We start from the raw sequence: 57,671 nt of genomic DNA, 5'->3' as shown, positions 1-57,671 counted from the left end.
GGGCCAGGAGATCCCTCGGATGGCAGCGGCCCATGGCAATGCGGGTGCTGATGCGTTCAAGATCATGGGTGTGCCTGAGTTTTTCCCGGATCTGCCTGCGGATCAGGGGATGGGTGAGGGCCAGCTCCACGGCCTGATGCCGTTTTTCCATGGCGGCTTTGTCCATAAGGGGATAGGTCAGCCACTGGCGAAGGGTTCGGGCTCCCATGGCGGTGAGGGTTTTGTCCAGGGTATGGAGCAGGCTGCCTTTTGGGCTGTTGTCCCGGAGGTTTTCCGTCAGTTCCAGATTGCGGAAGGTGGTGTCATCAATGAGAAGCACGCCGTCCAGGGCATAGAGCTGAAGGCCCTGAATATGGGTGACATCCTGCTTCTGGGTTTCCCGTACATAGTGGATCAGAGCCCCTGCGGCGGCCACTCCGGCTCCGGCCTTGCGGATGCCGAAACTGTCCAGACTCCGGACGCCAAACTGTTCCAGAAGAATACTCCGGCCCCTTGCGGGAAGGAAGTCTGTCTGGGGTGCGGGGCTGATGCGGGACTGCTGGAAGGCTGCACCCAGAAGGGTTCTGTCCGTATGCATGTCAAAATCTTCGGGAATGAGGATCTCCCTTGGCCGGATACGGGCCAGTTCATCCCGTACGGCACTCCGGGAGCGGGTTTCCGTCATGCGGAAAACGGCGGTGGAAAGATCCAGACAGGCGATGCCCCAGGTATTGCCCTGAAAGAGAAGGGCCACCACAAAATTGTTGTTTCTGTCATCCAGAAGATGCTCTTCCACCAGCATACCGGGGGTGAGGATGCGTACCACATCGCGTCTGACAAGCCCTTTGGCCTTGGCGGGATCCTCCATCTGTTCGCAGATGGCCACCTTGAAATTCGCCTGAACGAGTCTGGCCATGTAAAGCTCTGCGGATTTAACGGGAACACCGCACATGGGGATGGCATCCGGATCTTTGCGGTTGCGTGCCGTGAGCGTGATGTCCAGCACCCGGGAGGCGGTTTCCGCATCTTCGTGGAACATTTCATAAAAATCGCCCATGCGGTAAAAGAGAAGACAATCCGGATACTGGGCCTTAAGATCCAGATACTGCATCATCATGGGGGTGGTGGCGGCATGGCTGCTCATGGGACTCCGTTGCGGCTCCGGGCTGGTTTTTCAAGACGGCTTCGGCCCGACGAAAATGCGCCGGGCCGAAGAGGGATAGATTCTGAAAGACGAAGGTATCGCTGTGGATACAGGGCTATTGATTTCAGGGGGCCGGGTTTTCTTCACAGTCCTCGGCCATTCCGGACATCCGGTTTCCAAGCTTTTCTTCCAGCATGGCGATGGTTTCTTTTTGCTCAAGGTTTTCCTTCTGAAGCAGGCGCAGCCTGGCCGCAGCACGGAGACGGAGTACGATGTTGGGGAAAAGTACGATGATAAAGCCTGCTGCAAAACAGAGAACCCAGTACACCGCCATCTGGGTTTCGGGAAAATTAAACTGAAAAAAATAGAAATTAACGGAGAGGGTATGGGGCTGGAAAAAGAAACCCTGATTCTGATAGACAACAAGGGCAATGAATCCAAGGATAAGGAGGGTCAGGACAAATTTGATGTGTTTCATGGAGTTCCTTCTCCCAAGGTGAAAAAATGAAATTTTTCATGTGTTTGATTGTTATATCAGAGAACACCGTATTTTTGTGACCCTGATTTTCCATGGAAGGCATAAAATGGCGGTTTTCCTGATATCTGAAGAAAAACGTAGTTTTTTTGATACGTTTTTTGAGGGGTAAATTCAACATCTTTTTAGGGGGGCAAATCCCTTTCCCAGAAAAAAGGCCGAAAGTCTTCAGCTTTTTTTTTGCGGTATTCCCACCATCTCCACATTTCCAAAGACGGCAAGACGATCACCCTTCACGAGAATCATGGCATGGATTTCCCGGATGTCCCTGGCCTCTTCAATCAGCCTGTCCACATCTTCAGGTTTTTGAATCCGGTTGGCCATGGCTGTTGCAAAGGCATCGGCCACAGCGGCGTCGGGACTGATGATGACAGCCGCATCCGCACGGCCGAAACTCAAGGAATGCCCCAGTGTTCCTGAGGAGGTACAGATTCCCATGCCTTTTTCCGGGGCAGGGATGCAAAAGCCGATTTTACCGGAAAAGGGGCTGTCGCCCGCATACAGCCCCAGCGTCAGGGGCTGTTTTGAACAGACAAAGAGATCGCCGCCATTTTCCACAAGGACTTCGGCGGAGCGGAGCAGGAGTTTTCTGCCCAGGGCTTCTGCAATGGCTCCGGCAATGGCCGCCATAGGCCCGACACCTGCCCGTTTTCCGGCATCGATCATACTCTGCACCAGTGGGGACGCTTCAGGATCATCGGGCCAGGGCCGGAGGGTTTCCTGAAAAAGGGGAGATTTTCTGATGTAGTCGCGGATTTCCCTGCGCAGCCTCAGAAGTTCCTTGCGGGCAGGACTGGCAAGATCCCGGCAGGCCTGGATGTGAAGATCGCTTTCCGCTTCTGTGATGCGAAAGGCCACAAGATCTTTGCGGCCCATGCTGCTGCGGTAGCGGGTGCGGGTGCTGAAAGGATCGTGCATAACAACTCCGGCATTGGCATGGCCTGAATGGCATGAAACGGTAGGGAAAAGAAAGGAGTCTGCGGCCCTTCCCCGTGAACCGAACCGGCCTTCCTCCCTTAAGAAGGGCATGGGGGCGGGTTTGATTTCACCAGCGTGAGTAATACGGAAAGTGGCGGGACTGTCAAGGAAATGGGGGCTTATTTTTGGTGTCAAAAAAAGATGGATGGAGATGGCACTCTGAAATCTAAGGGCAGGAGGGGTTTTGGGGTGCAGAAATGGACACTCCGGGGAGCGTCCATTTCAGGCAGGGATCAGTCTGCAATGAAGAGGGCGAGGGATTCAATCACGGGCTTGTCTTCAACGTCCATGATTTCGAGGATCTCTTTGTGCAGGCGTTTTTTGTGCTCACCGAAGATGCCCCGCTTTTTCTGGAAGGTCTTGGCAAAGGCCACGGATTCCGTCAAGAGGCTTTCGAGGCTGTCGCAGGCCTTGGTGATGACATGATCTGCTTCCAGTTCTGCGGCTCCCACCCGTCTGCCCGTGAGCTTCATTTCATTGAAACGGTAGTAGGGGAAGGCTTTCTTGCAGAAGGCAATCATGCCCGGCAGGAAGGGAATGCCGAGATCCACTTCCGGAAAGCAGAAATAGCCCCGGTCGGCCCGCATGAAGCGGAAATCGCAGGCACAGCTTAAGATGGCGCCGTTACCGAAGGCATGGCCGCTGATGGCAGCGATGGTGGGCACGGGTACGGTGAGCAGTTTTTTGAAGACCTCGTTCATCAGGTACATGAAGTCCTTCATGGCCTGGTAATCCTGGTCGTTCAGTTTACCGCCCAGCCACCCAAGATCGATACCCTGACTGAAGTTTTTGCCATCGGTTCCTGTGAGGACAATGGCTTTGATTTCCGCATCGGCAAGGGCCTCATCCATAGCAGCGCAGAGGGCTTTTCCGAAGTCCATATTGTGGCGGTTTTCGCCTGCATTCATGCGGATGATGGCGACGGATTCATCCTTTTCCCATTCAACAATGGCCATGGGTATCTCCTGGGGGGTTGTGGGGCCTCTGCCCCGTTGTCAGTGGCTTTTTCTCTGGAGTACAAAGCACCGGGTGCTTTTCCCCAAAATCTTCATGGCTCCAGAAATAGTGCAAATCCCCCTTCTTGACAAGGCCGGAAAGCCGGGTTTTAAAAATTCGTATGCAAAACAAAAGGAGGGGGCAGGTCTGAATCTTTTTCTGCGTCTGAATTGACAGATTCTCCCCGTATTGGGTAGCCTGCCCCATACCCGTGAAGCTATGGGCACATGGATGAGGGGGCTTTTTCTGCCCTGAGTGTAAGAATAAGGAGGTTCCATGATCATCGGACTGGATGTGGGCGGCACCCATACGGATGTGGTGCTGCTGGGCCCCGAAGGGCTTGTGGCCAGGGCCAAGGAAGTGACGGATCACGGAGATCTGGTTTCCACCGTCATCCGGGGCGTGGATGGGGTGCTGGCGGGCGTGAAGCCCGAAACCATCAGGCGCGTGGTGCTTTCCACCACACTCACCACCAACAGCGTGATCCGCAACACCCTCACCCCCGTGGGCATGGTGGTGGCCGCAGGCCCCGGCATGGATCCGGGGCTTCACGCCATCGGCCCCTCCTTTCATGTGGTGAAGGGGGCACTGGATCACCGGGGAGCGGAAATCGCAGCCCTTGACAGGGGGGAAGTGGAAAAGGCCCTGACCCGCATCCGGGAAGAGGGGATTTCGGCGCTGGGTCTGGTCACCAAGTTTTCCGTGCGCAACCCCGCCCATGAAGAGGCCATGGAAAAGGCGGCGAAAGGCCGCTTTGACACGGTTTTCTGCGGGCATCGCATGTCCGGGGTGCTGAATTTTCCCCGGCGCATCGCCTCCTGCTGGCTGAATGCCGCCGTTCACGGGGCCTATGACGCCTTCAGAAAAGCCGTGCTGGAAGCCTTCAGCGCCAGGGGGATCACCGCCCCGGTTCATGTGCTCAAAGCCGACGGCGGCACCTTTTCCCTGGATGCGGCCCTGGAGTGTCCCGGTGAAACGGTGCTTTCCGGGCCTTCGGCCAGTGTCATGGGCGCCATTCCCCATGCGCCTCCGGGAAAGGACGTGCTGGTGCTGGACATCGGCGGCACCACCACGGACATGGCCGTTCTCATCAGCGGGGTGCCGGTTCTGGAGCCTCTGGGCGCGGAAGTGGGCGGGGTGAAGACCCTGTTCCGGGCCTTGAAAAGTGTAAGCATCGGCCTTGGCGGAGACTCGGAGCTGAAGGTGAGGGAAAAACAGCTTGCCATCGGCCCGGACCGAAAAGGCCCGGCCCTCTGCCTTGGGGGGCCAGTGCCTACGCCAACGGACGCCATGGCCGTGCTCGGCCTCTATGAAGGCGGCGACAGGGCGGCGGCGTTGAGGGGTATGGAAATCCTCGGGGCCAGCCTGGACATGGATGCGGAAGCCGTTTCGCGCTTTGTGCTGAAAAACCTTTGCGAAAAAATCCGGGATGCGGCCTTTTCCATGGTGGAGGCCATCAATGCCCGGCCCGTTTACACCCTCCATGAGATGTTGGAAGGCTATACCGTGAAGCCCGAAGCCCTCCTTGTGATGGGCGGGCCTGCAGCCGTGCTGGCAGAAGGGCTTGCCGGAGCTTCCGGCCTTGACGCCCGGGCGGTTCCGGATTGGGGGGTGGCCAATGCCATTGGTGCGGCCCTGGCCCGCACCACCTGCGCGGTCACCGTGCTGGCGGATACCCAGCGGGGCTTTGTGCGGGCTCCGGAGGAGGGCTATTCCAAAGAAGCGCCCATTGCCTTCACCATGGAGGATGCCATCCGTCTTGCCGGGGATCTGGTGCGCCAGAAGGCCCTGCGTCTGGGTGCGGATGCGGAAGGCCTTGAGGTGGAGGTGCTGGAAGCCCAGGAGTTTTCCATGATGCGGGGCTATCGCCGTGCAGGCAGAAACATTCGGGTGCGGGCCCAGGTGCGGCCCGGACTGATTCGGAACGGGGGGAGGGGATGATGCTCAAAGCCAGGCACAAAACAGGACTGGTGTTTTTTCCGGCCTTTGACTGGGCCATCGATCCCAGCCATCCGGAGCGGGAGGAGCGTCTTCTCTATACCCAGGATCAGATTTTTGAAGAAGGCCTCATGGACATCGAAGGGATTCAGGAGTTCAAGCCGGATCTGGTCACGGATCAGGAGATCCAGAGGGCCCACTTCTGCGTTCCGGACGAACCCACGGTGACCACAAACAGCCATTATGTGTCCGCAGGCGGGGCCAGGGCCATTGCCCGCGCGCTGATGGAAGGCCGCATTGAAAAGGGCTTCGCCCTGGTGCGTCCGCCGGGGCACCATGCCATGCGGGTGGTGCACGGGGGCCGGGGATTCTGCAACATCAACATCGAAGCCATCATGGTGGAATACCTGCGCAGCCACTGGGGCGTGAAGCGCATCGCCATCGTGGATACGGACTGCCACCACGGAGACGGCACCCAGGACATCTACTGGCATGATCCGGATGTGCTTTTTGTCTCCCTGCATCAGGACGGGCGCACCCTGTATCCGGGGTCGGGCTTCATGGAGGAGCTGGGCGGGCCCAATGCCGCAGGCTATACGGTGAACATTCCCCTGCCGCCCCACACCTCAGAGGAGGGCTATCTCTATACGGTGGAAAACGCCGTCCTGCCCATACTCGATGATTTCAAACCGGATCTCATCATCAATTCCGCAGGTCAGGACAACCATTACAGCGACCCCATCACCAACATGAATTTCACGGCCCAGGGCTATGCAAGACTCACGGAGCTTCTCAACCCCCACATTGCCGTGCTGGAAGGAGGCTATTCCATTGAGGCGGCCCTGCCCTATGTGAATGCGGGCATCATTCTCGCCATGGCGGGCCTCGACTACCGCCATGTGCGGGAGCCGGACTACAATCCCGCAGGACTGAGGGAATCACGGGACACGATCCAGTATATCCACAAGGTCTGTGAGCGGGTGATGGAACAGTGGGGGCGGCGGGGGCCGGAGCTTTCCCGGAAGGTTTTCGGCAAAAAGGACTTCCATGAGCGTTCCCGCTCCATCATGTACGATACGGACGGCATTCATGAGAAGCAGAGGGAGCTGCTGCGGGCCTGCACGGACTGCGCGGGAGCTTTCCGCATCGAAAGCCAGTCCGACCGGGGCTGGCGCATCATCGGCGTGCATATTCCCGTGAATGCCTGCCCGGCCTGCAAGGCCCAGGGGGAAGAATGGTACGGGAAGGCATCCGGAGCGGACAAGGCCTATCTCCAGGATCGCAGTGGGGACCGCTATCTGAAAAAGAATCTGAGCTAGGGGCGGATCTTTGTTTCCGGCCTGTAGGTCAAAACGGTAGGCGTTGAGGATGGCGTTTTTTCTCTGTTCTCCCTCTCCCAGTGGGAGAAGGGAGAAAGACAACCATCCTCAGGGCCCCCTCTCCCTCTGGGAGAGGGCTGGGGTGAGGGTTCCATAAAAAATATTCTCACCTAAGGGGAGAAAAACAGGGGTTGCGCCCCATCCTTTTGACCATATAAGCCCCCTGATTTCCGGACTCCGGACGTATGGGTAAAGGTAATCCCTATGGGAGAAGGGACGGGGATGTGGGCACCGTTTCGTGTGACGCACAATCCCGCAGGAATTTTTATTTTTTTGCTGAAAGGAGCCGCATTGGGCATGGAAGCCAGGGCCTTCCGCAGAGCGCGGATTCGGCCTCATCTGGAAACACGGATGCGGATGGCTGCGGCCATCCGGGAATTTTTTACACAAAGGGGCTTTCTGGAGGTGGAAACGCCGGTGCGGATTCCGGCTCCCGCGCCGGAAGTGCACATTGACTGTGTGGCGGCTTCCGGCGCTTTTCTTCAGGCCTCTCCGGAGCTGGCCATGAAGGAGCTTCTGGCCTCGGGGTTTGACAGGATCTTCCAGCTGGCCCGCTGCTTCCGGGCCGGGGAGCGGGGGGCAAGGCATCTTCCTGAAATGACGCTGCTGGAGTGGTATGTGAAGGCGGAGGATTACCGCTACATGATGGCGGAAACGGAAAGCCTCCTCTGCCATGTGGCGGGGGCCCTGAAGAAAGGTCTCCGCCTTTCCTGGCAGGGAAGGCCCTTTGATCTGACCCCGCCCTTTGAAAGGCTTTCCGTTGCGGACGCCTTTTTACGCCACGGGGGCATGTCCCTGGAAGAGGCTCTGGAAAAGGGCTGCTTCAACGAAGTGATGGGCCTTGACATTGAGCCGGAGCTTGGCCGGGAAAGACCCGTTTTTCTTTATGACTATCCCGCATCCGAAGCCTCCCTTGCCCGCATGAAGCCGGAAAATCCCGCCTTTGCCGAGCGTTTTGAGCTGTACATCTGCGGCGTGGAGCTGTGCAATGCCTACACCGAGCTTGTGGACGCAGAAGAGCAGGCGGCCCGCTTCCGGGAAGCGGCGGCGGAAAGGGCGCGGCTTGGTAAAAGGGCCTATCCCGAGGCCGGGGTTTTTCTGGAGGCTCTCGGCCACATGCCGCCCGCCACGGGCAATGCCCTGGGCTTTGATCGTCTGGTCATGCTTTTTTCGGATGCGGCAGACATTGGTCAGGTCACGGCCGTGCTGCCGGAGGAGCTTTAAAATGAAAAAAGGGCGTGGATTTTTTTTTAAAAGGGAGGATGGGATGGGACTGCGGTGTTTTTTTCTGGGTTTTCTGCTGTGCCTATTGGGCGTGTCACCGGCCTTTTCCTGGATGGATGAGGCTTTCATTCCCGCATGGGAAGAGGATTACCCCCCTGTGTCAGGATAGTTGTCACTTCCGTGCGACCCAAACAATCAACTTGGGGGCTTGGAGGTTGACATGCCGTACTCTCAAATGTTCAAAGACAAAATGGTCTGCCGGATGACAGGCCCCGATGCCATTTCCGCCGGAGCATTGTCAAAGGAGATTGATGTATCTCAGTCAACCCTCTCCAGATGGCTCCGTAAAGCTTGTCAATGCTGCACTTGCCCTGAAGTCTCCCAATGAAAGAAAAACGCCCCCAGGACTGGACATCCGATGAGAAACTGAATGCGATTATTGAGGCCAGCAAGCATTGACAATGCGGATCTGGGGGCTTTTTTACGTGAAAAAGGCCTCCATGAAACCCATCTGGAACAGTGGCGTTTGCAGATCCTGAATGCGCTACAGAGACAACCTGCCTCCAATATGAAAAACAAATCCCTATCATCAGATACTAAAAAAAATACGGGAACTTGAGAAAGAGCTTCAAAGGAAGGAAGCCGCTCTTGCTGAGGCTGCTGCCTTGCTGATTCTGAAAAAAAAAGCCCGGAAAATCTGGGGGGACGAGGACGGGAACATGGCCCTGAGGAGCGCAAAATGATACTGGCCCTGATGGATGAGGCCGTAAAAAGCGGGGCCAGACGACTTTGCAGGGCTGCCCAAACCCTTGGCCTTAGTGTCCGGTCTCTCATACGCTGGAAAAAAAAGGACGGGGGTGAAGACCAGCGGTGCGGCCCAGGAAAACCCCCTGAAAACAAGCTCACGGAGCTTGAAAAACAAGTGGTTATCGATACGGCAACCAGTCCCGAGTTCAGGGCTCTTTCACCAAAACAGATTGTCCCGTTTCTGGCGGATCAGGGAATCTATCTTGCCTCAGAATCCAGTTTTTACAGAATTTTGAAAGAACATAGGATGTTGCATCACAGACAAGCCTCAAAATCCGCTGAAAGGAAAAAACCTGAGGAACACACAGCAACAGGGCCTTGCCAGATATGGAGCTGGGACATCACATACATGAAAACCGATGTCCGTGGACAATTCTTTTATCTTTACATGATTATCGATGTCTGGAGCCGGAAAATCATTGCTGCAAGGGTTCACGAAAATGAGTCCATGGATCTGAGTTCAAAGCTTGTAGGTCAGAGTTGCATACTTCACGATATCCATCCTAAGAGCCTGGTTTTACATTCTGATAATGGCGGACCTATGAAGGGAGCCACCATGCTTGCGACTCTGGACAGGCTCGGTATTATTCCTTCATTTTCAAGGCCAAAGGTGAGCAATGACAATCCCTACTCAGAGTCTCTTTTCAGAACCATGAAATATCGTCCTGCCTATCCTTCAAAGCCATTTTCTTCTTTGCAGCAGGCCCAGGAGTGGGTCGATGATTTTGTCGTCTGGTATAACACGGAACACCTGCACAGCAGCATTCACTTTGTGACACCCGATGACCGGCATTACAACAGGCATTTGGATATTCTCAAAAAGCGTCATGAGGTCTATCAGAAAGCCAGAAATACCCGAACTGAAAGATGGACTTCCGACACAAGAAACTGGCAGCCGGAGCTTGAGGCAGCCCTTAATCCAGGTAAAAAACAGGGTCATCTCATGGAGAAATCCTGCCTTGAAGCTGCCTGAAAAAATCAGACTTCAGGTGACATCTATCTTGACACTTACCGTTCCGCACTAGCCGGACATTTCGATTTGATGAACTCGAACATGGGGCGGAAAACTTCAAAGCAGGCCGGGGCCAGGATTGGCACAACATCTTTGGCGAATGCTATTTTCTGGCCATCGCTGACAAATTTTATAAAGCCATCTGTCCGGTCAGTATCGACAACAAAGTATTGGTCTAAATCTGGTACACCATGAAACAACAACTCGATGGTCAGTAATGACCTATTGCCATAATTACCGCCGGTATGTGGGTTGATTACCTGATTACGAATCTGCCCGTTGGTGGGTACGGGTAAAAGTATCGCGTAACTTTCATGGGCATTGTGCTTTTTCACCAAACACTGACATGGATCGGTTTGCACATTTTGTCCAAGTTGGTTCCAGTCGTTGTATGCCTCATCAAAATCAAAAACAGAGAAAAAGGTACGACCTGGGTGCTTTTGGTAAAGCGTATTGTCCCTAATGAGATTACGAAGGAATCCACAACTGAACGCATTCTGTATCTCAAAATTGCGCTCCTCAGTCGGGTACAGTTTCGACCACGCAGTTTCAAGAATCATTTCGTCGGTGATCCCCTCAGTAAACAAGACGGCCCCGGAAGTATTCTTGAGAACGTGATGAATGTTTAACCGAGCTTCACTCTCGGAAAAAGAAATCAACCCTGCAGAGAGCGATTTAATGACATCAGCTTTCCTGACCTTCTTTGAAACGACATTCGAGCCATCAAATTCAAACAGGTTGATGACGCTCTCATTGGCATTTGTGATGGTCGATGCGCTATGGCTGCTCATCAGCACATGGTTGTTTTTTGCGGTGGTATCGGTGATCTCGAAGACCTGCCTGAGGAAGTCGAATTGCCATTCCGGGTGCAGGAAGGAGTCGGGCTCATCGAGCAGGGTGATGCAGTTGCGGTCCTTGAACAGCTCGACGATGGAGTAGATGTACACCGACTGGAACTGGCCGTCGCTGAAGTGGGCGATGGTGGCGTCCACGGCGCCGGTCAATTGCAGGGGGATGGTGATCTCGGCCAGCATCCCTAGGGTCTTCAGGTTGTCGAACTGGCGGAACAGCTCCTGGGCGCTGAGGTCGGCAAATTCGTGCCGGATTTTGGCGATATCGAAATAGAGGATGTAACGATCTGGTTCAGCGAAATAACCCTCGGAGCGCACCGGGCTGCCGCTGGCGGTGTTGATGCAGCCATGGAGCCGGTCGAGAAAGGTTTTAGTGATCCCTTCCGGCTGCCAGTAGCGGTCGGTTTCGTCGTTGAATTCGATGCCAAAACGGGAATCGGCGGCGTAGGCGGGGCGCTCCAGAACCACCTTCGCTTCTGAGGCCACTGTTTCAATGCCGAGCTTCTGGCAGATGAATTGACGGGCCTTGCAGGTGTCGGGCTGCATCAGCAGCACGGCTAGCAGCAATTCCTTGTAGTCCGGGCCGATGCCGATGAAATACCGGGCCTCGTCAAAATCGGCGCGTTTGATGCGTTTCCGGAAGACCTCTTTATACTGCTCGACGAGCTTTGCCACCGTGTCGTTGTGGCCGGAGTAGTAGATCAGCACATTGTCCGGCAGCGGCGTCTTGCCGATGGTTTTTCGCTCTTTACCACCGATGGTCAGCTTTCCGGAGTTCCAGCCGATTTCGGTGGCCTTGCCGTCGATCTCAAAGCCGATGCGGTAATTGAAATCGCAGGCGGCCTTGTCGCGGTCGAACTCAACGATATGGCGGAAGATTTCGATGAGCGCCTCGAACAGATTGGATTTCCCGGTGCCGTTCTTGCCGACAAAGACATCGATAAAGCTGGCTCCGTCGAAGCCCAGGGAAAAGTCGCGAAGATTCTTGTATTGGCCGATGTAGAGCGATGTCAGGCGCATGGCATCTCCCTATACCTGCGCCATCAAGGCGTTGAGCAGTTCAGTCTGTTTGTCGGTGGCGGCGTCGATCTGCTGGTCGAGCGTGTCGCACAGAGACATCAACTGGTCGATGCGGGCGACGATGCGGTGTTGTTCGGGGAGCGGGGGGAGAGGAATCGCAAATAGTGCAATGTTGCCCATGCTGAGGTTGGGCCGCGCATTATCAACCTGTTTATCAAACATATAGCTAAGACAGATTGGGCTATTGAAAAATTTTAAAAAATAGTTGTGGTCCAGTTTTTCAATCAAACGAATTATCGTCACCGCTTGGTTTATGTTGGTAATCTCATCAAGATCAAAGATGGCGGTTCGTCCGATGGATGCACCAACGATGTTCATCAAAATGTCACGTTTTTGAAGAATAGACCTTGGCTCTATCTGGTTGAATTTTTCCTCTACATACTTCTTTTTCTCAAGAAGCAACTCGAACGCTCCAACATTTTCACTGGTGACAAAGAGAATTCCTTCCCCTTCATTTACATATTTCACACCTTGCCAATTCGGTGAAGATCCTTTGGTTATTACCTGCGTTAGCTCGCCCAGCCTCACCCACTCCCACCCCTGCGGCAACTCATAGGGCACTTCCTCCGGCTTGATGGGTGGCAGGGGCTTCGGCTTCTTGATTTTGCCTGCCTTCACCAGCCGCTGTTTTTCGGCATCGATCTCCTTCAGCAGTTCGCTGGCGGGTGGGTCGCCCGCGTCTTGGGGGGCGATGCGGCCCATGACGGCGAGTTGGAGGATGGCCTTGCGCAGTTCGTCGACGTTTTCCTTGACGGTGTAGAGTTCGCCAAAGTGCTGCTGGATGAAGTCCCAGGCCGAGCCGTCCGGCGTGTCGAGCAGTTGTTTGATGGCAGCGACGTGAACAGCCAGCCGCTTCTCCTGCTGCTCCTTGCACAACCTCTCCAACTCATCGCACCTCGCCATCAACTGGTCGATGCGGGCGACGATGCGATGTTGTTCGGGGAGGGGGGGAAGAGGCATCAAATGGGTAATGACTGTTGAGGTGTTCAGCTCAATCTGATTTGTCGTCCCGGAAGCTGATCCTTCGATTTCATTCTGAACTGTAGGGCTCTGAATCCAGCGCCAAAGGAAGACCGGTCTGACTTCAATTGGACGAACAACCGTCACATGTGAGTCGGCTACTATTTCAACACCTTCAAGCTCTTGCGGAACAAGACATGCTCGGCCAATGGTTCCAGTGCCAGTCGAGTTCCATAGTAGATCGCCAACTCTCAAGAACCGGATCGGCTCATACTTGTCCAAAGAGGCCGGATCAATATACCGTGCAGGCTCAAGATCGAGTCTGTACCAGCGAACGCATTTTTGCGAGATTACTCGATGCGTGGAAACGTCTACATATTTCGGCCCCTTGCCGCGCTGAATATACGAGCAAATGTCACCCAGCCGCACCCACTCCCACCCCCGCGGCAGTTGGTAAGGCATTTCCTCCGGCTTGATGGGCGGCAGGAGCTTGGGCTTTTTGATTTTGCCTGCCTTCACCAGCCGCTGTTTTTCGGCCTCGATCTCCTTCAACAGTTGGCTGGCAGGCGGATCATTCGGGTCCTGCTCCACCAGCTTGCCTTGCATGGCAAGGGTCAGGATCAATTCGCGCAGTTTGGCGATGCCGTCGGGCGCGGCAAAGGCGGTGTCGAAGTGCTGTTCCAGCAGATTACGGGTGGCTTCGGTCATTTCTTGCCCCTCTTCTTCTGCGTCGCTTCGATTTTCTTCAGTTCGGTCTCGGCCTCCGTTGGTTTGCTGGAAAATTCGGAAATTCCGAATTTTCTCGTCACCTGCATTGGAACCGGCTCACCCTCGGCGGCAGGTATTCGAAAATTTCGAATATGCGATCTATTCATCGCCGCCCTCCAGTTCCTTCTCGATCTGTTCGATGCTGGGCAGACTACTCTCAAGGCTTTTCGGCAGAGCTCGAGTCAGTTCAAAGCTGGAAATACCGATAGGCTTGTCGATGCCGCGCAGAGCGTATTCCGCCAGCACCCGGTCGGGTTGCTGACAAAGGATCAGGCCGATGGTGGGTTTGTCGGTTTCATGGCGCAGCTTGTCATCGACCACGCTGCAATAGAAATTCATCTTTCCGGCGTATTCGGGTTTGAAATCGCCGCGTTTGAGATCGATCACCACATAGCAGCGCAGCTTGAGGTGGTAGAAGAGCAGGTCGATGTAGAAGTCTCTATCGCCTATGTCGAGGTGGTATTGCCGTCCGACAAAAGCAAAGCCCTGACCCAGCTCCAGCAGAAACTTTTCCAGATGGGCAATGAGGCCGGTCTCCAGTTCGCGCTCATGAAAGCCAGATTCCAGGGTGAGGAAGTCGAACAGGTAGGGGTCTTTCAGCGTCTGCTGCACCAGATCGGAATCGGGCGGCGGCAGTCGTTTGGCAAAGTTGGTGGTGGCTCGCCCCTGGCGATGATGGGCGGCGGTTTCAATCTGCATTAGCAGAATATTGCGACTCCAGCCGTTTTCGATGGCTGCCTGCATATACCACTTGCGGGTAGCTGGATCTTTGACCTTGGCCATCAGCTCGGAATGATGCCCCCAGGGAACGGATTGGATTAGCTCGACGGGGAAAAGTGCCGCAAGCTGTGGCCCTTTTGGATCAGAATCAATTTGTGCCACAGCTTGTGGCACAAATTCCAGATGTGGATATTCGCGATAGAATGCCAGCATCCGCTTGATGTTGCGCTCTGAAAATCCCTTTTCTTCGGGCAGCTCGTTATGCAGGTCAAGAGCGAGACGGGGTATCACCCCGGCCCCCCAGCCTTCCTTGCGTTGACGGGTATCAATCAATGCGCCGATTTCCCAGTAGAGCCGGATCAACTCGGCATTGACCGCCAGCACGGCGCGGGTCTGCGCATGACGAACGCGCTGTTTGATATCGGTCAGCAACCCGGTGTAGTCGGTGGGCAGCGTTACATTTTTCTTCCTGCTCATGCCTTCCCCCCCAGGCAGGCCATCAACTCGGCCTTTAAGGCAGCCTGCGCCTCTTCGAGCTGGTGGACGATTTGCTGGTACTCGACCATCAGCTCTTCCGGATCGCGGTGGTTGACCTCAACCTCGTGGGGGTTCTTGCAGTCCAGGTTGTAGTTGCGCTCGGCCAGTTCCTTGGCCGAGACCTTCCAGGCCTGCTCGGTGGTTTTGCGCCCACGGCGGGAGGCTCCGCCCCACCAGCCCTTTTCGAGATCGAACTCGGCGATGGTCAGGGGTTTGGAGCGGGAGTAGGACTTGTAGCCCTCGGGATACGGATGCTCGAAGAACCACACTTCCTTGGTCGGCCCGCCCTTCTCGAAAAAGAGGATGTTGGTGGCGATACTGGTGTAGGGAGCAAACACGCCTTTGGGTAGACGCACGATGGTGTGCAGGTTGAACTCCTCCAGCAGCTCGCGCTTGAGGGTGGTCTTGACGCCCTCGCCAAAGAGAAATCCGTCGGGCAGCACCACGGCTGCCTTGCCGGTGTCGTGTTTCAAAAGGTGCATGATCAGAGCCATGAAAAGGTCGGCGGTCTCGCGGGTCTGGTACTTCTTGAGGAAGTTTGATTCGATGCCGTCTTCTTCCATGCCGCCGAAGGGCGGGTTGGTGATGATCAGGTCCACCCTGTCTTTTGGTGTATAGCTTTGAAGTTGCTTCGCCAGGGCGTTGTCGTGGCGGACGTTGGTGGGGACATCGATGCCGTGCAGCATCATGTTGGTCATGGCCAGCATGTGCGGCAGGGGTTTCTTCTCCACGCCGTGAATAGACTCCTGCAGGCGCTTGCGGTCGTCAGCGGTTTTGACCTGTTTGTTCAGATGCTCGATGGCGCAGGTGAGAAAGCCGCCGGTGCCGCAGGCCGGGTCAAGGAGGGTCTGGCCGAGTTGGGGATCGAGCATATCGACCATAAACCGGGTGACAGCACGGGGGGTATAGTATTCACCGGCGTTCCCGGCGGATTGCAGGTCGGAGAGGATCTTTTCGTAGATGTCGTTGAACAGGTGACGGTCGCCGGACTTGTTGAAGTCCACATCCTTTTCGATGGCGTTGATCACCTGGCGCAGCAGGGTGCCGGACTTCATGTAGTTGTAGGCGTCCTCGAAGACCGAACCGACTACTTTGCCATGGGGCGAAACACCGGCGGTGGTGGCCAGTTTCTTGAGCGCCGGGAAGAGGTCGTTGTTGACAAAGTCGATCAGCTCCTCACCGGTCATCCCCTCGGGGTTTTTGGCCCAGCTTGACCAGCGGAAACGGCTGGGCAGCGGCGACTTGTAGCCGGACACGGTGAGCTGCCACTCCTGTTCCTTGTCATCGAAGATCTTCAGGAAAATCAGCCAGACCATCTGGCTGATGCGCTGAGCGTCGCCATCGACGCCGACATCCTTGCGCATGATGTCCTGAATGGCTTTGATCAGGGTGGTGAGTGACATGGTTGTGTTATCTCCAGTTCTTTTTGTCAGGCGCTATAGAGGGCTTGTTCCAGCTCGCCCACAGCCTGCTGATACTGATCCAGTCCGCCAAAGGCGCGGATGATTTCCAGCGGGGTGCCGAATTTGGTAAAGGGGGCAATGGTGAGAATCTGCGTCTCTTCGATGTGGGCCACGCCTTCATCGGCGTACTTGTCGAGCAGGGCCTCCAGCACCCGGCGGGCCTGCTCTTTGTAGCGGGTAAAGTAGTTGCGTTTCTTCACCTTTTCTGCCCGCTCCTTGCGGGTGAGCGGCGGCATATCCCAGGCGACATGGCAGACCAGATCGAAGGGGTCGAAGGCTTTGCCGGATTGCCGCCCGATCTCATCGGCAAGGGCATCGAAGAACACGCCCTGTTCCGACAGTTCGTCGATGATGGCCTGCTTCTTCTCGGTGCTGCTCCAGCGGCGGAGGAAATCGTCGAGGCTGGCGTACTCCCTGGCCAAGGCCTTGCGGGTGTAGTCCTTGAGGGATTCGGTGATCAGTTTGCCTTCGGCGTCGAAATACTGGACGCGTTCGGCGGCGACCTTGACTTCGACATTGGCCACGACGTAACGGCGAATGCCGCCTTCCTCAGCTGGACCGGGTTCGGCTACGCCGATCCATTCCTGGTCCTCTCCGGGTTCCGGGTAGGTGACGCCACCGCCAACTTCGGGATCGACAGGAACATCCGGCGGCACCGGCGACTGATCCCCGCTGGGTTCGTAGATCTGCACCGGGTCACCGTCGAAATCAGGGTCGGCAAACAGCTCGGTCGCCTTCTTGAAGTCGATGATGGTGAAGTAGTACTTGCCGTAATCTTCGTTGATGCGGGTGCCGCGTCCGATGATCTGCTTGAACTCGGTCATGGACTGGATGCGCTGGTCGAGCACGATGAGTTTGCAGGTCTGCGCATCGACACCGGTAGTCATCAGCTTGGAGGTGGTGGCAATAACCGGGTATTTGCTCTCCGGGAAGATGAAGTTGTCGAGTTCGGCCTTTCCTTCCTCATTGTCGCCGGTGATGCGCATGACGTATTTGCTGTTCTGCGCCACCAGATCGGCGTTTTCATTGACCAGGGCCTGACGCATGCGTTCGGCATGGTCGATGTTTTCACAGAAGACGATGGCTTTGTCGAAGCGGTTGGTCTGCCTGAGGAACTCGGTGATCTTTTTTGCCACCAACTGGGTACGCTGTTCAAGGATCAGGGTCTTGTCGAAATCTTTCTGGTTGTAGATACGGTCTTCGATTTCGTTGCCGTACTTGTCGATCATGCCCTTGTCGGGCCGCCAGCCGGTCAAGTCCCGGTCAAGATCGATGCGCACGACCTTGTAGGGGGCAAGGAAGCCGTCGTCGATTCCCTGCCGGAGGCTGTAGGTATAGATGGGATCGCCAAAGTAATCGATGTTGGAGACTTCTTTGGTCTCTTTGGGCGTGGCGGTAAGGCCGATCTGGGTGGCGGAGGTGAAATATTCGAGAATTTCACGCCAGGCCGAATTGGCGGCAGCGCTGCCCCGATGGCATTCATCAATGATGATGAGGTCGAAAAAGTCTGGGCTGAACTGCCGGTAGATGTTTTTCTTTTCTTCGTTGCCGGTCACGGCTTGATAGAGGGAAAGGTAAATCTCATAGGACTTGTTGGCCTGCCGCTTCTGGATCTTGGTCATGGCCGAACCAAACGGCTTGAAGTCGTTGGTCATGGTCTGGTCGACCAGGATGTTGAGGTCGGCAAGAAACAGGATGCGTTTTTTCGCCTTGGATCTCCACAGCCGCCAGATGATCTGAAAGGCGGTGAAAGTCTTGCCGGTGCCGGTGGCCATCACCAGCAGAATGCGATTCTGGCCCCGCGCTATCGCCTCGATGGTCTTGTTGATGGCCAGCAGCTGGTAATAGCGCGGACTTTTATCACTGCCGTCGCTGAAATAATCCTGCGTGACCAGTGCATTCTGCTGATCGTTCAGGCCACGGTGCTGCGCCCACCATTGCCACAGCGTTTCCGCAGTGGGGAATTCGTGGAGTGCAAGTTCACGCTCGACAATGCCGCCCCCTGGTTGGCTGGCGGCAATCTTGTCGTGGAACAGAAAACCGTCGCCGTTGGAGCTGAATACAAACGGCACTTGCAACATCTCGGCATAGCCCAACGCCTGTTGCATACCGTCGCCAACCCTGTGGTTGTTGTCCTTGGCCTCGATAATGGCAATGGGGATGTTCGGCTTGTAAAACAGGACATAATCGGCGCGCTTGTGCTTGGCACGGGTATGCAGCTTACCACGCACGATGATGCGTCCCTTGGTGATAGGAAACTCTTCACGGATCTGGGTCGTGACATCCCAGCCCGCCTTCTCCAGGGCAGGCGTGATGTATTTTGTGCAGATATCGCGCTCGGAAAGTTGTTTTTTATTCATCAGGCCAACTTCCCCTGTTCTTTCATTCGCTCACAAAAAGCTTCGAATTGCCTTCTCGCGAGCTTGAAGGGAACCGTCTTGCTGTTTTCCCAGCGGTTGATCGTGGAAAAGCTCACCCCCAGCTCGTGAGCCAGCTCTTCCTGGCTGAGCCCCAGATGTTGGCGGACTTCTTTGACCGTCTCCGCAAAATTTTCCGGTGCCTTTGCCATATCGGTTTGCCTCAATTCCTTGTGCGCCACCAATTCACGGGCGGCAAGTGAACGCATCTTGCCCAACGTACAATTACGGTCCTCAATATAGCAGGTGATAACGCATGTGGAAAGATGAAAGTCGGCGGTTATTTCAGAATTTTCCGACACATCCCGCTACAACCCGGTAAGTAATCCTCCAGAAAGCCCCCTGTGTCAGGGTAGTTGTCACCTCAGTGCGACCCAAACAATCAACTTGGGGGTTTGGAGGTTGACATGCCCTACTCTCAAATGTTCAAAGACAAAATGGTCTGCCGGATGACAGGCCCCGATGCCATTTCCGCCGGAGCGTTATCAAAGGAGATTGATGTATCTCAGTCAACCCTCTCCAGATGGCTCCGTAAAGCTTGTCAATGCTGCACTTGCCCTGAAGTCTCCCAATGAAAGAAAAACGCCCCCAGGACTGGACATCCGATGAGAAACTGAATGCGATTATTGAGGCCAGCAAGCATTGACAATGCGGATCTGGGGGCTTTTTTACGTGAAAAAGGCCTCCATGAAACCCATCTGGAACAGTGGCGTTTGCAGATCCTGAATGCGCTACAGAGATAACCTGCCTCCAATATGAAAAACAAATCCCTATCATCAGATACTAAAAAAATACGGGAACTTGAGAAAGAGCTTCAAAGGAAGGAAGTCGCTCTTGCCGAGGCTGCCGCATTGCTGATTCTGAAAAAAAAAGCCCGGAAAATCTGGGGGGACGAGGACGGAAACATGTTGTGGCGCTTTTTTCATTTTTCTTTTTGCGGCCGTAAGCCCGCCTCAAGCGGCGGGTGTTTTGGGACGTGGCCGGGTTTTTGGCCATACGTCCCGCAACATGCGCCGAACCCCTTTGAATGGGTATCAGGATCTTCTTCTTCTGAACCGCGTGATGCCGTCTTCCAGCAGCATCTTAATGATGGACGCCCAGACCTTTTCGTGGGGTCTTGGCTTCAGCCCCCTGGCAAGGTAGCCCATCTGCCGCTCATACCAGGTGATCTCCAGCATGGCCATGTTGTCCACAGCGGCAATGCCCGTGGATTTGGGCGTGACAGGGCTTTTGTATGCCATGCCGCTCTCTCTGGCGATGGTTGCGGGAAGATCCGGATCCAGCACCATGGGACGGCCCAGTCCCACCATGTCCGTATCGCCTGAGGCCAGGGCTTCCACCATGCCGGACGCCGTCCTGAACCCGCCAGTCACCACCAGGGGAATGGCCGTCATCTGACGTACTTTCCGGGCATACTCCAGGAAATAGCCTTCCGAACCTCCGGGCATCCCCGCCATCATCACAGGCTTTTCATAGCTGCCCCCGGAAATTTCCAATAGATCCAGCCCTTCTTCGGCCAGAGCCTTTGCCACTTCGGCCGCTTCTTCCGGATGATAGCCTTCCTTGCGGAAATCCCCGGAATTGAGCTTGGCTCCGATGGGAAAATCCGGCCCCACCTCCTTGCGGATGGCCCGGTACACCTCCATGAGAAAGCGCATGCGGTTTTCAAGGCTGCCGCCCCAGGCATCCTTACGCTGGTTGTGCAGGGGAGACAGAAACTGGGAAACCAGATACCCGTGGGCCGCGTGGATCTGCACACCGGTGAAGCCCGCTTTTTTGGCAATGCCTGCGGATCTGGCAAAGGCGGCGATGATGCCCAGAATATCTCCCTCCTCAAGGGCCCTGGGTGTGGCAAAAAAACGCTGAAGACCCGGATGCAGGGGGATGGCCGAGGGAGCCACGGGGCTGGGTGAGAGGTTTTTCGGGCTTTGTTTTCCCGGATGGTTGAGCTGCACCCAGATTTCAGACCCTTCTTTTTTACCGGCCCCGGCCCAGGAGCTGAGCAGCGGGAGATCGTCTTCCGTGTCCATGACCACGTTGCGGGGTTCCCCCAGCGCCTTTCTGTCCACCATGACATTGCCGGTCACAAGAATCCCGGCCCCGCCTTTGCCCCAGCGCTCATAGAGACGCACCAGTGCGTTGGTGGGACGGTTGTCTTCGGTTCCGAGGATTTCGCTCATGGCGGATTTGAAAAAACGGTTTTTCACCACCCGGCCGCAGGGCAGGGTGAGGGGGGTAAATAGGCGCTCTTTCGGGGTGTCCTGCATGGTGTTTCTCCCTGTTCTTTTTGTGGGTCAACGGAAGAAGGGAGCGTCCGGCACTATGGGACAGGATGCCGGACGCCCGGAGGTTTTCAGGATGCGGGTGTCATGCGGTAGGTATAGGCTATCATCATCTGGTTGCGGTCTTCCATCTGAAGGGCCGCCTCCAGTCCTCCCACATCGATGTTGGCGTTGATGGCTTCTTTTGTCATGCGGATGCCCATGGGATTTTTTTCCATCATGGTTTTGGCAAGGCCTTCAGCGGTCTCGATCAGGGCCTCACGGCCTACCTTGCGGCTGGCAAAGCCGAGAGCCATGGCCGTGTCCGCATCCATCCAGTTGCCCGTGAGAAGATATTCGTAAGCCCGGCCTGCGCCGATGAGCCGGGGCAGAAAATAGCTGGAGGACATGTCCGCACCGCCAAGGCCGATGTTGATATAGGCTGCGGAGAATTTGGCGGTATCGGCAAGGATGCGGATATCGGAAGCCATGGCAAGGGAAAAGCCGATGCCCGCCGCAGCGCCGTGTATGCAGGAGATGATGGGCTGGGGGATGCGGCGCATGGCGAGAAACAGGCGGCTCATGCGGGCCTGGGCGTTGTAGGCGTCCACAGGACTCATGGCCATGATGGCCGGGGCATAGGTTTCCACATCAAGGCCCGCGCAGAAGCCCCTTGAGGCTCCGCCATCGAGAATGATGACACCCGTTTCATTGTCGTAGCGCCTTGCCTGGAGAAAGGCCTCGAATTCATCCACCATTTCCAGGTCAAAGGCATTGTATTTATCGGGCCGGTTCAGGGTGAGGTAGCCGATGCGGCCTGCCTGACGGAAGTTCAGGGTCTTCATTTTTGCTCCTTTAGGTGAAGTATTCGGTGGGGATACCGAGGGTCAGGGCTTCTTTTGTCATGAGACGATGGCACAAAGTGGCCTGTTTAGGAAGGTGGTAGGCGAAAAAATACCGGCAGACGCTGATTTTTCCCTCATAAAAGGAGGCTGCTCCTCCCTTCGCGCTGCCAAGCCTTTCACGGGCCGAGAGGGCCTGCTTCAGCCACTGCCAGCCCACGGTGACAAGTCCGAAGGCCTCCAGATAAAGGGTGGCATCCGCAAGAAAGGCTTCCGCTCCCGCTTCTAAGGCCCAGAGTCCCAGCGTTGCCGTGGTGGTTTCCAGGGTCTGAAGGGCCTCCTCAAGGCTTTTGGCCATGGCGGCAAGGCTGTCATCCTGTCCTGCCCTTTGCAGGGTGGCACGGATCTCTTTTCCCAGAAGACGCAGGGGAAGACCGTTTTCCATCATGACCTTGCGGCCCAGAAGATCCATGGCCTGAATACCGGTGGTGCCTTCATGGATGGCGTGGATGCGCATGTCCCTGAAGTGCTGCTCCACGGGAAAATCCTCGCAGTATCCGTATCCGCCAAAACACTGGAGACTCTGGCTGACACTGAAAATCCCCTGTTCCGCAGCATAGCTTTTGGCGACAGGTGTAAGAAGGTCCAGAAGAAGATGGCGCTCTCTGGCAGCCTCGTCTTTCAGGGTGTGCAGGCCGTCTTCGTAAAGGCCGCATTGCAGTACCAGCGCCATGGCTCCTTCGGCAATGGCCCGCTGGTCGAGCAGCATGCGTTTCACATCCGCATGTTCGATGATGGCGACAGGCTCGGATTTGGAGGAGACTCCCATCCTGCGGCCCTGTTTCCGGGATTTGCTGTATTCCAGAGCCGCCTGATAGGCTGCCGTGGCAATGGCCGCGGCTCCCATGCCCACTTCGAGACGCGCGCCGTTCATCATCTGGAACATGGCGGCAAGCCCCCGGTTTTCCTTTCCGATGAGATACCCCAGACAGTCGTTTCTTTCGCCCATGGAAAGCTCGGCAATGGGAGCGCCTCTGTAGCCCATTTTATGGAAAATCTGGGTGATGGTGATGTCGTTATCCGCAAGGCCGCCCAGTTCGGGTCTGAGTTTGGGCACCACAAAGAGGGAGATGCCCTTCACTCCCGGAGGGGCTCCGGCAATGCGCGCCAGCATGAGGTGCACCACGTTTTCCACACCGTCGTGATCCCCGGCGGAGATGAAGACCTTGCGGCCCTGAATGCGGTACACGCCTTCGCCCGCGGGAGTGGCCGTGCAGGCCAGATCCCCTAAGGAGCTGCCCGCTTCCGCCTCGGTGAGGGCCATGGTGCCCTGCCACCGGCCCGCAAGGAGCGGGGGCAGATAGAAATCCTTCAGGGCTTCGCAGCCATAGCTGGCGATGAGCCGTGCAGCGCCCATGGACAGGGCGGAATAGACACTGGCGGAATAGTTGGCGGAGGCGAAAATGGCCGTGCAGGCATGGAGCAGCATGGCGGGAAGCCCGTCGCCGCCCTGATCCTGGGGCAGACCTGCGGAGATCCACCCGTCCTTTCCCATCTGGCGGAGCAAAGGCCCGATGGCCGGATGCACATGCACCTTGCCGTCTTCAAGGTGCGGGACTTCCTTGTCCATTTCCGAGAACAGGGGATGCAGGGCGGTTTTTGCGAAATCATAGGCGGCATTGAGCACCAGATCCCAGCTTTTCATATCCTTTTCGGAGAAGATGTCCTTTCCTTCTTCGGCAAAGACTTCACGGAGCAGAAAGCGGAGATGCTGCATATGGATGAATCGTTCGGCCATGGAACCTCCTTGGGGTGTGGGATGAAGAGCTTGTTTCAGGGAAAGGGTTTTTCACATTCCGGGCCAGAGGGGATTGTTTATGGAACTACCTGTTTTGATAAGAATAAATAAAATGGCCTTGAAAAGCCTCGCCAAAAACCGTGAAATGCCGTAGAAGAAACCGTTAAAAAGCAAGATTCCACGAAATATCAATATTTTCATACGGGAGCTTTTCATGGAGAAGGATGCCGCAGCACTGATCACCGAACTCACGGGCCATCTTTTCAGCAGTCTCGACATGGAAACGGCCCTGCACCGCACCTTTGCCTGCCTTGCCCGGCATTTTCCCCTGGATCTCATCCATCTCCTCACCGTGGATCTGACCACCGACACCCTTCGGTATCTGGCCGAAGCCACGGAAAACCGGGGGATTCTTCTCGATGAGAAGGTGCAGGTGTCCCAGCGGGCCATGACGGACATCCGCAGCCGGGTGGAGGCCCCCATCTGGCGCATGAACCGCAGCGAAAGCCCCCTTCTGGAAGAGGTGTACCAGCGTTTCCGAAGCCATGTGGCGGGGCCTGAAATCCGCAAGGGAAACAATTATTCCGTGCTGGTGCTGGGGTTCGGCATGGGCGGGGAGCTTGTCGGGGCCTTTGGCATGGTGGTTCGGGGCAAGGACAGCTATGGCAGGGAGCATGAGAGCCTTTTGGGGGAGATCCGGAAACCTCTTCTTGCCGGACTCCTGAACCTTTTCCGTCACAGGGATGTGCTCTGCCGCAATGAACGTCTGGCGGTGGAAAAGCAGCAGCTTCAGGACAGGCTGGGCTATCCCGGTGGCATGGTGGGCCGTTCTCCGGCTCTTCAGGCCGTGCAGGCCATGATCCGTCAGGTGGCTCCTTTGCGGGTGCCGGTGCTGCTTTTCGGGGAAACGGGTACGGGCAAGGAGGTGGCCGCCTCAGCCATCCACAGGGCTTCGGGCAGGGCCGATGGCCCCATGATCCGGGTCAACTGCGGAGCCATCGCGGAAAACCTTCTGGATTCGGAGCTGTTCGGCCATGAAAAGGGGGCTTTTACCGGAGCCATGGAGAGGAAGCGGGGTTTCTTTGAGCAGGCCGACGGCGGCACCCTTTTTCTCGATGAGATCGGAGAGCTGCCCCTTGCCGCTCAGGTGAAGCTTCTCCGTGTGTTGCAGTCCATGGAGTTTTTCCGGGTGGGCGGTCAGCGGCCCATTGCGGTGGATACCCGGGTTATCGCTGCCACCCACCGGGATCTTTACCGCATGGTGGAAGAAGGGCGTTTCCGGGAGGATCTCTGGTTCCGGCTGAATGTCTTTCCCATCCGCATTCCGCCCCTCAGGGAGAGGCTTCAGGACATGGAGGCCCTGGCTCTTCACTTTATCCGCAAAAAATCACGGGAGATGAATTTTGATCCGCCGCCGGAGCTTTCTTCAGAAAACCTGCAGGCCCTGCAACGCTACGCCTGGCCGGGGAATATCCGGGAGCTGGAGAATGTCATGGAGCGGGCGCTGATTCTGGGCAGGGGGAGGGGGCTTTCCTTTGCCCATCTGGGAGGCGGGATGCCGAAGGTTCCGGAAAGGCCGGAAGGCGAGGGGGAGTCCTCCGGAGTCCGAGGGACATCCGAAGGCATAAAGGATTTTCTAACCCTGGAAGAAGCCATGCGCCGCCATATCCTTGCGGCTCTGGAGCTCTGTTGCGGAAAGATTGACGGCCCGAAGGGCGCTGCGGGGATTCTCGCCATCCATCCATCCACCTTAAGAAGCCGGATGAAGAAGATGGGGATTGTGCTGGAAAGGCGGGCGAACAGCGGAACGGTTTTTGTGGAGAAGGGCGGGCTCTGAACCACAGTGGCAGCGAGGTGGGCTTTTCCAGCCATTCACATGGCGGAAAAAATGTGCTAGCCCGGTTTGGGGTCGATAAGGGGGATCATCGGGGGCAACAATGGAGGAACTATGCTGAGAAAAATGTATTCGTTCTGCTTTGTTTTGTTTTTTCTGGTTTCCACAGCCCTTGCGGCTCCGGATGTCCGGGAACTCATCGTGCTGCACACCAACGACATGCATGGCCGGGTGTTGCCCGGTGACAGCGATGGCATGGGCCTTTCGCGGCTCAGCACTCTGGTGAAGGGCGTCCGGGAAGCGTATCCCCATGTCCTTCTGCTGGACGCAGGGGACGCCCTGCACGGTATGCCCATTGTGACCCTGGAAAAGGGGGCCAGCATGGTGCGCCTCATGAACGCCATGGGCTATGAGGCCATGACCACGGGCAATCATGAGTTCAACTATGGGGCAAAGCGGGTTCTGGAGCTTGCCGCCATGGCGGATTTTCCCTTTCTTGCGGCCAATGTGAGAAAGGAAGACGGCTCCCTTCTTGTGCAGGAATATGTGCTGAAGCACTATGAGGGCCTGCGGGTGGCGGTTTTTGGCCTTGCCACACCGGAAACCCTCACCAAGGCCCATCCCGACGGGGTAAAGGGGCTGCGCTTTGAAGATCCTGTGGCAACGGCGAAACGCATGGTGGATACCCTGAAAGATCAGGCGGATATTCTCATCGCCCTGGTGCATCTGGGGCTGGATGCGGGCACCCGGCCCGAGTACAGGAGCTCGGCCATTGCGGAAAATGTGGCGGGCATCCATCTCATTGTGGATGGCCACAGCCATGACCGTCTGGAACATGGCCTGAAGGTGAAAGACACCTGGATCGTGAGCGCCCATGAATACAACAAGGCCCTGGGAAAGGTGGTCATGCGTCTGGACGGGGAGGGGACGGTATCCGTTGACGCTTCGCTGATCCCAAAGGAAACGGGCATGGCCGCACCGGAAGATCCGGAGGTGAAAACCCTGATTGACGCCATTCTCGCAAAACAGGAGGCTGCCCTTTCCGAAGTGATTGGCCGTACATCCATTCGTCTTGACGGAGACCGGGAACAGATCCGGGTGGGGGAAACCAACCTCGGTAACCTTGTGGCAGACGCTGTTCTGGAGGCCTCGGGCGCGGAGCTGGTCTTCATCAACGCAGGCAGCATGAGGGCCTCCGCTGAATCGGGAGAGATCCCGCTCAGGAAAATCATCGAGATCCTTCCCTTCGGCAACACCATTGTCATCAAAAAAATCACGGGCAAGGCCCTGAAGACCGTGCTGGAAATCGGCGCATCCTCCTATCCTGCACCGGATGGTTCCCTTCTCCATGTGGCGGGCATGCGTTATGCAATTGACCCCTTACAGCCAGAGGGAAGCCGGGTGGAGCATGTTGAGATTGGCGGTCTTCCTCTGCATCCGGAAAAGACCTATCTTGTGGCCACCAACGACTATCTGGCCGCAGGCGGCAGTGAGATGACGGTGCTGAAGGAGTTCCCCACCACACGGGAGGCCGGTGCCGTGGATGCGGCCGTGGAAACCTATATCCGCAGGCGGGGTGTGATCCGTCCTGTTGTGGAGGGACGGATTCTAAAAAAACCTTTTGTAAAATCAAAAGGCAAATAAATTCAGCCTTGCCACCTGGCCGGACGGGAAGGTCTGTGCTGAAAACTCCATTGGGGGCTGCCTGTAAGTGTTTTTTTTTCGGACTTGGCAAAGAGTCTGTTTTTCACTACTGTGAGGAAATCTTTTTCGTATTCTGTTCGTATCTCAAGATGTTCATCCATTCACGTCCATTCAAGGAGGTTTGTCATGACTCAGGAAGCATCTTCCATCGTTCTGCCCCCTCTGCCCTATGCGGACAATGCCCTCGACCCGGTGATTACGGCAACGACCATCGGATTTCATTATGGAAAGCACCACAAGGCCTATGTGGACAATCTGAACAAGCTTATTGCCGGTACGGAATATGCGGGCCTTTCCCTTGAAAAGATTATCACTGCTGTGGCGGGAAAGGCGGACAAGGCGGGAATTTTCAACAACGCAGCCCAGGTCTGGAACCATACCTTCTACTGGAACAGCCTGAAGCCCGGTGGCGGCGGTGAGCCGCCCGTGGCTCTGAAGCAGAAAATTGAAGCCGCCTTTGGCAGTGTGGAAGCCTGTAAGAAAGCTTTTCTGGATGCGGCTCTTACCCAGTTTGGCAGTGGATGGGCCTGGCTGGTGCAGGAGGGGGAAACGCTCAAAATCGTCAAGACGGGGAATGCGGAAACCCCCCTCACATCCGGACTGAAGCCCCTTCTGACCCTGGATGTCTGGGAACATGCCTATTATCTGGATTATCAGAACCGTCGGGCGGATTATGCCCAGGCTGTTCTGGACAAACTGATCAATTGGGAATTTGCCCTCAGCAACCTTGCCTGATCTGATGCACGCTGAATCAGCCACCGTTCCCATGCGCCTGCCTGGGAACGGTGGATTTCAATTTACAATCCAGATGGCCTGATCCATCGCCATTTCCACAAGTTTTTCTCCGATCCTTCCAATGAAAAAATCCTGTACCCGGGAAATCCCCCTGCGCCCCACGATAAGGGTACCCCACCCCTCCTTTTCCGCAGTATCCAGAAGGCCGATGGACCGGTTCATATAGCCATGGACAATACGGCTTTCCATATTTTCGGGCTTCACGGAACGCTCCCTGAGAACATGCAGGGCCTTTTCCATGGCGGGTTCGATTTTGAGCTTTCGGTGGGTTTCCAGGGTTTGTCTGGTGTCTGCCGTGGTGCTGTTCTGGAAGTTTCCATTGAAGAAGGTCTGGGGGCGGGCAATGTGGAGAATATGAAACTGCTTGTCCGTGTGCGCAAACAGGGATGCTGAAAACCTGAGGCAGTTTCTTGCGCCATGAGAATCGTCAAATCCGATGAGGATATGCCGGGTTTCCACGTTTTCCCCCACGATGATGAGGGGAATGTGCTGGATGCGGGATACCAGTTTTCGGGCGATGTTGCCGATGGGCAGACGGATCAGGTTGGAGCAGCCCTTGCGTCCGGCAAAGACGGCTGCGTATCCGTCCATGCTTTCTGAGACAATGTCCCGTGTAATGCCGGTTTTACGCCGGCACATTTTGACGGTAATGGATTTCTGGGGAAATCCTGCCTGGACAAAGATGCTGCGGGCTGTCTCCAGGATATCTGCGAAACACCTGCGCTGCCTTTCAGCCCATTCCGTCATATCCTCCGGATGGATGCGGTTTTCCGGATCGGGGTAGATGTCCCAGAAAGATTCCGGCATATCGAATTCCACAAGAAAAAGCACGATTTCGGAACGATCCTTGGGCAGCATGGCAGCGGCATAATGCACGGTGGCCATGGAGGGGGTGGATCCGTCCAGGGCAATGAGATATTTGCGTTCCATATCCTCTCCTTGTCTGTCATTGGGGGTCTTTTTTTGCTGTCCTGGAACCAATGCAGTCTGCGTGCCGTAGCCTGATTCCGGGGCTTTTTTGGGTGCCGGATTGTCGGTTGAGACGGCGTTTCGCCGGGAATGAAGAGGAATCTGTACGGTTTTTTTGTTTTGTGAAAGAGGGCAGAAGGGACAAGGGGAGGGGGAAGCTGGCTGTCATGATTTTTATCACTCTGTCAAAGAAAACGGGGAATACGGATGTTTTTCCCTTTGGTGAAGGGAATCGCGACGCAGGGGGGAACCGGTAAAATTCCATGCAGGGAATGGCCCGGAGGGGTAGCGGGTATGTATCCTGAAATGTGCTGGTGCGCTTTGTGCATTTCATTCCGGGAAAAGGATTTCAGGATAACCCAAAGCAAGCATGGGAGGCTCTATGGCAAAACTGAAGGGGAGCGCATGGCATCTGGAGCAGCTTCTCCGTACCCGGGTCTGTCGTCAGTGTGATCTTGATGGGGCGGATCTGGTGAATGCGGAGCTTAGAGAGGCGGATCTCCGGGGGGCACGGCTGGGTGAGGCGGATTTGAGGGGAGCGGATCTTCGGGGTGCGGATCTTTCCGGCGCGCGCATGGGGGCTGCGAATCTTGCAGGTGCCGATCTGAGCGGTGCCAATATGCTGAAGGTCAATCTCAGTGGAGGGTATCTTCAGGGAGCACGGCTTGATGGTGCCACTCTCACCATGACGATACTTCTGAAGGCAGATCTGCATCATGCCAGTCTGGTTCATGCGGATCTCGGGGACAGTGACCTGCGGATGGTCAGTCTGATTCAGGCGGATCTGAGCTTTGCCGATCTCAGTGAGGCAAACCTCACCCAGGCAAGGCTTACAGGAGCAAATCTTAAGGAATCGAGCCTCCATGGGGCAGACATGAAGGGGGCTGTCCTGGACGGAGCCTGCCTGGAGTCTGCCCGTCTTTCCTCAGCCAACCTTGCCAGTGCCAGTCTCCGTGAGGCACACCTCAAAGGGGCTGTGCTGAATGGTGCGCACCTGTATCTGGCAAGCCTGAGGAATGCGGATCTTGGAGGCGCCCTGCTGAAAAAGGCCCAGATGCGGAGTGTCGTTCTGGCTGGAGCCTCCATGCACGGGGCTGTCCTGACCGGAGCGGATCTTTCCCATGCGGATCTTGAAAATACAGTGCTGACCGATGCGGATCTGGTGCAGGCGGATTTGCGGGGGGCACAGATGAAGGGTGTCAGACTTGAGGGAGCCAGGCTGAGTGGAGCGCAGCTGGGACAGTCCTTCATGGGAGAGGCGGTTCTGGAAGGTGCCAGCCTTGTGGATGCGGATCTGGAGGGCTGTCATCTGGATAAAGCCTGCATCCGGAAAGCCAATCTCACAGGTGCGAATCTGGAATATGCAAGCCTTGAGGGGGCGGATCTTTCCGGGAGCTGTCTTGCGGGTGTCAGACTTTCCCATGCAAATCTTACGGGAGCGGATCTGCGGAATGCAAACCTGAGGGGGGCTGTCCTGAAAGGGGTGAGACTCGAAGGGGCTGTTCTGGACGGAGCCGTTTTAACGGAAGCGGATCTTGAGGGGGCAAACCTCAAAAAATGTCAGATGCAAAGGGCACAGATCAATAAATGCTCGCTGCGGGGTTCCAGTCTTTTAAAGGCGGATCTGCGCCATGCAAACCTGAACCATACGGATCTTTCCGGAGCGAATCTGAGCGGGGCGGATATGGAGGCGTGCAGTCTGGTCAAAGCGCTGATGCGAAGTACGGATCTCATCAATACCCATCTTGCCGGAAGCAACATGTCGGAGTCGGACTGTTCGGGAGCCTGTCTGGTCGGCAGCGATCTGACAGGTGTTGATTTTACGGCTTCCCGAATGCTCGATGCGGATTTTACTGGCGCGACTCTGGAGGGGGCCATTCTGGTCAAGGTGCAGCTGGAGGGCAGTGATCTCAGTGGCGCAGGCCTGAAGGGAGCCAATCTCAGGGGAGCCTGTCTGAACCGAACGCGCATGGTGTACGCGGATCTGACGGAGGCCTGTCTCGCCAATGCGGAAATTGTTCAGGCCACGATGAAGGAGGCAATCCTGAGAGGGGGGGATCTCACGGGAAGCCATATCCGGGAGACGGATCTGGAAGGATCGGATCTGGAAGGGGCCAGGTTTACCGGAGCCGTGATGCGGGAAGTTTTGCTGGAAGGGGCCAATCTGAGCGGGGCGATCTGGATGGATGGTCAGGTCTGCACCGGAGAGTCCAAGGGAGCATGCAGCGTTTCCTGACTCCAGAATTTTTTTCGTATGCGCAGATATAAAAAAGGAATCCTGATCATCAGGATTCCTTGTCTGTTTTATGGATTCTGGCTCTTCAGGTGCTCAGCGAAAAGAACTCTTTTTCTGCTGAAGCCCTGATGTCCATGAAAGAATCAGTGGAAGACAACTGTCCGGTTGCCCTGTAGAAAACTGATATCCCAGGCAAGAATGGCTTCTTTACGCCAATCCTTGTGACGAATGTCCTGGATGGTGGGAACCCTTTCTCTGTAGGCTGCCACTGCGGTGGGGGTTTCGACGGCAACACCGCGTGCTCTGGGATTGTGGGCCTTCCAGTGGGCCACAACATCAATTCTTTTTCTCCGTACCCTGGCTTTGTGATGTCTGCGTTCTGCTTTTCTCGTGCCTTTTTCCATGGTTGCTCCTTTCGGTTGGGTACTAAGGGCATCCTGCTTTTTGGTCGTCCAAAAAAGCTTGATTCAACAATAAGGCATCTCTTTTGAAAAAGCAAGTATGTTTTTACTGTTTTTTTGATAAAAGCGCACCAGTTTAACGAGGGGGATTTTTTTCATCCCCGTTTTCTTTTGGAGGAAAAATCAGGGAAAAAGGCTGGGCCCGGATCTGTTCCTTCAGGGCCGCCAGTACTTTGGCCGGACTGTGGATGTGGGTGTTTCTGGCCCTGAGGGCCACGTAAAGGGCAAGACCGAAGCTGACCCAGAGGTTGCAGGAGGAAATGAGGCAGATAAAGAAGAAATAGAGTGCCGATTCAAGGAATCCCGGAACCATACCGGCCATGGCGTATCCGAGGTTTGCCGATGAAAAGGCCACATGACGGATTCCCAGAGGCAGCCCCAGAAGAAGGCCCACATAGGCGGTACTGCCCAGCAGCACCCCAAAAAAGAAGTTTCCCACCAGGGCACCGTAGTTTTCATGCACATAGTCGGCAAGGGGTTCCCGGATTTTTTTCGGGAGCAGGCGTTTCAGAAGAGGGTGATTTTTCAGCCTTGCCCCAAGACCGATATAGGCGGCCCTGTTATCAAAAAAACCGGAAGTCAGACCCGCCAGAAAGAGCCAGACCCCTGCGATACAGGCATGGAGCAGGGCCAGACTGGCCAAGGGCTGAAGCTCGTACAGCTGATAGTGTCTGACTTCCGGTGTAAGGAAGGGCTGTCCTTTAAAAAACGAGAAGAGCCATCCGAGGCCAAAGGCCAGGGACAGGGCCACGATCACATTCCCTGTAATGGCGATGAACTGGGAACGGCTGACCTGCACCAGAAGTGTCGCAAGTTTTTTGGGATTGGCTCCCCCGTGTTCTCCCTGCTGCACGGCTTCGGCCAGACGGGAGGCCGTCATGGCAGGCTGCTTGGTGGCCACGGTGAAATGCAGAATATGAATGAGCATGAAGCCCAGGCCATAGTTGAGGCTCACAAGAACGGTTTCCGGAAAAGGCGCGAGTTCCATCCCCATGATCCGGATCTTGATGAGGGCCATGAGGGCAATGAGGAGGCCTCCGCCTGCGCCGGAACGCAGCATGGCAAAATATTCCTTGCGATTCTGGGTGATGTAGTGTTCGCCGTGATCGCTGGTGCTCTCTGTGATGCTGCGGGAAAGCAGCTTGATGTTGGACTGAAACAGGTAACGGATGCTGTAACGCTGGCGACTGGCTGCTGTCAGTTCCTGAAAAAGGGTGATGGCCGTCTGCCGGGATTTCTCAAGATCTCCGGGGTTGAGGAGGTTGAGAATGTCCAGAATGCGTTTCAGGGTCTGATCCAGGCGTTCCAGAAGGTAGGAAAGGGAGATGCTGGTTCCCTGGGTCACGCATTTTTTTCTGAAAAAGCTCACGGCCTTCATGCACTGATCCAGGAGCACCCGTGCATGGGCATCATCCTCAAAGTCCGGTTGTTTCCCAAGAATCCAGGCCTCATAGCTGCGGCAGTAGGCTGAAATTTCCCGTTGCAGTGCCACAAAGGCGGAGTTCTTGTCCACAATTCTGGGATCCAGACGCACGAGATCCGGTTCCAGCTCTTCACCTGCCACCCATATGGAAAGCATTTCCAGGGCATAGAGCAGTTCTTCTATGGTTTTTCCCAGAAGTTTCAGGGCATCGCCAGGATGGACATTCCAGAGCATCCGGAACAGGCGCAGCCAGCTTGCCGCAGGCAGGGCCACCACCCACCGGGGATCGTCCTTATGGTGAAAAATCAGGGTGAGGGCGTCGGAAAGGCTTTCCGGATTCAGAGGTGCCGGGTTGATGTGTTCATACATCCGGTTGCCCAGTTCCTTCAGGAACCCCTGACGGGAAAAAAGTCCCAGCACGGCAAAGGCCAGAAAATAGTTGGCTCTTCCGAGCCAGTCTTTCAGGGTTTCTGCCAGAATCCTATCCGCCTCTGGCATATCCGTCAGGGCATTTTCCAGAAGATCCATACGGTGGATCACGGCCTCTGTCTCTTCTTCCGGATCAGGACGCAGCCAGTCCGTGACCGTCCTTAAAATGTCAATGGGAGAGGGCGGCGTGTCTTGAAAACGCTGAAGCATGCGCTGGAGGTCAGGACGGTCATGTTTTTTCATAAGGTTCCGTAGGGGGAAATGGAGAGCTTTTTGTTGTACAGTCCCTTAAGACTGGGCGTATGGCGAGCCATCATAGCCTGCCGTGTGAGATTTTAAAAGGGCTTGTAGGGGCAGGCTTTCAGGTGTAAAGCCCTGATTCGTGCCATGGAAAGCCCTTTTGGCAAAAAACTGCTTTTCATTCGAAAAATCCCGAGGAATTGCATGAACGAAGAATTTATGGGAAAAAGTTTTCCACCCGGAATGTCTGTCCATGAGAGAGAGAGCAGAAAAAAAAAGATGGGGATTTCCCTGAGAAAGCCCCCATGGCTGCGCAGAAGCCTGCCAAAGGGGCCTGTATATGGCCACGTTCAGCATCTTTTGCGGGAAGCGGCCCTGCATACGGTGTGTGAGGCAGCCCACTGCCCCAATCAGTTTGAATGTTTTGGCAGGAGGACGGCGACCTTTCTGCTCTTGGGTGACATCTGTACCCGGAACTGCCGGTTCTGCAACATTGAGACGGGCAGGCTGCTGCCGCCCGATGAAAATGAACCGCAGCGGGTGGCGGAAGCCGTCTCCCGGCTGGGGCTTTCCTATGTGGTGCTCACCTCGGTCACGCGGGACGATCTCTCCGATGGCGGTGCCGGACATTTTTACAAAACGATCCGGGTTCTTCGCGAAAAACTGCCGGAAGTGGGGATTGAGGTGCTGATTCCGGATTTTCAGGGCTGTGCGCAGGCCCTGAACAGGGTACTGGAGGCAGGGCCGGATGTGCTGAACCACAATATGGAAACCGTAAGCCGCCTGTATCCCGCCGTGCGGCCCCAGGCCCGTTATACCCGTTCGCTGGAACTGCTTGAACGGGTGGCCTCCCATCCTTCCGGGATTCCCGCCAAGTCCGGCCTTATGCTGGGGCTTGGGGAAGAAGAGGACGAAATTCTGGAAACCCTGGAAGATCTCCGGACAGCCGGATGCACACGGCTTACCCTGGGACAGTATCTTCAGCCTTCTGCGGCCCATCTGGCTGTGGAGCGTTTTGTAACGCCCGGTGAATTTGATGCCTGGAAGGAAAAAGCCCTTGCCATGGGCTTTACCGCCGTGGCCAGCGGCCCCTTTGTACGCAGTTCCTACAGGGCGGAGGAAGACCGGCCCGGACAGGGCCAGAATGGATGAACCGGCCTGCTTTGTACCCTAAAATTTCCGTGTTCAGAAAAGAGGTGCGGGCGGTGCTGGCCCTGGCCCTGCCGGTCTGGATCGGTCAGCTGGCCTTCACCGCTGCGGGCTTTGCGGATACCCTCATGTCCGGTCGTGTGGGGGCTGTGGATCTCGCAGGCGTGGCCATGGGAGCCGGTATCTGGACGCCCCTTTTTTTCGGGATGAACGGTCTGCTCCTTGCGGTCTGTCCTGTGGTGGCCCAGCTTGTGGGCGCAGGCCGGCGGGAGGCCATCGCGGATGTGGTACACCACGGTCTTTTCATTGCCCTGGTGGCAGGTGTGGTGCTGGGATGTCTTCTTCAGGGCATGGAGCCTCTGCTTCAGTGGATGGGAGGCCCCCAGGAGGTGATCCGTATGACCCTGCTTTATCTGGAGGGGTTTGGTCTGGGACTCCCCGCCATGGCGGGCTATATCGTGCTGAAAAGTTTTTCCGAGGCCATGGGGGATACCCGAACCCAGATGCAGATTTCCCTTATGGGACTTGGCTGCAACGTGGGCTTTAATTTTCTCTTTATTTACGGCGGGGCAGGCATTCCCGCCATGGGCGGCGCAGGCTGCGGCTGGGCCACGGCCCTTTCCTTCTGGCTGATGTTTCTGGGCATGGGGATGTATCTGGCAGGGGCGAAGCGGTATCGCAGTTTGCGATGGTTACGGTTTCCCGTATTCCGGAAAAAAGGTTTTGCGGAGCTGCTCGGGCTGGGCGGGCCCATTGGACTGACCCTTTTCATGGAAGCCAGTATTTTCGGCTGCATCACCCTGTTCATCAGTTCTCTGGGTGCCGTGACCGTGGCAGGCCATCAGGTGGCCATGAACTTCTCGGCTCTGGTGTACAGCATTCCTTTAAGCCTTTCCACAGCCGTCACGGTACGCACGGGTCAGGCCGTGGGGGCGAAGGCCCTGAACCGGGCCATGGAAACGGTCTGGGCCAGTATGCTCTTATCCCTTCTCATTGCCTTCCTCACCCTTACGGGAACCCTGCTGTTTCGCCATGGGATTGTACGGCTCTATTCTCCGGACAGTGATGTGCAGGCCATGGCCGCAGGACTGCTGGTGTTTGGAGCCCTGTACCAGCTTTCCGATGCGGTGATGACCACTTCCCTGGGGGCGCTTCGGGGTTTCAGGGATACGGCGGTTCCCATGCGGCTCACCTCTGTGGCCTACTGGGGCATCGCCATGCCCCTGGGCTATGTTCTGGGCATGACGGATATGTGTTTTCCCCGCATGGGAGCGGCGGGATTCTGGATCAGCCTCATCACGGGCCTTACCCTTGCGGCCTTTCTGCTTCTGCTGCGGCTTCTCAAAGTCAGAAGCCGGGGTCTCCCTCCAGCCGTCCATCCCTTCCCACCGCCCTGACCTTCACCTGAACCTTCTGACGGAGAAGGCTGTCCGGGCCGTCCGCAAGCAGGGTCTGGTAGTTACCCGTAAGACCTTTGAGCCTGCCCGTTTTTTTGTCCCTGTGCCGTTCAAAAAGCACCTCCTGCACCGAACCTTCAAGGCTTTGCGCAAAAAGCAGACGCTTTTTTTCCCCCATCTCCCGAAGCAGGGCACAGCGTTGTCTGGCCGTTTCAGGGGAAACGGGGTTCGGATAGCTGGCTGCGGGCGTACCGGGCCTGGGGGAGTAGGGAAAGACATGGAAGTAGGTGAGGGGCAGGCCTTCCACAAGTGCTGCGGTTTCTTCAAAAAGGGTGTCCGTCTCACCGGGAAAACCGACGAGAATATCCGCTCCGATGGCTGCCTCGGGCAGGGCCTTGCGTACGGTGCGGATGCGTTCGGCATAGAAGGCACTGTCATAGGGGCGGCCCATGGCCCTGAGAAGGGTGTCGGAGCCATTTTGCAGGGGGATATGGAAATGGGGGGCAATGTGCGGATCGGAGGCCGCCAGATGGATGAGGCTGTCTGTGACTTCCACGGGTTCCAGAGAACCGAGGCGCAGACGGGGACAGCCAGGATCTGTCAGGAGCAGGCGGAGGAGGTCTTCCAGATGCAGGGGCGGGAGGAGATCTGCGCCGTACATTCCCACATGGATACCCGTCAGCACCACCTCCCTGTATGCCGCACTGGCCAGATCCCGGACTTTCTGAAGCACCCTTTCCGGTTCCAGGCTGCGGCTGCGTCCCCGTGCATGGGGGACAATACAGTAGGTGCAGAAGGCGTTGCAGCCGTCCTGAATCTTGAGAAAGGCCCGTGTGCGGCCCATATCCCGGGCAGGTGCGGGGATGTCCTGAAAGCGGGTCTCCTGGCAGGCGCTTTCCCCGTGGCAGGCGGGGTAGGGCAGGGTGTCCCCCTGGGCCAGCCGGGCCAGCAGATCCGGAATGCTGTGCTTGTCCGTATGGGAGACCACATGATCCACCCCTTCCATGGCCGCAATTTCAGGGCCTTCGGTCTGGGCGCAGCAGCCTGTGACCAGAAGCAGAGCTTCCGGATTGTGCTGTACCAGGTGACGGATCTGCTGTTTGGAATGCTGGGCCGCTTTTCCCGTCACCGTGCAGGTGTTGAGGATGAGGACATCGGCTTCCCGGATTTTCAGGGTTCGTTGCCAGCCTGCGCTTTCAAGGCAGGCGGCAATGGCATCGGATTCCTGCTGGTTGACCTTGCAACCCAGGGTGGTGATGAAAAAAAAAGACATGGATGTGCTTTCCTTGTAAGGCCGTGTTGCTGTCTGCGGCGGTTCAGGTTCCCTGGATGATGCCGCCGCCCAGTACCCGGTCCCCATGGTAGAAAACGGCTCCCTGTCCGGGGGTGACGGCAGCCTGGGGACTGGCAAAGCATACACGGGCCGTGTTCTGGCCTCCGGGGATCAGCGTTGCCGGAACATCCTGGTGGCGATAGCGGATTTTAACGGTGAGGGAGAGGGGAGCCTGGGGAAGGGGGATGAGCCAGTTGATCTGCTCCACCTGACAGGAGGCGGCCATGAGGTCTTCCCGGAACCCCACCACAAGGCGGTTTTTCGCCATATCCAGGGCCACAACATGGTAGGGCGCAGGGCCGGGACAGCCCAGCCCCCGGCGCTGGCCGATGGTGTAGCGGTGCAGCCCCTGATGCTGACCGATGGTTTTGCCCTCCAGGGTGACAATGGCACCGGGTACGGGCCGTATGCTGCCGGAAGACTCCAGAAAATCGGCATACCTTCCATCCGGAAGAAAACAGATATCCTGACTTTCCTTACTGGACAGGGCCTTCAGCCCTTCAGCCTCCGCCTTTTCCCGCAGTGCGGCCTTGGTCCACTCGCCTAAGGGAAAGAGGATGCGATCCAGCCGTTCCCTGGGAACCCGTGAAAGGAAATAGGACTGATCCTTCCCCCCATCCTTTCCCCGGAAAAGACCGGGAAGGCCATCCTCTACGGGAAGAATCCGGGCATAATGGCCCGTGGCCACATGGCTGCATCCGAAATCCGCAGCCGCATCCAGCAGGGCACCAAACTTGATGAGGGCATTGCAGACCAGACAGGGATTGGGGGTGCGTCCGGCCCGGTAGGCTCCCACAAAATTTTGAATCACCTTTTTGTGAAACAGATCGGACAGATCCAGAAGATGGACAGGAAGCCCCAGCCTCTGGCCCAGCAGGGTCATCTCTTCCCGGACTGTGGAACTCTGGTATCCCGTGAGAAAATGCAGGGCATGGATATCATGACCTGCTTCCATCAGAAGACGGGCCGCCATCAGAGAATCGATCCCGCCGCTGACGGCTACAAGGATGCGGCTCATTCAAAGAACTTGTCGGTCTTGGTGGCTTTGATGCACATGGCCCGGGTAGGGCATGTGGGGATGCAAAGCTCACAGATACTGCATTTTTCCTGGTCAAAGATGACCGCCATATCCGGTCTGTGGACGTAAAGGGCACCCGTGGGACAGACGGCGGTGCAGGCTCCGCAGTGGGTGCAGCGGGACTCATCCCGGGTGATTTCCTGTCCGGCATTCTGGACATCAATGCCTTCACTCTCAAGGTAGGCCAGTCCCTGGCGGAAGTTTTCTCTGGGGCCGGAAAGTTCCAGCACCATCATTCCCTCTTTTCGGGGAAGGATCTGGGCATGGAGAATATTGAAGGTCAGGGAAAAATTGCGGGCCAGGTTGCACACCAGAGGCTTCTGGCTGGCTTCGGCGGGAAAACGTAGAATCAGGATCTTGGATTGCAAGGGAATCTCCTCCTTGGGGGTCAGCATATGAAGCCAGAAAATCTATGCGGGTAGGAAGAGCTTGTCAAGGAAGGCTTTGGGGAAAGGGGGTTTTTATTTTTTGATTACCACCTTACCTCAGCTATGCAGTCGCAGATTTTGTCAATGCAGCTCCCCCCAGTGTTCCCACGCTGGAGCATGGGAACGATAGCTGAGGCAGTGCCAGGGCCTGCCCCGGCATTTCTTTTCAGTCGCCCTCGAAAAATTTTTTCATTTTTTTTCTCAGCCCCTCCCGGCTGATTCCCAGCATCCGGGCCGCCTGACTGCGGTTACCGCCAGCAGCTTCAAGTACCTTCTCAATCAGTACCTTTTCGTTTTCTTCAAGGCTGAAGAGCGGTTCCTCGGGGCACTTTTTATTTTCCGGGCCGGATAAGGGGGACATGGTTTTTTGCTTTGTATTTTCCGAAGGTGCCGAAATTTCTGAAACGGTTTTTTCCTGGCGGATATGGGAAGACAGGTCTTCCACCCGGATGGTTTCCGAGTAGGAGAGGGCCACCACCCGCTCCACCTCGTTTTCCAGTTCCCGCACATTGCCGGGCCAGGGGTAGGTCAGCAGGCAGTCCATGGTGTCCTTGCTTACCTTGAGGAGGGGCCGGTTCATCTGACGGCAGTGCAGATCGAGAAACCGCTGAAGCAGCAGGGGAATGTCACCGGTTCGCTCCCGCAGGGGGGGCAGGCTGAGGGAGATGACATTCAGGCGGAAGAAAAGGTCTTCCCGGAAGCGTCCGGCCTTTGCTTCGGCCTTGAGGTTCCGGTGCGTGGCGGCCACCACCCGCAGATCCACAGGAATGACAGCAGAGCCGCCCACCCGTGTGACTTCCCGTTCCTCCAGTACCCGGAGAATTTTGGCCTGAATGTTCAGGGGCATATCACCGATTTCATCGAGAAAGAGGGTGCCGCCGCCAGCCTGTTCCACAAGGCCCTTTCGCATGGAGACTCCCGTGGCAATCCCCTTTTCAATGCCGAAAAGTTCACTTTCGAAAAGGCTTTCCGGAATGGCCGAGCAGTTGATGGCGATAAAAGGCCCGGTCTTGCGGATGGAGTTGTAATGCAGGGCCTTGGCGATGAGTTCTTTTCCCGTTCCCGTTTCCCCTGTGATGAGCACATTGACGGAGGTGTCTGCGATACGTTCCGTCTGTTCCAGAATATGGCGCATGGCCTGGCTCTGGCCCACAATGCGTTTGGGAGAAAAACGTTCCATGAGGCCCTTTTTAAGGCCTTCATTTTCCTTCAGAAGCTGCCTGCGGGAAATTTCCAAGGCTTTACCGGTCTCTTTCAGGTTTTTCAGCATTTCCTCCATCTGAAATTCCCGTGCTTCGATTTTGACCAGCATCATGCCGAAGGATTCCGCAAGACTTACAATGGGTTCGGGATAGGCCATGCTGCGGGTCATGTCAAAGAGGGTTTCGACCCGGTCATGGCGGTTCCAGGCCAGATCATGGCAGATCTGCTCCATCAGTTTGAGGAGACGTTCAACATCGGGTGTAAAAAGAGAGGACTCTGTCATGGCGGTCTTTCACGAGCCTTAAAAAATCTGGGGATTTTTGGGCACAGGGATTAAAATTTCAGCCGGGTGTTTCCCGGATCACAACAGGATGGGCATCAGTCCGTACGCAGGGCCTGAATGGGATTCAGGGCTGCCGCCTGCCGGGCCGGGTAATATCCGAAGAAAACCCCCACGGCTGCGGACACGCCCACACCGAGAAACAGGGCACCTTCAATGATTTCAAACTGCCAGTCGGATATGCGGGCGATACCGTAGGAGGCCCCCACACCGATGAGGATACCGAAGATCCCGCCCAGAAGGGAAAGCAGAATGGATTCAATGAGAAACTGCCACTGGATATCGGTTTTCTGTGCACCAAGGGCACGACGGATACCGATTTCCCGTTTCCTTTCCGTAACGGAGACCAGCATGACATTCATGACGCCGACACCGCCCACGATGAGGGAAATGCTGCCAATGGCCCCCAGGAGGAGGGTAAACATGCGGGACTGGCGCTCCATCTGTTCAATGATCTGTTCCGGGCTGGTGATGCGGATCTGGAGGTCCCGTGGTGGTGCCGAAAAATAGGCCTGAATGTCTGCTATAGCCTGGGATACGGGAATCCCGGGAGCAAGACGGGCCATGAAGACATGGATCTCATTCTGGCTGGACATGCGCAGCACTGTCTTGATGGGCAGCAGCATCCCCTCATTGCTTTCATAGGGCCGCATACCACCCATGGGCACAGTTTTGAGGCTGCCCACCAGGGTTACCTTGCGGTTGTCAAAGTACAGATCCTGACCGGGATGGGTATCCACGCCCTGGGATATCAGCTTGTCGCTGAGGTTGCCCCCGAGGCAGGCGTGGGGGGTCAGTCCGTCCAGATCCGAGATGAAGCGGCCTTCGGCAACGGTGAGTTTGTTCAGGTCGATGAAAGACTGGGTGACGCCCAGCACGGGAACGGGAATCCGTTTGCCCTCCCTCCGCAGCTCGCCATAAGCGGAAACATAGGGGGCCACCACAGCAACGGAGTCCAGCTCCGCAGGCAGAGCCAGGATGTCCTGTAACTGGAAGGCCCGGGCCGTTTTGCCATCCCGTCCCCCGTCTTTCTGGACAGACAGGATGTCCGTTCCCATTTCCCTGAACTGGCGCAGGGCCTCCCGCTGGGCCAGGGCACCGATGGAGACCAGGGAAATGACCGAGGCAATGCCGATGACGATTCCAAGCAGGGCGAGAATGGAGCGTTGTCTGGCGGCGGCAAGGGATCTTGCCGCTTCCTTGAGGTTGGATTTTAAAATCATGGGCTTTCCTCACCGCCTGCAATCAGGCCGTCTTTCATGCGTACGGTTCTGGGGCACTGGGCCGCGATGTGGGGATCATGGGTGATGAGCAGGGTGGTGATCTGCCGGGTGGCGTTGAGTTCGAGAAAAAGATCCATGATTTCCTGCCCTACACGGGTGTCCAGCGCACCGGTGGGTTCGTCGGCCAGCAGGATGGAGGGGTTTCCCACAAGGGCTCTGGCAATGGCCACCCGCTGCTGCTGTCCGCCGGAAAGTTCCATGGGCTTGTGCCCGGCCCGTTCTCCCATGCCCACCTTTTCCAGCATTTCCATGGCCATGGGTTTCTGCTGCTTTTCGGGGATTCCCCGGTACACCAGGGGAAGGCAGACGTTTTCTAAGGCCGTGAGTTTGCCAAGAAGGTTGAACTGCTGAAACACAAAGCCGATTTTCTGATTGCGGATGGCGGAAAGTTCCCGGTCTGTGAGGCTGGCCGTTGCCAGACCTTCCAGAAGGTAGCGGCCTGAGTCCGGCTGATCGAGAAAACCAATAATGTTCATGAGGGTGGATTTACCGCAGCCTGAAGACCCCATGATGGCCAGCATTTCCCCCGCATTGACCCTGAGGGTGACTCCCCGGAGCACCTTGACCTGCACAGGCCCCAGGGCAAAGGATTTTTTGATGTCTTCCAGCACAAAGAGGCTCATGGTGCCCACTCCAGCAGACGCTCTCCGGCGGTGAGGCCGGAGAGAATTTCAACGGAACCCAGGGTGGTGATGCCCGTTGTCACTTTCCGTTCTTCGGGCTGTCCACTGCTGTTCAGCACCCGCACCAGGGAATGACTGCCCACGGGGCGTACCAGGTGGAGAGGAACAAGCAGGGCTTCGGGATTGTCATACACAAGGATTTCAAGATCCGCGCTCATGCCCACCCGGATGCTGCGGATGGCCTCCTCACTCAGTTCCGGGATTTTCACCTGTACATCAAAGCCCGGTGCATCCCGGCCGCTTCCCGTGGTGGCCTGGGCGGAAATATGATCCAGGATGCCCTCAAGGAGGATGCCGGGAAAGGCGTCTCCCTTTGCCCTGACTTTCTGCCGGATCCTGAGTCTTCCGATGTCCACCTCATCCACACGGGACAACACCCGCAGCCCCTCAAGGTTGCCCAGAGCCAGGAGGGCAATACCGGCCTGCACCCGTGCTCCCTGATCCAGGGAAACCTTCTTGCTGTCCTCCCCAACGGGCTGGATGACCACACCGGAGACGGGGGCGCGTACCTCGGCCTTCTGGATCAGCCGCTCGACTTCCTGAAGGCGGGTTTCGGCATTGTCCAGCTCCATTTTTGCAATGCTGAGGTTTTCAGGGCTGGCTTTTTTGAGGGTGGAAGCCATTTCCTCCCTGCTGGAAGTGAGATCCATGCGGCTCGTTTCCACCTGCTGCCTGGCCCGATCCAGTTCCTGGGCGGGGATGATGCCCTTTTCAAAGAGGAGCTCGGCCTCCTGAAGCTGGCGGATATGGGTATCGAGATTGCCTTCTGCCCGTTGCAGGCTGCGTCTGGCCCTGGCCATTTCCGTGCTTTCTGACCAGGTGGACAGGGCCTCATAGCTCTGCAAGGCCTTGATGTGGCTGCTCCTTGCTTCCCGGAGCTTCATTTCCATTTCCGCCGTATCAAGGAGCAGGAGCAGATCCCCTTCCCTGACCACCTGACCGAAGACAAAGTGGCGCTCCAGAATTCTGGCGTCAAAGGGTGCGGAAATCATGATTTCTTCAATGGGTTGCAGCCGTCCTGACAGGGAGATGGAGGAGGAGACGGGTTGGGCGGTGGCGATGTAAACAGGGGCTTCCCCGTTCGGTGTGCTGCGGGGGAGAGCGGGTGTTTCCGAAGGGGAACGCAGTCCGGCAAAACCCTGAAAATGGATAAAACCAAGCCCCACAAAAAAGAGGATGATGGCCGCTGTGGCCACTCCCCTGACCATCTGTACCTTTTTAAGAAGCCCCGTCAGCTTAAGGTTGCTGGCCTCCACCTCTTCGTAGGCCCTGGCCAGTCTTCGGGTATTTTCCTTTTCCTGTTCCTGAAGGGCCGTCAGTTCCGTGATGTCAGAAAAAACCACCACCACTCCCTGGGCTTCCTTTTCATTTTCCCGGTGCAGCCAGGAAGAGGAAAGGCTTAAGGTCATCTCTTTGCCATCGGGCCGGATGAAGGCCACCGTTTCCCTCTGCCCCACTTTTTTACGGGTGACCGCATCCAGAATTTTCTGGTTGAAGACGTCGTTCTCCACTTCTGCGGCAAGAAAAACCTCGGCAAAGGTATGCTCCCGCACATCTGAGGCATCCAGTCCGAGGATGGTGGCAGCAGCGGGGTTGAAAAGGGTGATGCGGCCCTCGAAGTTGAGGGCCATGACCCCGTCCCGCATGTTGTGGAGAACACTTTCGTGAAAATCTTTTTGCATATCAGGCTTTGTCGTCATTGTCTGTCCTTGGGTCAGCGGTGCAGCATCCATGTTTTTCCGCCGAGGTATTCAGCTTCAAGGTCGGCCCGTTCCGTAATAAAGGCGATGCTCCAGGTATCCAGGGTGGTGGCCAGCAGGGAGTCGAGACGGGTGAGGCTGTTCTGGTAGGTCATGATGGCCCGGATTTCGGCCAGTCGGTCATCCCGGAGCTTGTCCTGTTCCCGGATGAAGTCTGCGTTGGAAATCCTTCCCAGCTTGAACTGTAGTTCGCTGACAAGGAAGTTTTCTTCGGAAAACTGCCGGGTTTTTGTGGCAAGCTCCACCCGTCTGAGGCTGGAGGCCACCTGGCGCACCGCATTCCGGATGGTGTTTTCCAGCGTTTCCTTTGCCGTGAGCAGCTGCATTTGGGCCCTTCGGAGCTGGATGCGGGCGGAAAGGAGGGGGGTTTCCCGGCTGTACCTGCCGTCGCCATAGAGGGGCAGGGGGATTTTCAGGCTGAGACCCAGCCACCAGTCTTCCTGACGGAAGGAGGCATCCGGATCACGGTGCTGCCATCCGTCCTTGTACCCCCCTTCCAGATCCAGATTCCAGAGACGCTGGTTTTCGGCATCGGAAAGTCCCATTTTTGCCATTTCGAGGGCGGTGATGGCACTGAGATAGGCACTGTCCCGTTCCAGGGCCAGGGCCAGACAGTCTTCGAAAACCGGTTCGATGGGTTTGTAGAGAATTTTTTCTGTGGGAACGAGGGTGGTGTCACCACTGATTTCCAGACGGCGCAGGAGGGAAAGCTGGGCGTCATCCATCTGGGCCCTGGCTTCTTCAAAGGCCAGTTCCTGACGCGTCAGGTTGGCTTCGGCCTGGAGCATTTCATTGGGTGCGCGACGTCCCGTTTTGATCATGGTACGGGTGATCTCCATCTGTTCTTTTGCCTTTTGCAGGGCGGCTTCCTGCACCTCCATATCCTGAAAGAGGGAAAGAAGGCTCCGGTAATCCTGGATGACACCGGATACGGTACCAATCAGGGTATCCCGCAGGGAGCGGATGTTGTTTTCTTCCTGCATGGCCGCCCGCCGCAGGGGAGCGGTGTTGTAGTCAAGTCCCCCATCTTTCAGGAGGGGCTGACGAAATCCAAGAGACCACTGGGAAAGTCCGGTCTGTGCTTCGCCGGAGCTGCCGTCTGTGCTGTGGTGACGGCTTTCAAAGCCATTTTCCCAGGCAAAAAGGATTTCCCCACCCGTGGGGATTTTCTGACTGAGGGAACTGACGAGGGAAAGGCCTGCATTTTCTGTCTGGGAACGGGTGGTATCCGGCCCGTCTGCGGCATAGTCCGTGGCGGTACCTGCGGTTTTCGCGCTGGCCTGGGGGCTGATGTCCAGGTTGGGGAAAAAGCGGGTCATTTCCTGACCCATCTGGAATTTTTCAAGAATTCTGGAAAGATAGGCACTTTCAATCGTCCGGTTTCGTCTCAGGGCCAGGTGAATGGCTTCGGTGAGGCTGAGTTCCAGGGTGGAGGGAAATTCGGATTCCGGTGCAGGGAAAGCATCCTGGGACCAAAGGGGGAGGGGCAGGCAGAAGAACAAAAAGGTCAGGAGTCCTGCCATCCAGAATCGGACTTGTTTCATGTTTTTTCCTGATACCCTTCAGATGGGTTTGCATGATAAAAGTGATCTTGAAGAACAGCCTGTTGGATATAAGAGCTGCCAATCATGCCCCAGCTTTTTTTTTACGTAAAGATAAAAAAGTGCTCTGATTCAGGTTTTTTAGGAATCCTCCCTATGATCTCAGATGGGGTCTCAGGCTGGGCCTCAAATTGGGAAGACATTTTGTCTGTTTTTGTTTATATACTGCCTCTGATCATTTGTATCGATAGTGTAAACGGTTCTTTTTCCCACGGCCTGGGAGCTGAACGCTTTTTCAGGGAGATCTGTCATGCGCCTTCCCTTTATCAAAATGCACGTCTGCGGCAACCATTTTATCTTTGTGGATGAGCTGGGCCGGGAGCCCATGCCCGATATCCTTGCCGCAGATCTTGCCAGGAAATTGACGGATCCGTATCGGGGCATCGGGGGGAATGGGCTGATCCGTCTTGGCGGAAGCCATCCGTCGGATTCAGCCGGGGTTTCCTTTCGGCTTCTGGAACCTGATGGATCGGAGTCCTTAAGCTGCGGTAACGGGCTGCTCTGTGCCGGACGTTATCTTGCGGATCGTTATGGTGTGAAGACCGCACTTTTTCAGACCCAGCTTCCCACGGGAAAACCCGTTGGCGTTGTTTCCGGTGAAACCGGGGGCAGACGCTGGATTCGTGTTCCCATACCCGAAAGGATCCCGGATTTTCTTTTCTGTCCGGATCGCTATCCGGAGTTTACCAATCCTCTCGGGCCCCTTTCCTTTCATCTGGAATCCAGAAGGAAAAATTTTCTGATGGAAGGGGATGAGCCGGAATGCCGGTTTACAGCTTATCCGATTTTCACAGGAGAACCCCATCTGGTGGTGCGCGCAGGGGATATTCAGCCAAAGGACTGGGCCAGGAGCCTCTTTCCGGAGCTGAACGTCAGGATGGAAATGCGGAAGGATACCGGAAATTTTCTGCTGAACCGCATGGGAGGCCAGGTGCTTTCCCAGTATCCGGAGCTTTTTCCCCAGGGTACCAACCTCATGGTGGGGAGGGCCTCTGAAACCGGGGAGGTGGTGTATGTCCGTTCCTTTGAGCGGGGGATTCTGCGGGAAACCCTGGCCTGCGGTACCGGAGCCCTGGCCTGTGCTGCCGTGATGGGTAAGGGAGACGCGATCCGTGTGGTGCCGGAAATGGCAAGCCGCTATATGGGAAGTGTGGGCTATACGGTCATTCCCGGAAAACGGGAATGGTATCTTTACGGAGATCCGGAGATTCTCTGGGAAGGTGTCTGGACAGGCTTTCAGCCAGAAGAAGGGGGGACGTTTGCCCAGGCAATGGTCTAGACGGTTTTTTTCCGGAGAAGGACATCTCTTTGCTGCCTGCACGCTGATTCTGCTGATCAGTCTCAGCTTCACAACAGCCCTGATCCTTCTGACTCTGGAAAAACGGTATACGGAATCCCTTCTTGGCCGCTATGCGGTGCAGGCTGGGGAGCTGGAGCGCCGTATTGAACAGTCCCTTCGTTTTGGAAAATCCCTTTCCAGTTTTTACGGTATGGAAGATCTGCTCGCAGAAGCCATGCAGGGGATGCCGGAAGGGGGGAAGAACCGCATGGATATTCTGCTGACGCAGGGAGCCGTCCGCTACAGCAGTGATCCGAAGTTTCAGACGCAGATTCCGGATAAAGAGGTTCTGGCCTTTATTCAGGGGGAGGAGCAGAAAAGCCTGCGTCATGGGAACGTGCATCTGGTTTTCCGGGCCATTGAGGACATTGATGGGCTGCGTGTGGGTACCGTCCTTTTCACCATCGATCATGGGCCGGTGCGGGAAGCCTGGAAACGGATGCTGCTGGAGAGCCTTGTCTCCGGTGGTCTCTTTCTGGCGGGGGGGATGGTACTCATGGCCCTTGGTTTCTACCGCCGGCGTGTTCCGCTTCACCGTCTGCTTCTTGTGGTGATCTGCCTTTCCCAGGCCGGTTTCATTGCGGAACGGGTTCGGGCTTATGGGGAGGATCTGACCTTTCTTTACGGAGAAAGGGTTCTGGTGCTGAACGGACTGCTGCAAAGGGATGTGGCCCACCTTTTACGTCTGGGACTGTCCCTGGAGCGTCTCTATAAGGTGGATGTGCTGCTTGCCCGCAGCCTTTCCCGGCTTCCCGAAGTGGCGGAAATCCGTATCACGGATGCGTCCTTCCGCACCCTTCACAGCTCCGCCGGAGTCTTTTCTCCGGAAAATCCGCCCATCCCCTGGGATGAAAAGGATGCGGATGTGTTCAGCCTCCCCCTTTATGCAGGAGAGACGGTTCAGGGCTATATCCGTTCCCGGCTTTCCCAGTCCCACATCCGTAAACAGGCCCAGGCCCTGTACTGGGACGCGGGAACCGTAGCCCTGATTTCCCTGTTTCTCGGATCTGAGCTTTTGGTTTTTCTGGGGCGCAGCCAGCGCAGACGCGCATCGGTTCCCCTTGCAGACACTTCCGATCTGGCCGTTTCACGGATGCGGGTCATGGCTTTTTTCTTTTTTTTCGGAACGGACATCGCCATTTCCTTTTTGCCCCTGCACATGGCATCCATTTACCAGCCCATTGCGGGACTGCCTCGGGAGATGGTGCTGGGGCTTCCCATCACCATCCAGATGATGTGCACGGCCCTGGCCTTTCTCGGAGCAGGCCTGTGGAGTGACCGGGGCGGCTGGCAGTGGCCCTTTCTTTCCGGTCTTGCACTTTCTGCCTGTGGTTTTTTTATCGCGGCTCTGGCCTGGCATCCCCTCCTGTACCTTCTGGGGATGGGGGTTGTGGGCTACGGATATGGCCTCTCCTACATGGCTGGCCAGAATTTTGTCGTCGCGGTCAGCTCACGGGAAAAAAGGGGGATTGGTCTGTCCAGGTTCTATGCGGGCTGTATTGCGGGCAGCATCTGCGGCAGTGCAGCCGGAGCCCTGCTGGCGGACAGGACAGGGTACCCCCCGGTTTTCTTTCTCGGAGGTCTGGCTCTGCTTGCCAGTTTTGCGGTCTCTTTCTTTTACCTGAAAGCCTATTTCGGAACCTCATCCCCCAGAGAGGAAAAGCGTTCCGGTGAAAGCATGCTGGCCTTTTTCACGGACAGACAGATTCTTGCCGTCATTTTTTGCAGCAGTCTGCCCGCAGCCGTTGCCCTTGTGGGCTTCATGAACTATTTCAGCCCTGTCTATCTCCATGCCATGGGGGCCAGTCAGTCCACCATTGGTCGTTTTTTCATGCTCTATGGGGTGTGCATGATCTGGCTTGCCCCCTGGATCACCCGGCGTCTGGGCAGCCGTCTGCCCCGGCTTCCCATTGCCCTTTCCGGTCTTCTCGGCAGTGCTGCCTTTGGCATTTTTTATCTGTGGGAGGGCATGGTCGCTGTGGGGACAGGGATTCTGCTTCTGGGTTTTGCCGCCTGTTTCAATGCGGCCCGCAATGCCTACGCCATCAACCTTCCCGTGAGTCAGCGGGTGGGAGAAGGGCGGGCCATGGGAACCATTTTTTTTATCGCCCGTCTTGGACAGATGGCAGGCCCGCTGATTTTCAGTATCCTTCTTGTGGCCGGTGAGGTGAAGGAGGCCATTTTCATTGTGGGCGTAAGCTATCTGATCCTGACCCTTCTTTTTGGGATTCTTACGGCACCGCCCCGCCATGTTTCGGGAGAAAAGGGATGACACACAGTGCTGTTGCAGGATTTGAACATTTTCCTTTCAGGGTGGAGAGCTTTTCCACTCAGGAGATCCTTGCCTGGCCCGGAGAGGATCAGGAGATTCTGAAAGAGGAGCTGAGTGCACTTTTTCCCAGAATTTTTCTTTCGGAAAAAGACTGGCGCTATGTGGTACGCCATTATTTTTTTGATCCTGCGCCAAGAACACGGCATGGACTTTTTATCCGGGACAGGGAAAGCCGTCTGGTGGGTACGGCCTGCCTGGATGTGGGAGCCGTCCGTTTTGGAGCAGGGGAGAAATGTGCGGCCTATGTCCATATCCGGGCCATTCTGCCGGAAATCCAGATTCGCGGGCTGGGGCAGGCCATGGCCCGCTGGATGCTTGCCTTTGAGCCGGACTACCTTTTCACCACCTGTATGCAGCCCCTTTCCCTTTATTCCTGGATACGCCTTGTGGAGGCGGAAAAGAGCGGTGTTTACGAGATCTGGCCGTATCGGGAAAGGGACGGGACGATCCGGGTGCTGCCTCCCTGGCTTCTGGGGGAGGCACTTTCACTGTTCACCGGGATTTACAGCGGGCATGTAAAGGAGGATTCCCGGAGGGTGGAGGCTGTGGTACAGGATCTTACGGTACGTTTTGTCCGAAGGGGGGTGGGGATGGTCTTTGAGCGGGATCCCTGGTCTTTTCCGGAACGGGATCCTCTGGCGGAAGGGCTGGGGCTTCGGGAGTCCGACGGGATCCTGCTGGTGCTGCGGCGGCAATCGGGATGAGTCCTGTTTTCCAGTATGGCTGAATGCTTAGGGATGAAAAGGATCAACAATCCTGTATCAGGATAAAAAAGGAGAGAAAGATGCGTACCCGAAAGATGCATACCCGGTGCTGGAAAATCCGCATGTCAGGATTTTGTCTGGGACTGATGCTGTTGCTCCTTGCTTCTTGGGCAGGGGCGGGTCAGAACGCTGTGACTCCGGAGAATGGCACAGCCCTTAAGCCCTGGCGTATGGCCTATCTTGAAGGGGGGCCCTATGGAGAATACAGCGATTCTTTAAGGGCTCTTTTCCAGGCCCTCTTTCAGAGGGGCTGGCTTTCGGAAGCACCGGATCCGGATCTTAAAAGCAGTCGGGAACTCTGGAACTGGGCGGCTTCCCTCAGGGCATCCCGCCTGCTGTTTCCTGAGGAGAATTTTTATTCCTGCGAGTGGGAGAATGGGCGTCGTCCCCAGGTTCGGCAGAGGCTTTATGAGGATCTTGGGGCGGGAAAGGCGGATCTGGTACTGGCCATGGGAACCTGGGCCGGACAGGATCTCAGCCGGGAAGATCCGGGGGTGCCCGTTCTTGTCATGGCGGTGAGCGATGCTCTGGGGGCCGGGCTTTTTCGGGAAGGCAGGCCCGGAGATCCTTCCTGGCTGCATGCACGCATGGATCCCCGGCGCTATGAGCGTCAGGTGAGGATTTTTCATGATACGGTGGGTTTCAGCCGGCTTGGCATTGTGTTTAAAGATACCCTTGCGGGACGGAGCTATGCCGCACTGGATACGGTTTTTGCTGTGGGAAAGGAACGCGGATTTGAGGTGATCAGCTGTGCTATTCCCGATGGGAGGGAACAGAGCGAAGAAGAGGCCCTGCTGCTGGGCTGCTATGCCCGTTTGCGCCGGGAGGCGGGGGCTCTTTATGTAACCGCACAGAAATCCCTCAATAAAACAACCCTGCCCCTCCTGGTAGCGGGAGCCCTGGAGGATCAGATCCCCACCTTCTCCCAGTCCGGAAGTGATGAGGTTCGCATGGGGCTTTTGATGAGCATTGCCCAGGTTGGATTTTCCTATGTGGGGGATTTTACCGCAGTGACGCTTTTACGGATTCTGTCAGGAGAAATCCCTGGAACCTTGCCCATGCTCTTTGAAGATCCCCCCAAAATTGCCATCAACCTGATGACTGCCATGGAGATCGGCTATGATGCTCCCGTGGATATTCTGGTGGCAGCTGATGAAATTTTTCAGAGTATTCCTGAAAAACCCTGAAAAAAACGGGAAAGAGCTTGCCCGATGGGTTCAGTTCCGGGAACGAGGGGGAAAGATTCAGCCTGAGGCTGTCTCCTTTGTTACGATCTGCAGGGTAGCAAGCCGAGTTTTCCGGATGAAAAAAAGTCTGCCGCTCCCCGTACGGGGAATGGCAGACTTTTTTTGTGGCTGTGACAGCTTTTTAAAATCCCGTGCCATGGAAAGGCTGGGTCAGGGTTCCTGAACAGCGGGCTTCTCACCGGAGGCTGTGTCGGGGGATGCAGAGGCTTCCGTATTGGGAGCAGGAGGTGAGGGTGCCGGAGCCTGGGGAACAGGGGGTGGAAGTACCGGAGCCTGAGGGACAGGTACCGGAGCCATGGTGGGGGCCGGGAGAATCTGGGACTGGCGATGCAGCAGCTCCTGGCAGGTGACATTCTGCCTTTCCAGGGATTCGCGTGTGGCCGCCAGTTGTGCCCTGGTTGTGGTCAGCTCTTCTTTCAGTGCTTCCTGTTCGGTAACGCGGGCTTTAAGCTGCTGGATCTGCGTCTCAAGATCTGCAATGGTTTTTACGGCGTCTTTTTCGGCAGCACTTGAGCCGGACGACAGCTCTTCCAGTCTCTGGATTCTGGTTTCGCAGCTCTGGGTTTTTTCTGCGGCAAAGCTGCTGATCTGGGCCGCCTGGTCAGAAAGAGCCATGTAGCGGACATCGGGAGCCTTCAGAGCCGTACCGATACGATGGATCCAGTTTTCAAATTCAAGGATTACCTCTTCACGGGTTTTGTTGCCGAGATTGTCAAGGGCATAGGCTGCCTGGGCCACATGGAGCGTGTGATTGGCCGCCTGTTCAGACTGGAGGCTGGCCTCGGCGATGCGTTCTGTGGCACGCGGATCTGTTTCAATGATTCTCTTGGTTTTTTCAATTTCTGCCAGGGCAAAACGATGGGTGATGGGGGCATGGTTCTGCAAGCGTCTCTCCTGCAGGGTCTTGAGAATGGTTTCCGCAGAATTCAGGGCTTTGAAGGTCACCGTTCGGATTTCCAGGTGATGCATGTCCAGTAGCAGGGCACCCTTTCTGGAGAAGGCATCCTCTCCCTTTTTCTGTTCCACCATGCGGATCAGTTCTGTATACCTGCGCATCAGGGGATCCAGCTCCTGCGAAAAATAAAGGCTGGTTTCCAGGCTGTCCAGAATTTCTTTCTGCGCCACAAGATCTCCCAGCGTACGGTGCACATCCTCTTTGGCCTGACGTCCCGCTTCGATCATCTGTACGCTGAGAAGGGCTTTGGTGATGGTTTTTTCTGCCTTGGCGCCCGAGGCATGGAGTTTTTTGGCTTCTTCCAGGGCTTTTTCCGCTTCTTCCATGTGGCTCGGGGCAAAATCGGAAAGTTTTTCCCTGCGGCCTGCCTCAATGCTGTCCGATGCCTGCTTCAGGGCATCGGCAGGGGTCAGCTCACCTTCCCTGGCCATAGTGGCCGCCTGCTGATGCAATTTTTTCATCTGAGGAACGCCGCCGCCGCTGGCACATCCGCTAAGGCTGGCTGCGGCAAAAAGAATTGCCAGCCCGCACAGCAGGAAACGATGGATCATGGGAGATACCTCCTTAAGGTTGCAGTGATCAGTTCTGTAAGCATTTCGATATACGGTTGAAAAAGTGTCGTACAGGGAGAGAAACCCAGGACAGTTCATTATTTTCAATGAAAGTATGGAGTAGCTATATCGGATCAGGCAAGCGTTGGCAAGTCAGATGATCAGAAGGAATGCCGGGGTTTCCTGCTGTTTTTCAGCAGAACATGGTAAGAATCGGGTATTTCCCGTGTCGCTGACTTTGGGACAGACCCCTGTTACGGGTGCGTGGGGGACAGGAAAAATCTTTTTACGGATATTCACCTGAAGGTCAGCGTATTTCCTCCAGCAGGATCTTTGCCCCTTCTGCGGCACGGATAAAGGCGGTCTCAAGATCCCAGTCTTTCCGGTTGCGGCTTCCCACGGGATTGCTGACACTGCGGATTTCGAGGATGGGGACATCGTAAAGTGCTGCGGTGTGAAAGGCGGCGGCCCCTTCCATGTTTTCGAGAAGACCACCGGTTTCCTCTTCAATGACGCGGGCTGTTGTTTCCGTTGCGGTGATGGTGCTCACCGTGACAAAGGGCCCACAGAGAACGCGGCGGGAAAATTTTTCCTGAAATAGTGACAGAGCGATACGGGTGAGGTGGGGATCTGCCGGGTACAGACCGGGTACTGTTTCCGGATGTTCAAGAAGGGGAAAGGGCAGGGGACGGGGGAGCAGGGTCTGGGATTCCAGACCGATATGGAGATCCCGTTCCTGACTGGCCAGGGCGATACCCCCCATGACGAGACCGCTTTGGGGATACATACCGCCGCAGCCCACCTGGAGAATCCATTCGGGCCTGAAACCGGAGAGAACCGCAGCCAGCCTTGCCGCTGTGTTCAGGACGCCGGGGCCGGAAATGAGCATATGAATTTCCCTTTTGCCCATCAGGCCCCGGATGAGGGGGATTCCGGAGACGGAAAGGCGTGTTTTGCCTTGCAGCATCGCTTCCAGCGGAGCCGCTTCTTCCGGAACGGCGGTGAGTACGAGAACGGGTTTCATGGAGAAGGCTTTCCGGGAGCCATGCCTCTTCTGAGGAGATCCAGAAAGGCCTGGATATGGGTTTCGGGTTTTTCCGGATGGAGATGGCCTTCTCCGAGGTAGGGAAGAACCGAGGCCAGCAAAAAGCGATCCATGAGGGCCTCCAGAAGGAAGAGGGCTTCGGCTCTGGGCAGATCCGGACGGATTTCTCCCCGCAGTACGGCGGCTTCCAGCAGCTCTTCCAGAAAATTTTTCCCCTCACGCCGCAGGCGGGTCAGAAAGAGATCCCGCAGGGGAATATCCGGTGCCATGAGCAGATGGGTGTACAGCCGGTACGTCAGGGGGTGTCTTCGGGTAAAGGCAAGGCCAGCATACAGGATTTCTGAGAGCCGTGAAAAAATATCCGCATGGGAGGAGGTATCGCGTACCGTGCGCAGGGTCTCCTTGACCTGTTCCAGGCTGTGGAGAAAGACTGCGGCAAAAAGACCCTCCTTGTCTCCGAAATACTGAAAGACGGAACCCTTGGCAATTCCTGCCCTTTCCACCATGCGGTTGATGCTGGCGCTGGCGTAGCCCCTTTCCGCAAATTCCATGAGTGCAGCCTGGAGCACCCTCTCCTTTTTTTCCTCAGGAAGCCGTTCAAAGGTGGTTCTTGCGGGCATCACAGGAGGCCTTCTTTACCTGAAATCTGGGCCATCAGGGCCTCGAGGGCCAGAAGATAGCCCCGTGCTCCCAGTCCAACGATCTGGCCCTGGGCAATATCGGACACATAGGAGTGCTTTCTGAAGTCTTCCCGCTTGTGGATATTGGAAATGTGCACTTCAATGATGGGGACGTCCAGAAGCAGGAGGGCATCCCGGATGGCCACGCTGGTGTGGGTAAAGGCGGCAGGGTTGATGATGACCCCATCCACATGGCCAAAGGCCTCCTGGATGCGATCCACAAGGGTGCCTTCATGATTGGACTGGAAGGAACACAGGGAAAACCCCTCGCTCCGGGCACGGGTTTCCAGGGCGCTGTCAATATCGTGCAGGGTCAGTCTGCCGTAGATTTCCGGCTCCCGTCTGCCCAGCATGTTGAGGTTTGGCCCGTGCAGGACAAGGATGTTTTTTTTCATGGCCGTATTTCCGGAGTTTTTTTTTGAATGCCTTCCTGTGCGGGAAGGTGCCGGAGCTGTGCGATGCTTTGCCTGTAGTCCTGGGTTCCGAAAATAGCGGAACCCGCCACCAGCACATCGGCACCCGCCTCGGTGACGGCCCGGGAGGTTTCGGGGTTGACACCGCCATCCACCTGGAGATGGATGGGTCTGCCGCTTGCCGCAATGGCTTTACGGATACGCGCAATCTTATCCAGACACTGAGGAATGAATTTCTGACCGCCAAAGCCGGGATTCACGGTCATGACGAGGACAAAGTCAATGTCGTCCATGACAAATTCCAGCAGTTCCGGGGACGTGGCCGGATTCAGGGCCACACCCGGTCTGGCACCCAGGGAACGGATAAGTTGCAGGCTGCGGTGCAGGTGGGGACAGGTTTCCGCATGGACGGAAATGAGATCGGCTCCGGCTTTGACAAAGGCGGGAATCAGGGCGTCGGGTTCCACAATCATGAGGTGCACGTCCAGGGGAAGCGGGGTGCTTTTTCTGGCGGCTTCCACAATGATGGGCCCATAGCTGATGTTGGGGACAAAACGGCCATCCATGACATCGATGTGTATCCAGTCCGCACCGGCACTTTCAACGGCACGGATTTCCTCACCCAGGCGGGTGAAGTCAGCAGACAGGATGGAAGGGGCAATGAGGGGCTTCATGGTGTCTCCTTTTCTGGAGAAGTCTGGGGCTTCCCCGTGTCCGGGGAATCGGGAAGGGTAAGGTTCATGGGGCTGAAGCCGTATCGGCCTCCCCCATAAAGAATATCCGGTTTGGGCTGGAAGGGCTGTAGCCTGGCTTCAAAAACGGGAACGTCATTTTCTTCAATCAGGATATGGGCCTGGGTGGTTCCCGGTATGAGCAGGGTGATTTCATGGTTGCCCTCATACACATCATTGACAAAATCAAAGCGCATCCCCCAGGCCGTGAGGCTGCCCCGGATGTGGGAGCGGATCAGGGTGTGGGGAAGGCGGTAGCGTACAAGATGCATCCCCTGGACAGGATCCGGTTTGACGGTGCGTTGTCCCGGAGCCTCGTTGAGCACCACCCTCACTCCGGAGTGGACGGTTATGGGAGAGCCTGCTGCGGGTTCCTGATCCAGAATGCGGTGGGGCGGGATATCGGGATTCCATGCGGTACGGATATCGGTGAGGCGCAGATCCAGGCTGTTCAGGAGGGTCAGCATGGCATCGCCATCCATGGCTTTCAGATCAGGCATGCGGAGAATGAGCGGTCGTCTGCCCATGCTGGTCAGCAGATGCACGGTCTTCCCATCGGGAAGCCAGGCCCCCGCAGGGGGAGCCGATGCCATGACATGGCCTGGGGGCAGGCTGTCATGGTACATCTGACTGACCTGCCCTGCCTGAAATCCTGAAGCTTCCAGACGGCTGACGGCCTCTTCCCTGCGGAGTCCGGAAAGGTTGGGAATCTGTACTTTTCTGGGGCCACGGGAAAGTACAAGCCGAACCTCCCGGCCTGCTTTCAGAATATGTTCCGGAGGGGGATCCTGACGCAGTACCCGGTTCTGGGGCAGGGTGCCGGAATAGTCGAAACCCACCACCCGTACCCCCAGATTTCTGACTTCCATGTGTTCCAGGACGTCTACAATGTCCCTGCCCCGCAGATCCGGAACGGCCATTTCCTGGCTTCTGCCCATGACAAAGGTAAAACTGTAATAGGCGGCAAGGGCCGTCAGGACACAGAAAAGAACCAGCCCCAGTATCCAGGTCAGTACCCTCTTGAGGATGCGGGATGGACTCACGGGGAAAACCATTCAGGCAATGACCTTACGCCGTCCTGTTTTTCTCAGGGCGGTGGCAAAAAAGCCGTCCAGCTCAAAGGTCGCTTTCCAGGGCATGAAATCTCCCTTTTCCGTGATGAGCCCTTCGGCCTGTGCGGGAAAATGGACTCCCGGTTTTTCCCGCTGCATCTCCGGATGGGCGCTGAGGAAAGTATCGATTACCTCTGTGGTTTCTTCCGGCTCTGTGGAACAAACCGCATAGACCATGAGGCCTCCCGGTTTGAGAAGACCGGCAAGGGTGTGGAGGAGCCGGGCCTGGCGCTGGGCGAAATGGCCGAAGCCGTCTGGCTCCCGGTTCCATTTGATGTCCGGATTTCTCCGGATGACCCCCATGCCGGAACAGGGCGCATCCAGAAGAATGCGGTCAAAGCGGCCAAGGTTCATGATGTCTTTGTCCCGGGTCAGATCCAGGGCCTGGGTTTTGACCGTATGAATACCGAGGCGGGTCATTTCATGCCCCAGACGCATCAGTTTCGGTGCGCTGATATCTGCGGCGA

Annotated in this window: 45 protein-coding genes and 1 pseudogene (2 of these 46 cut by a window edge); 14 read left to right on the top strand and 32 right to left on the bottom strand. The window is 56.3% G+C overall.

The annotated features are described in order from the left end of the window. The 4 genes from mutS to BR04_RS08290 form a co-directional block, all read right to left on the bottom strand. Positions 1-1,123: the beginning of a DNA mismatch repair protein MutS gene (gene mutS / locus BR04_RS08305; protein WP_496355533.1), read on the bottom strand. Its footprint begins 1,508 nt before the window's first position; only the first 1,123 of its 2,631 coding nucleotides appear in the window; it begins with the start codon at positions 1,121-1,123; its stop codon lies beyond the left edge, outside the window. Positions 1,124-1,247: 124 nt separating this feature from the next. Continuing rightward, a complete protein-coding gene (locus BR04_RS08300; RefSeq protein WP_496355532.1) occupies positions 1,248-1,601 on the bottom strand; it encodes a lipopolysaccharide assembly protein LapA domain-containing protein in 354 nt (117 codons plus the stop codon). Positions 1,602-1,826: 225 nt separating this feature from the next. Beyond that, complete coding sequence (locus BR04_RS08295; protein ID WP_496355531.1) at positions 1,827-2,576, bottom strand: UPF0280 family protein; 750 nt, start codon at positions 2,574-2,576, stop codon at positions 1,827-1,829. A gap of 293 nt (positions 2,577-2,869) precedes the next feature. Continuing rightward, entirely contained in the window at positions 2,870-3,592 is a 723-nt protein-coding gene (locus tag BR04_RS08290) for an enoyl-CoA hydratase/isomerase family protein (protein WP_496355530.1), read from the bottom strand. Between the two features lie 316 nt (positions 3,593-3,908). On the opposite strand from BR04_RS08290, the gene BR04_RS08285 reads away from it, so the two are divergent. The 4 genes and pseudogenes from BR04_RS08285 to BR04_RS08270 all read left to right on the top strand — a co-directional run bounded on the left by BR04_RS08285 (position 3,909) and on the right by BR04_RS08270 (position 9,953). Then, positions 3,909-5,573: a hydantoinase/oxoprolinase family protein gene (locus tag BR04_RS08285; protein WP_496355529.1), complete on the top strand. Its 1,665-nt coding sequence runs from the start codon at positions 3,909-3,911 to the stop codon at positions 5,571-5,573. After that, positions 5,573-6,889 carry a histone deacetylase family protein gene (locus BR04_RS08280; RefSeq protein ID WP_496355550.1) on the top strand — a complete coding sequence of 439 codons (1,317 nt, stop codon included), beginning with the start codon at positions 5,573-5,575 and terminating at the stop codon, positions 6,887-6,889. Before BR04_RS08285 ends, BR04_RS08280 begins: the two co-directional genes overlap by 1 nt. A gap of 282 nt (positions 6,890-7,171) precedes the next feature. After that, positions 7,172-8,173 (top strand): EF-P lysine aminoacylase EpmA, encoded by a 1,002-nt coding sequence (epmA, locus tag BR04_RS08275; protein WP_496355528.1) that lies wholly within the window; start codon positions 7,172-7,174, stop codon positions 8,171-8,173. A gap of 220 nt (positions 8,174-8,393) precedes the next feature. Further along, positions 8,394-9,953, top strand: a pseudogene (locus BR04_RS08270) (IS3 family transposase). Positions 9,954-9,988: 35 nt separating this feature from the next. Here BR04_RS08270 and BR04_RS08265 read toward each other — a convergent pair. The 10 genes from BR04_RS08265 to BR04_RS08220 all read right to left on the bottom strand — a co-directional run bounded on the left by BR04_RS08265 (position 9,989) and on the right by BR04_RS08220 (position 23,689). After that, complete coding sequence (locus BR04_RS08265) at positions 9,989-11,863, bottom strand: AAA family ATPase (protein WP_496355527.1); 1,875 nt, start codon at positions 11,861-11,863, stop codon at positions 9,989-9,991. A 9-nt stretch (positions 11,864-11,872) separates the two neighbouring features. After that, positions 11,873-13,591, bottom strand: a complete 1,719-nt coding sequence (locus BR04_RS08260; RefSeq protein ID WP_496355526.1) for a restriction endonuclease subunit S — start codon at positions 13,589-13,591, stop codon at positions 11,873-11,875. Then, complete coding sequence (locus BR04_RS08255) at positions 13,588-13,758, bottom strand: hypothetical protein (protein WP_496355525.1); 171 nt, start codon at positions 13,756-13,758, stop codon at positions 13,588-13,590. The genes BR04_RS08260 and BR04_RS08255 overlap by 4 nt, the downstream gene beginning before the upstream one ends. Then, positions 13,751-14,848, bottom strand: a complete 1,098-nt coding sequence (locus BR04_RS08250; protein ID WP_496355524.1) for a PDDEXK nuclease domain-containing protein — start codon at positions 14,846-14,848, stop codon at positions 13,751-13,753. Before BR04_RS08250 ends, BR04_RS08255 begins: the two co-directional genes overlap by 8 nt. Beyond that, positions 14,845-16,311 carry a type I restriction-modification system subunit M gene (locus BR04_RS08245; protein ID WP_496355523.1) on the bottom strand — a complete coding sequence of 489 codons (1,467 nt, stop codon included), beginning with the start codon at positions 16,309-16,311 and terminating at the stop codon, positions 14,845-14,847. Before BR04_RS08245 ends, BR04_RS08250 begins: the two co-directional genes overlap by 4 nt. Before the next feature lie 26 nt (positions 16,312-16,337). Then, positions 16,338-18,731 (bottom strand): EcoAI/FtnUII family type I restriction enzme subunit R, encoded by a 2,394-nt coding sequence (gene hsdR / locus BR04_RS08240; RefSeq protein ID WP_496355522.1) that lies wholly within the window; start codon positions 18,729-18,731, stop codon positions 16,338-16,340. After that, entirely contained in the window at positions 18,731-18,997 is a 267-nt protein-coding gene (locus BR04_RS08235) for a helix-turn-helix domain-containing protein (protein ID WP_496355521.1), read from the bottom strand. The genes hsdR and BR04_RS08235 overlap by 1 nt, the downstream gene beginning before the upstream one ends. 825 nt (positions 18,998-19,822) lie before the next feature. After that, complete coding sequence (locus BR04_RS08230) at positions 19,823-21,055, bottom strand: NADH:flavin oxidoreductase/NADH oxidase family protein (protein WP_496355520.1); 1,233 nt, start codon at positions 21,053-21,055, stop codon at positions 19,823-19,825. 86 nt (positions 21,056-21,141) lie between these two features. After that, the gene (locus BR04_RS08225) at positions 21,142-21,894 is read right to left on the bottom strand and encodes an enoyl-CoA hydratase/isomerase family protein (RefSeq protein ID WP_496355519.1); all 753 of its coding nucleotides are present in this window, start codon (positions 21,892-21,894) and stop codon (positions 21,142-21,144) included. A 10-nt stretch (positions 21,895-21,904) separates the two neighbouring features. After that, positions 21,905-23,689 (bottom strand): acyl-CoA dehydrogenase family protein, encoded by a 1,785-nt coding sequence (locus BR04_RS08220; protein WP_496355518.1) that lies wholly within the window; start codon positions 23,687-23,689, stop codon positions 21,905-21,907. Positions 23,690-23,903: 214 nt separating this feature from the next. On the opposite strand from BR04_RS08220, the gene BR04_RS08215 reads away from it, so the two are divergent. The 3 genes from BR04_RS08215 (at position 23,904) to BR04_RS08205 (ending at position 27,962) form a co-directional block, all read left to right on the top strand. After that, positions 23,904-25,526 (top strand): sigma-54 interaction domain-containing protein, encoded by a 1,623-nt coding sequence (locus BR04_RS08215; RefSeq protein WP_496355517.1) that lies wholly within the window; start codon positions 23,904-23,906, stop codon positions 25,524-25,526. A 111-nt stretch (positions 25,527-25,637) separates the two neighbouring features. After that, positions 25,638-27,167: a bifunctional metallophosphatase/5'-nucleotidase gene (locus BR04_RS08210; protein WP_496355516.1), complete on the top strand. Its 1,530-nt coding sequence runs from the start codon at positions 25,638-25,640 to the stop codon at positions 27,165-27,167. 186 nt (positions 27,168-27,353) lie between these two features. Further along, positions 27,354-27,962 (top strand): superoxide dismutase, encoded by a 609-nt coding sequence (locus BR04_RS08205; protein WP_496355515.1) that lies wholly within the window; start codon positions 27,354-27,356, stop codon positions 27,960-27,962. A gap of 57 nt (positions 27,963-28,019) precedes the next feature. Here the strand turns inward: BR04_RS08205 and BR04_RS08200 are convergent, their stop codons facing one another. Further along, positions 28,020-28,952, bottom strand: a complete 933-nt coding sequence (locus tag BR04_RS08200; protein WP_496355514.1) for a universal stress protein — start codon at positions 28,950-28,952, stop codon at positions 28,020-28,022. 421 nt (positions 28,953-29,373) lie between these two features. Between BR04_RS08200 and BR04_RS08195 the strand changes: the two genes are divergently transcribed. After that, a complete protein-coding gene (locus tag BR04_RS08195; protein WP_496355513.1) occupies positions 29,374-31,227 on the top strand; it encodes a pentapeptide repeat-containing protein in 1,854 nt (617 codons plus the stop codon). Positions 31,228-31,370: 143 nt separating this feature from the next. On the opposite strand, the gene BR04_RS08190 is transcribed toward BR04_RS08195, so the two are convergent. Both BR04_RS08190 and BR04_RS08185 read right to left on the bottom strand, forming a co-directional pair. Next, complete coding sequence (locus tag BR04_RS08190; RefSeq protein ID WP_496355512.1) at positions 31,371-31,631, bottom strand: hypothetical protein; 261 nt, start codon at positions 31,629-31,631, stop codon at positions 31,371-31,373. 133 nt (positions 31,632-31,764) lie between these two features. Further along, positions 31,765-33,783, bottom strand: coding sequence for a site-specific recombinase (locus tag BR04_RS08185; protein WP_496355511.1), 2,019 nt, complete (start codon positions 33,781-33,783; stop codon positions 31,765-31,767). Positions 33,784-33,984: 201 nt separating this feature from the next. Here BR04_RS08185 and lipA point away from each other — a divergent pair, with 201 nt between their 5' ends. Then, on the top strand, positions 33,985-34,932 hold the full coding sequence (gene lipA, locus BR04_RS08180; RefSeq protein WP_496355510.1) for a lipoyl synthase: 948 nt from the start codon (positions 33,985-33,987) through the stop codon (positions 34,930-34,932). 11 nt (positions 34,933-34,943) lie between these two features. Continuing rightward, positions 34,944-36,326: an MATE family efflux transporter gene (locus BR04_RS08175; RefSeq protein WP_496355509.1), complete on the top strand. Its 1,383-nt coding sequence runs from the start codon at positions 34,944-34,946 to the stop codon at positions 36,324-36,326. Here BR04_RS08175 and mtaB read toward each other — a convergent pair. The 8 genes from mtaB to BR04_RS08135 all read right to left on the bottom strand — a co-directional run bounded on the left by mtaB (position 36,277) and on the right by BR04_RS08135 (position 45,978). Then, positions 36,277-37,599, bottom strand: a complete 1,323-nt coding sequence (gene mtaB / locus BR04_RS08170; RefSeq protein ID WP_496355508.1) for a tRNA (N(6)-L-threonylcarbamoyladenosine(37)-C(2))-methylthiotransferase MtaB — start codon at positions 37,597-37,599, stop codon at positions 36,277-36,279. The two genes, BR04_RS08175 and mtaB, sit on opposite strands and share 50 nt — an antisense overlap. Positions 37,600-37,642: 43 nt before the next feature. Next, complete coding sequence (gene mnmA / locus BR04_RS08165; RefSeq protein WP_496355507.1) at positions 37,643-38,677, bottom strand: tRNA 2-thiouridine(34) synthase MnmA; 1,035 nt, start codon at positions 38,675-38,677, stop codon at positions 37,643-37,645. Then, the gene (locus BR04_RS08160) at positions 38,674-39,105 is read right to left on the bottom strand and encodes an NIL domain-containing protein (protein ID WP_496355506.1); all 432 of its coding nucleotides are present in this window, start codon (positions 39,103-39,105) and stop codon (positions 38,674-38,676) included. Before BR04_RS08160 ends, mnmA begins: the two co-directional genes overlap by 4 nt. A gap of 226 nt (positions 39,106-39,331) precedes the next feature. Beyond that, positions 39,332-40,651: a sigma-54 interaction domain-containing protein gene (locus tag BR04_RS08155; protein ID WP_496355505.1), complete on the bottom strand. Its 1,320-nt coding sequence runs from the start codon at positions 40,649-40,651 to the stop codon at positions 39,332-39,334. Between the two features lie 95 nt (positions 40,652-40,746). Continuing rightward, the gene (locus BR04_RS08150) at positions 40,747-41,931 is read right to left on the bottom strand and encodes an ABC transporter permease (RefSeq protein ID WP_496355504.1); all 1,185 of its coding nucleotides are present in this window, start codon (positions 41,929-41,931) and stop codon (positions 40,747-40,749) included. After that, positions 41,928-42,614 (bottom strand): ABC transporter ATP-binding protein, encoded by a 687-nt coding sequence (locus BR04_RS08145; RefSeq protein WP_496355503.1) that lies wholly within the window; start codon positions 42,612-42,614, stop codon positions 41,928-41,930. The genes BR04_RS08150 and BR04_RS08145 overlap by 4 nt, the downstream gene beginning before the upstream one ends. Next, on the bottom strand, positions 42,611-44,374 hold the full coding sequence (locus BR04_RS08140) for a PAS domain S-box protein (RefSeq protein ID WP_496355502.1): 1,764 nt from the start codon (positions 44,372-44,374) through the stop codon (positions 42,611-42,613). The genes BR04_RS08145 and BR04_RS08140 overlap by 4 nt, the downstream gene beginning before the upstream one ends. Before the next feature lie 14 nt (positions 44,375-44,388). Next, positions 44,389-45,978, bottom strand: a complete 1,590-nt coding sequence (locus BR04_RS08135) for a TolC family protein (RefSeq protein WP_496355501.1) — start codon at positions 45,976-45,978, stop codon at positions 44,389-44,391. 307 nt (positions 45,979-46,285) lie between these two features. Here BR04_RS08135 and BR04_RS08130 point away from each other — a divergent pair, with 307 nt between their 5' ends. From BR04_RS08130 to BR04_RS08115, 4 genes are all read left to right on the top strand, one after another. After that, positions 46,286-47,314, top strand: coding sequence for a diaminopimelate epimerase (locus BR04_RS08130; RefSeq protein ID WP_496355500.1), 1,029 nt, complete (start codon positions 46,286-46,288; stop codon positions 47,312-47,314). Then, a complete protein-coding gene (locus BR04_RS08125) occupies positions 47,295-49,646 on the top strand; it encodes an MFS transporter (RefSeq protein WP_496355499.1) in 2,352 nt (783 codons plus the stop codon). Before BR04_RS08130 ends, BR04_RS08125 begins: the two co-directional genes overlap by 20 nt. Continuing rightward, positions 49,643-50,410 carry a hypothetical protein gene (locus tag BR04_RS08120; RefSeq protein WP_496355498.1) on the top strand — a complete coding sequence of 256 codons (768 nt, stop codon included), beginning with the start codon at positions 49,643-49,645 and terminating at the stop codon, positions 50,408-50,410. Before BR04_RS08125 ends, BR04_RS08120 begins: the two co-directional genes overlap by 4 nt. A gap of 80 nt (positions 50,411-50,490) precedes the next feature. Further along, positions 50,491-51,657, top strand: a complete 1,167-nt coding sequence (locus tag BR04_RS08115) for an ABC transporter substrate binding protein (protein WP_496355497.1) — start codon at positions 50,491-50,493, stop codon at positions 51,655-51,657. A 210-nt stretch (positions 51,658-51,867) separates the two neighbouring features. Here the strand turns inward: BR04_RS08115 and BR04_RS08110 are convergent, their stop codons facing one another. The 7 genes from BR04_RS08110 to rsmB form a co-directional block, all read right to left on the bottom strand. Beyond that, the gene (locus BR04_RS08110; RefSeq protein WP_496355496.1) at positions 51,868-53,223 is read right to left on the bottom strand and encodes a hypothetical protein; all 1,356 of its coding nucleotides are present in this window, start codon (positions 53,221-53,223) and stop codon (positions 51,868-51,870) included. A 307-nt stretch (positions 53,224-53,530) separates the two neighbouring features. Next, positions 53,531-54,247 carry a futalosine hydrolase gene (mqnB, locus tag BR04_RS08105; RefSeq protein WP_496355495.1) on the bottom strand — a complete coding sequence of 239 codons (717 nt, stop codon included), beginning with the start codon at positions 54,245-54,247 and terminating at the stop codon, positions 53,531-53,533. Next, the gene (locus BR04_RS08100) at positions 54,244-54,888 is read right to left on the bottom strand and encodes a TetR/AcrR family transcriptional regulator (protein ID WP_496355494.1); all 645 of its coding nucleotides are present in this window, start codon (positions 54,886-54,888) and stop codon (positions 54,244-54,246) included. Before BR04_RS08100 ends, mqnB begins: the two co-directional genes overlap by 4 nt. Next, entirely contained in the window at positions 54,888-55,343 is a 456-nt protein-coding gene (aroQ, locus tag BR04_RS08095) for a type II 3-dehydroquinate dehydratase (protein WP_496355493.1), read from the bottom strand. The genes BR04_RS08100 and aroQ overlap by 1 nt, the downstream gene beginning before the upstream one ends. Next, a complete protein-coding gene (gene rpe / locus BR04_RS08090) occupies positions 55,340-56,035 on the bottom strand; it encodes a ribulose-phosphate 3-epimerase (protein ID WP_496355492.1) in 696 nt (231 codons plus the stop codon). The genes aroQ and rpe overlap by 4 nt, the downstream gene beginning before the upstream one ends. Further along, positions 56,032-57,135, bottom strand: a complete 1,104-nt coding sequence (locus BR04_RS08085; protein ID WP_496355491.1) for a PASTA domain-containing protein — start codon at positions 57,133-57,135, stop codon at positions 56,032-56,034. Before BR04_RS08085 ends, rpe begins: the two co-directional genes overlap by 4 nt. Before the next feature lie 12 nt (positions 57,136-57,147). Continuing rightward, positions 57,148-57,671, bottom strand: partial view of a 16S rRNA (cytosine(967)-C(5))-methyltransferase RsmB gene (rsmB, locus tag BR04_RS08080; RefSeq protein WP_496355490.1) — the end only. 856 nt of this gene lie beyond the right edge of the window; the window shows 524 of its 1,380 coding nt (coding positions 857-1,380); its start codon lies off the right edge, out of view — the gene reads right to left on this strand; its stop codon occupies positions 57,148-57,150.

The sequence above is a fragment of the Desulfobotulus sapovorans DSM 2055 genome (genome assembly GCF_059569355.1).
Note: the sequence above shows the minus strand (reverse complement) of the source record. Positions and strands in the feature narration are given on the sequence as shown.

Excerpts from the sequence above, each read along its gene's own strand:
- BR04_RS08195 (WP_496355513.1), top strand. The coding sequence starts at position 29,374 with ATGGCAAAACTGAAGGGGAGCGCATGGCATCTGGAGCAGCTTCTCCGT.
- lipA (WP_496355510.1), top strand. The coding sequence starts at position 33,985 with ATGAACGAAGAATTTATGGGAAAAAGTTTTCCACCCGGAATGTCTGTC.
- BR04_RS08255 (WP_496355525.1), bottom strand. The coding sequence starts at position 13,758 with ATGAATAGATCGCATATTCGAAATTTTCGAATACCTGCCGCCGAGGGT.
- BR04_RS08235 (WP_496355521.1), bottom strand. The coding sequence starts at position 18,997 with ATGCGTTCACTTGCCGCCCGTGAATTGGTGGCGCACAAGGAATTGAGG.
- BR04_RS08140 (WP_496355502.1), bottom strand. The coding sequence starts at position 44,374 with ATGACGACAAAGCCTGATATGCAAAAAGATTTTCACGAAAGTGTTCTC.
- BR04_RS08290 (WP_496355530.1), bottom strand. The coding sequence starts at position 3,592 with ATGGCCATTGTTGAATGGGAAAAGGATGAATCCGTCGCCATCATCCGC.
- BR04_RS08285 (WP_496355529.1), top strand. The coding sequence starts at position 3,909 with ATGATCATCGGACTGGATGTGGGCGGCACCCATACGGATGTGGTGCTG.
- BR04_RS08185 (WP_496355511.1), bottom strand. The coding sequence starts at position 33,783 with ATGAAAAAACATGACCGTCCTGACCTCCAGCGCATGCTTCAGCGTTTT.
- BR04_RS08120 (WP_496355498.1), top strand. The coding sequence starts at position 49,643 with ATGACACACAGTGCTGTTGCAGGATTTGAACATTTTCCTTTCAGGGTG.
- BR04_RS08230 (WP_496355520.1), bottom strand. The coding sequence starts at position 21,055 with ATGCAGGACACCCCGAAAGAGCGCCTATTTACCCCCCTCACCCTGCCC.
- BR04_RS08265 (WP_496355527.1), bottom strand. The coding sequence starts at position 11,863 with ATGCGCCTGACATCGCTCTACATCGGCCAATACAAGAATCTTCGCGAC.
- BR04_RS08245 (WP_496355523.1), bottom strand. The coding sequence starts at position 16,311 with ATGTCACTCACCACCCTGATCAAAGCCATTCAGGACATCATGCGCAAG.
- BR04_RS08220 (WP_496355518.1), bottom strand. The coding sequence starts at position 23,689 with ATGGCCGAACGATTCATCCATATGCAGCATCTCCGCTTTCTGCTCCGT.
- mtaB (WP_496355508.1), bottom strand. The coding sequence starts at position 37,599 with ATGTCTTTTTTTTTCATCACCACCCTGGGTTGCAAGGTCAACCAGCAG.
- epmA (WP_496355528.1), top strand. The coding sequence starts at position 7,172 with ATGTGGGCACCGTTTCGTGTGACGCACAATCCCGCAGGAATTTTTATT.
- BR04_RS08135 (WP_496355501.1), bottom strand. The coding sequence starts at position 45,978 with ATGAAACAAGTCCGATTCTGGATGGCAGGACTCCTGACCTTTTTGTTC.
- BR04_RS08145 (WP_496355503.1), bottom strand. The coding sequence starts at position 42,614 with ATGAGCCTCTTTGTGCTGGAAGACATCAAAAAATCCTTTGCCCTGGGG.
- BR04_RS08225 (WP_496355519.1), bottom strand. The coding sequence starts at position 21,894 with ATGAAGACCCTGAACTTCCGTCAGGCAGGCCGCATCGGCTACCTCACC.
- hsdR (WP_496355522.1), bottom strand. The coding sequence starts at position 18,731 with ATGAATAAAAAACAACTTTCCGAGCGCGATATCTGCACAAAATACATC.
- BR04_RS08110 (WP_496355496.1), bottom strand. The coding sequence starts at position 53,223 with ATGATCCATCGTTTCCTGCTGTGCGGGCTGGCAATTCTTTTTGCCGCA.
- mqnB (WP_496355495.1), bottom strand. The coding sequence starts at position 54,247 with ATGAAACCCGTTCTCGTACTCACCGCCGTTCCGGAAGAAGCGGCTCCG.
- BR04_RS08215 (WP_496355517.1), top strand. The coding sequence starts at position 23,904 with ATGGAGAAGGATGCCGCAGCACTGATCACCGAACTCACGGGCCATCTT.
- BR04_RS08155 (WP_496355505.1), bottom strand. The coding sequence starts at position 40,651 with ATGACAGAGTCCTCTCTTTTTACACCCGATGTTGAACGTCTCCTCAAA.
- BR04_RS08190 (WP_496355512.1), bottom strand. The coding sequence starts at position 31,631 with ATGGAAAAAGGCACGAGAAAAGCAGAACGCAGACATCACAAAGCCAGG.
- BR04_RS08295 (WP_496355531.1), bottom strand. The coding sequence starts at position 2,576 with ATGCACGATCCTTTCAGCACCCGCACCCGCTACCGCAGCAGCATGGGC.
- BR04_RS08300 (WP_496355532.1), bottom strand. The coding sequence starts at position 1,601 with ATGAAACACATCAAATTTGTCCTGACCCTCCTTATCCTTGGATTCATT.
- BR04_RS08280 (WP_496355550.1), top strand. The coding sequence starts at position 5,573 with ATGCTCAAAGCCAGGCACAAAACAGGACTGGTGTTTTTTCCGGCCTTT.
- rpe (WP_496355492.1), bottom strand. The coding sequence starts at position 56,035 with ATGAAGCCCCTCATTGCCCCTTCCATCCTGTCTGCTGACTTCACCCGC.
- BR04_RS08260 (WP_496355526.1), bottom strand. The coding sequence starts at position 13,591 with ATGACCGAAGCCACCCGTAATCTGCTGGAACAGCACTTCGACACCGCC.
- BR04_RS08210 (WP_496355516.1), top strand. The coding sequence starts at position 25,638 with ATGCTGAGAAAAATGTATTCGTTCTGCTTTGTTTTGTTTTTTCTGGTT.
- BR04_RS08130 (WP_496355500.1), top strand. The coding sequence starts at position 46,286 with ATGCGCCTTCCCTTTATCAAAATGCACGTCTGCGGCAACCATTTTATC.
- BR04_RS08115 (WP_496355497.1), top strand. The coding sequence starts at position 50,491 with ATGCGTACCCGAAAGATGCATACCCGGTGCTGGAAAATCCGCATGTCA.
- BR04_RS08100 (WP_496355494.1), bottom strand. The coding sequence starts at position 54,888 with ATGCCCGCAAGAACCACCTTTGAACGGCTTCCTGAGGAAAAAAAGGAG.
- BR04_RS08200 (WP_496355514.1), bottom strand. The coding sequence starts at position 28,952 with ATGGAACGCAAATATCTCATTGCCCTGGACGGATCCACCCCCTCCATG.
- BR04_RS08250 (WP_496355524.1), bottom strand. The coding sequence starts at position 14,848 with ATGAGCAGGAAGAAAAATGTAACGCTGCCCACCGACTACACCGGGTTG.
- aroQ (WP_496355493.1), bottom strand. The coding sequence starts at position 55,343 with ATGAAAAAAAACATCCTTGTCCTGCACGGGCCAAACCTCAACATGCTG.
- BR04_RS08150 (WP_496355504.1), bottom strand. The coding sequence starts at position 41,931 with ATGATTTTAAAATCCAACCTCAAGGAAGCGGCAAGATCCCTTGCCGCC.
- mnmA (WP_496355507.1), bottom strand. The coding sequence starts at position 38,677 with ATGAGCCGCATCCTTGTAGCCGTCAGCGGCGGGATCGATTCTCTGATG.
- BR04_RS08205 (WP_496355515.1), top strand. The coding sequence starts at position 27,354 with ATGACTCAGGAAGCATCTTCCATCGTTCTGCCCCCTCTGCCCTATGCG.